Annotated in this window: 59 protein-coding genes (2 of these 59 only partly in view); 41 read left to right on the top strand and 18 right to left on the bottom strand. The window is 60.9% G+C overall.

The window, feature by feature from the left end; all coding sequences use genetic code 11:
- Positions 1-70 carry the 5' end (the start) of a leucyl aminopeptidase gene (locus ACZ9BX_RS09015; RefSeq protein WP_476217255.1) on the bottom strand. Its footprint begins 1424 nt before the window's first position, so 70 of the gene's 1494 nt are visible here — the first part of the coding sequence; it begins with the start codon at positions 68-70; its stop codon lies beyond the left edge, outside the window.
- 271 nt (positions 71-341) lie between these two features.
- On the opposite strand from ACZ9BX_RS09015, the gene ACZ9BX_RS09020 reads away from it, so the two are divergent.
- The 7 genes from ACZ9BX_RS09020 (at position 342) to rsmA (ending at position 8704) form a co-directional block, all read left to right on the top strand.
- Positions 342-1004: a phosphatase PAP2 family protein gene (locus ACZ9BX_RS09020; RefSeq protein WP_476217257.1), complete on the top strand. Its 663-nt coding sequence runs from the start codon at positions 342-344 to the stop codon at positions 1002-1004.
- A 99-nt stretch (positions 1005-1103) separates the two neighbouring features.
- Entirely contained in the window at positions 1104-2282 is a 1179-nt protein-coding gene (locus ACZ9BX_RS09025; protein ID WP_476217259.1) for an LptF/LptG family permease, read from the top strand.
- Positions 2279-3367, top strand: coding sequence for an LPS export ABC transporter permease LptG (gene lptG, locus ACZ9BX_RS09030; protein ID WP_100772741.1), 1089 nt, complete (start codon positions 2279-2281; stop codon positions 3365-3367). The genes ACZ9BX_RS09025 and lptG overlap by 4 nt, the downstream gene beginning before the upstream one ends.
- Positions 3367-5724, top strand: coding sequence for an LPS-assembly protein LptD (locus ACZ9BX_RS09035; protein ID WP_476217262.1), 2358 nt, complete (start codon positions 3367-3369; stop codon positions 5722-5724). The genes lptG and ACZ9BX_RS09035 overlap by 1 nt, the downstream gene beginning before the upstream one ends.
- Before the next feature lie 174 nt (positions 5725-5898).
- Complete coding sequence (locus tag ACZ9BX_RS09040; protein ID WP_476217264.1) at positions 5899-6849, top strand: SurA N-terminal domain-containing protein; 951 nt, start codon at positions 5899-5901, stop codon at positions 6847-6849.
- A 5-nt stretch (positions 6850-6854) separates the two neighbouring features.
- Positions 6855-7877 carry a 4-hydroxythreonine-4-phosphate dehydrogenase PdxA gene (gene pdxA, locus ACZ9BX_RS09045; RefSeq protein ID WP_476217266.1) on the top strand — a complete coding sequence of 341 codons (1023 nt, stop codon included), beginning with the start codon at positions 6855-6857 and terminating at the stop codon, positions 7875-7877.
- A complete protein-coding gene (gene rsmA / locus ACZ9BX_RS09050) occupies positions 7877-8704 on the top strand; it encodes a 16S rRNA (adenine(1518)-N(6)/adenine(1519)-N(6))-dimethyltransferase RsmA (protein WP_086996530.1) in 828 nt (275 codons plus the stop codon). The genes pdxA and rsmA overlap by 1 nt, the downstream gene beginning before the upstream one ends.
- On the opposite strand, the gene gmk is transcribed toward rsmA, so the two are convergent.
- The 7 genes from gmk to fabD all read right to left on the bottom strand — a co-directional run bounded on the left by gmk (position 8701) and on the right by fabD (position 15194).
- Positions 8701-9363 (bottom strand): guanylate kinase, encoded by a 663-nt coding sequence (gmk, locus tag ACZ9BX_RS09055; protein WP_476217269.1) that lies wholly within the window; start codon positions 9361-9363, stop codon positions 8701-8703. The two genes, rsmA and gmk, sit on opposite strands and share 4 nt — an antisense overlap.
- A gap of 3 nt (positions 9364-9366) precedes the next feature.
- Positions 9367-10254 carry a YicC/YloC family endoribonuclease gene (locus ACZ9BX_RS09060; RefSeq protein ID WP_476217271.1) on the bottom strand — a complete coding sequence of 296 codons (888 nt, stop codon included), beginning with the start codon at positions 10252-10254 and terminating at the stop codon, positions 9367-9369.
- A 14-nt stretch (positions 10255-10268) separates the two neighbouring features.
- Positions 10269-11489, bottom strand: a complete 1221-nt coding sequence (gene mltG / locus ACZ9BX_RS09065; RefSeq protein ID WP_476217273.1) for an endolytic transglycosylase MltG — start codon at positions 11487-11489, stop codon at positions 10269-10271.
- Positions 11490-11606: 117 nt separating this feature from the next.
- The gene (gene fabF / locus ACZ9BX_RS09070) at positions 11607-12869 is read right to left on the bottom strand and encodes a beta-ketoacyl-ACP synthase II (protein ID WP_476217275.1); all 1263 of its coding nucleotides are present in this window, start codon (positions 12867-12869) and stop codon (positions 11607-11609) included.
- 88 nt (positions 12870-12957) lie between these two features.
- The gene (locus ACZ9BX_RS09075) at positions 12958-13194 is read right to left on the bottom strand and encodes an acyl carrier protein (protein ID WP_027507378.1); all 237 of its coding nucleotides are present in this window, start codon (positions 13192-13194) and stop codon (positions 12958-12960) included.
- A gap of 287 nt (positions 13195-13481) precedes the next feature.
- Positions 13482-14219, bottom strand: a complete 738-nt coding sequence (gene fabG, locus ACZ9BX_RS09080) for a 3-oxoacyl-[acyl-carrier-protein] reductase (protein ID WP_476217279.1) — start codon at positions 14217-14219, stop codon at positions 13482-13484.
- 30 nt (positions 14220-14249) lie between these two features.
- Positions 14250-15194, bottom strand: coding sequence for an ACP S-malonyltransferase (gene fabD / locus ACZ9BX_RS09085; RefSeq protein WP_476219936.1), 945 nt, complete (start codon positions 15192-15194; stop codon positions 14250-14252).
- A 200-nt stretch (positions 15195-15394) separates the two neighbouring features.
- Here fabD and ACZ9BX_RS09090 point away from each other — a divergent pair, with 200 nt between their 5' ends.
- From ACZ9BX_RS09090 to rplI, 5 genes are all read left to right on the top strand, one after another.
- Positions 15395-16438, top strand: a complete 1044-nt coding sequence (locus ACZ9BX_RS09090; protein ID WP_476217281.1) for an aldo/keto reductase — start codon at positions 15395-15397, stop codon at positions 16436-16438.
- A gap of 1063 nt (positions 16439-17501) precedes the next feature.
- Positions 17502-17972 carry a 30S ribosomal protein S6 gene (gene rpsF, locus ACZ9BX_RS09095; RefSeq protein ID WP_027507383.1) on the top strand — a complete coding sequence of 157 codons (471 nt, stop codon included), beginning with the start codon at positions 17502-17504 and terminating at the stop codon, positions 17970-17972.
- Positions 17973-17985: 13 nt separating this feature from the next.
- Positions 17986-18234: a 30S ribosomal protein S18 gene (gene rpsR, locus ACZ9BX_RS09100; RefSeq protein ID WP_027507384.1), complete on the top strand. Its 249-nt coding sequence runs from the start codon at positions 17986-17988 to the stop codon at positions 18232-18234.
- 141 nt (positions 18235-18375) lie between these two features.
- Positions 18376-19377 (top strand): DUF2232 domain-containing protein, encoded by a 1002-nt coding sequence (locus ACZ9BX_RS09105; protein ID WP_476219938.1) that lies wholly within the window; start codon positions 18376-18378, stop codon positions 19375-19377.
- A 21-nt stretch (positions 19378-19398) separates the two neighbouring features.
- The gene (rplI, locus tag ACZ9BX_RS09110; RefSeq protein WP_027507386.1) at positions 19399-19977 is read left to right on the top strand and encodes a 50S ribosomal protein L9; all 579 of its coding nucleotides are present in this window, start codon (positions 19399-19401) and stop codon (positions 19975-19977) included.
- Between the two features lie 79 nt (positions 19978-20056).
- Here rplI and ACZ9BX_RS09115 read toward each other — a convergent pair whose 3' ends face one another.
- On the bottom strand, positions 20057-20500 hold the full coding sequence (locus ACZ9BX_RS09115; protein ID WP_476217285.1) for a MarR family winged helix-turn-helix transcriptional regulator: 444 nt from the start codon (positions 20498-20500) through the stop codon (positions 20057-20059).
- Between the two features lie 316 nt (positions 20501-20816).
- Here ACZ9BX_RS09115 and ACZ9BX_RS09120 point away from each other — a divergent pair, with 316 nt between their 5' ends.
- The 3 genes from ACZ9BX_RS09120 (at position 20817) to alr (ending at position 23997) form a co-directional block, all read left to right on the top strand.
- Positions 20817-22313 carry a replicative DNA helicase gene (locus tag ACZ9BX_RS09120; RefSeq protein WP_476217287.1) on the top strand — a complete coding sequence of 499 codons (1497 nt, stop codon included), beginning with the start codon at positions 20817-20819 and terminating at the stop codon, positions 22311-22313.
- A 129-nt stretch (positions 22314-22442) separates the two neighbouring features.
- Positions 22443-22844 (top strand): HVO_A0114 family putative DNA-binding protein, encoded by a 402-nt coding sequence (locus ACZ9BX_RS09125; RefSeq protein WP_476217289.1) that lies wholly within the window; start codon positions 22443-22445, stop codon positions 22842-22844.
- Positions 22837-23997: an alanine racemase gene (gene alr, locus ACZ9BX_RS09130; protein WP_476217291.1), complete on the top strand. Its 1161-nt coding sequence runs from the start codon at positions 22837-22839 to the stop codon at positions 23995-23997. The genes ACZ9BX_RS09125 and alr overlap by 8 nt, the downstream gene beginning before the upstream one ends.
- A 2-nt stretch (positions 23998-23999) precedes the next feature.
- On the opposite strand, the gene ACZ9BX_RS09135 is transcribed toward alr, so the two are convergent.
- Positions 24000-24635, bottom strand: a complete 636-nt coding sequence (locus ACZ9BX_RS09135; protein WP_476217293.1) for a LysE family translocator — start codon at positions 24633-24635, stop codon at positions 24000-24002.
- 140 nt (positions 24636-24775) lie between these two features.
- On the opposite strand from ACZ9BX_RS09135, the gene radA reads away from it, so the two are divergent.
- The 4 genes from radA (at position 24776) to ACZ9BX_RS09155 (ending at position 29394) form a co-directional block, all read left to right on the top strand.
- The gene (gene radA, locus ACZ9BX_RS09140) at positions 24776-26179 is read left to right on the top strand and encodes a DNA repair protein RadA (RefSeq protein ID WP_476217295.1); all 1404 of its coding nucleotides are present in this window, start codon (positions 24776-24778) and stop codon (positions 26177-26179) included.
- A 96-nt stretch (positions 26180-26275) separates the two neighbouring features.
- The gene (locus tag ACZ9BX_RS09145) at positions 26276-26896 is read left to right on the top strand and encodes a CvpA family protein (RefSeq protein WP_476217297.1); all 621 of its coding nucleotides are present in this window, start codon (positions 26276-26278) and stop codon (positions 26894-26896) included.
- Between the two features lie 173 nt (positions 26897-27069).
- Positions 27070-28560: an amidophosphoribosyltransferase gene (gene purF / locus ACZ9BX_RS09150; RefSeq protein ID WP_476217299.1), complete on the top strand. Its 1491-nt coding sequence runs from the start codon at positions 27070-27072 to the stop codon at positions 28558-28560.
- 93 nt (positions 28561-28653) lie between these two features.
- Positions 28654-29394: an SDR family NAD(P)-dependent oxidoreductase gene (locus tag ACZ9BX_RS09155; RefSeq protein WP_476219939.1), complete on the top strand. Its 741-nt coding sequence runs from the start codon at positions 28654-28656 to the stop codon at positions 29392-29394.
- Positions 29395-29397: 3 nt separating this feature from the next.
- On the opposite strand, the gene ACZ9BX_RS09160 is transcribed toward ACZ9BX_RS09155, so the two are convergent.
- Entirely contained in the window at positions 29398-30147 is a 750-nt protein-coding gene (locus ACZ9BX_RS09160; RefSeq protein ID WP_476217301.1) for a glycoside hydrolase family 25 protein, read from the bottom strand.
- A 308-nt stretch (positions 30148-30455) separates the two neighbouring features.
- On the opposite strand from ACZ9BX_RS09160, the gene cysS reads away from it, so the two are divergent.
- From cysS to cimA, 6 genes are all read left to right on the top strand, one after another.
- Positions 30456-31847, top strand: coding sequence for a cysteine--tRNA ligase (gene cysS, locus ACZ9BX_RS09165; protein WP_476217303.1), 1392 nt, complete (start codon positions 30456-30458; stop codon positions 31845-31847).
- A 181-nt stretch (positions 31848-32028) separates the two neighbouring features.
- Positions 32029-32502 (top strand): GFA family protein, encoded by a 474-nt coding sequence (locus ACZ9BX_RS09170; protein WP_476217305.1) that lies wholly within the window; start codon positions 32029-32031, stop codon positions 32500-32502.
- Positions 32481-32987 (top strand): GFA family protein, encoded by a 507-nt coding sequence (locus ACZ9BX_RS09175; RefSeq protein ID WP_476217307.1) that lies wholly within the window; start codon positions 32481-32483, stop codon positions 32985-32987. Before ACZ9BX_RS09170 ends, ACZ9BX_RS09175 begins: the two co-directional genes overlap by 22 nt.
- On the top strand, positions 32984-33460 hold the full coding sequence (locus ACZ9BX_RS09180) for a GFA family protein (RefSeq protein ID WP_476217309.1): 477 nt from the start codon (positions 32984-32986) through the stop codon (positions 33458-33460). Before ACZ9BX_RS09175 ends, ACZ9BX_RS09180 begins: the two co-directional genes overlap by 4 nt.
- On the top strand, positions 33457-34416 hold the full coding sequence (gene pip / locus ACZ9BX_RS09185) for a prolyl aminopeptidase (protein ID WP_476217311.1): 960 nt from the start codon (positions 33457-33459) through the stop codon (positions 34414-34416). Before ACZ9BX_RS09180 ends, pip begins: the two co-directional genes overlap by 4 nt.
- Before the next feature lie 163 nt (positions 34417-34579).
- Complete coding sequence (cimA, locus tag ACZ9BX_RS09190) at positions 34580-36193, top strand: citramalate synthase (protein ID WP_476217312.1); 1614 nt, start codon at positions 34580-34582, stop codon at positions 36191-36193.
- A 3-nt stretch (positions 36194-36196) separates the two neighbouring features.
- Here cimA and ACZ9BX_RS09195 read toward each other — a convergent pair whose 3' ends face one another.
- A complete protein-coding gene (locus ACZ9BX_RS09195; protein ID WP_476217314.1) occupies positions 36197-37069 on the bottom strand; it encodes a protein-L-isoaspartate O-methyltransferase family protein in 873 nt (290 codons plus the stop codon).
- Between the two features lie 110 nt (positions 37070-37179).
- Here ACZ9BX_RS09195 and rarD point away from each other — a divergent pair, with 110 nt between their 5' ends.
- Positions 37180-38094, top strand: coding sequence for an EamA family transporter RarD (gene rarD, locus ACZ9BX_RS09200; protein ID WP_476217316.1), 915 nt, complete (start codon positions 37180-37182; stop codon positions 38092-38094).
- 10 nt (positions 38095-38104) lie between these two features.
- Here the strand turns inward: rarD and ACZ9BX_RS09205 are convergent, their stop codons facing one another.
- Positions 38105-38728, bottom strand: a complete 624-nt coding sequence (locus ACZ9BX_RS09205; RefSeq protein WP_476217318.1) for an LOG family protein — start codon at positions 38726-38728, stop codon at positions 38105-38107.
- Positions 38729-38883: 155 nt separating this feature from the next.
- On the opposite strand from ACZ9BX_RS09205, the gene ACZ9BX_RS09210 reads away from it, so the two are divergent.
- The 5 genes from ACZ9BX_RS09210 (at position 38884) to ACZ9BX_RS09230 (ending at position 44969) form a co-directional block, all read left to right on the top strand.
- Positions 38884-40875: a LysM peptidoglycan-binding domain-containing protein gene (locus ACZ9BX_RS09210; RefSeq protein ID WP_476217320.1), complete on the top strand. Its 1992-nt coding sequence runs from the start codon at positions 38884-38886 to the stop codon at positions 40873-40875.
- Positions 40876-41087: 212 nt separating this feature from the next.
- Positions 41088-42965, top strand: a complete 1878-nt coding sequence (locus ACZ9BX_RS09215; RefSeq protein WP_476217322.1) for an ABCB family ABC transporter ATP-binding protein/permease — start codon at positions 41088-41090, stop codon at positions 42963-42965.
- Between the two features lie 77 nt (positions 42966-43042).
- Positions 43043-43804 (top strand): phosphatidylserine decarboxylase, encoded by a 762-nt coding sequence (locus ACZ9BX_RS09220; RefSeq protein WP_476217324.1) that lies wholly within the window; start codon positions 43043-43045, stop codon positions 43802-43804.
- A 17-nt stretch (positions 43805-43821) separates the two neighbouring features.
- Positions 43822-44667 carry a CDP-diacylglycerol--serine O-phosphatidyltransferase gene (pssA, locus tag ACZ9BX_RS09225; RefSeq protein ID WP_476217326.1) on the top strand — a complete coding sequence of 282 codons (846 nt, stop codon included), beginning with the start codon at positions 43822-43824 and terminating at the stop codon, positions 44665-44667.
- 158 nt (positions 44668-44825) lie between these two features.
- Entirely contained in the window at positions 44826-44969 is a 144-nt protein-coding gene (locus ACZ9BX_RS09230; RefSeq protein ID WP_476217328.1) for a hypothetical protein, read from the top strand.
- Here ACZ9BX_RS09230 and ACZ9BX_RS09235 read toward each other — a convergent pair.
- Genes ACZ9BX_RS09235 through ACZ9BX_RS09245 form a run of 3 tightly spaced genes read right to left on the bottom strand, consistent with a single transcriptional unit; the run spans position 44966 to position 46737 of the window.
- Positions 44966-45589: a LysE/ArgO family amino acid transporter gene (locus ACZ9BX_RS09235; protein WP_476217330.1), complete on the bottom strand. Its 624-nt coding sequence runs from the start codon at positions 45587-45589 to the stop codon at positions 44966-44968. The two genes, ACZ9BX_RS09230 and ACZ9BX_RS09235, sit on opposite strands and share 4 nt — an antisense overlap.
- A gap of 34 nt (positions 45590-45623) precedes the next feature.
- Positions 45624-46385, bottom strand: coding sequence for an SOS response-associated peptidase (locus tag ACZ9BX_RS09240; protein WP_476217332.1), 762 nt, complete (start codon positions 46383-46385; stop codon positions 45624-45626).
- Positions 46386-46416: 31 nt separating this feature from the next.
- Positions 46417-46737, bottom strand: coding sequence for a YnfA family protein (locus ACZ9BX_RS09245; protein WP_132567779.1), 321 nt, complete (start codon positions 46735-46737; stop codon positions 46417-46419).
- Between the two features lie 81 nt (positions 46738-46818).
- Here ACZ9BX_RS09245 and ACZ9BX_RS09250 point away from each other — a divergent pair, with 81 nt between their 5' ends.
- The 9 genes from ACZ9BX_RS09250 to ACZ9BX_RS09290 all read left to right on the top strand — a co-directional run bounded on the left by ACZ9BX_RS09250 (position 46819) and on the right by ACZ9BX_RS09290 (position 52458).
- Positions 46819-47235 carry an NUDIX hydrolase gene (locus tag ACZ9BX_RS09250; protein WP_476217334.1) on the top strand — a complete coding sequence of 139 codons (417 nt, stop codon included), beginning with the start codon at positions 46819-46821 and terminating at the stop codon, positions 47233-47235.
- Positions 47236-47271: 36 nt separating this feature from the next.
- Entirely contained in the window at positions 47272-47727 is a 456-nt protein-coding gene (locus ACZ9BX_RS09255) for a TIGR02301 family protein (RefSeq protein WP_476217336.1), read from the top strand.
- Between the two features lie 100 nt (positions 47728-47827).
- Positions 47828-48085 (top strand): hypothetical protein, encoded by a 258-nt coding sequence (locus ACZ9BX_RS09260; protein ID WP_027507415.1) that lies wholly within the window; start codon positions 47828-47830, stop codon positions 48083-48085.
- An 11-nt stretch (positions 48086-48096) separates the two neighbouring features.
- Positions 48097-48846 (top strand): hypothetical protein, encoded by a 750-nt coding sequence (locus ACZ9BX_RS09265; RefSeq protein ID WP_476217338.1) that lies wholly within the window; start codon positions 48097-48099, stop codon positions 48844-48846.
- A 78-nt stretch (positions 48847-48924) separates the two neighbouring features.
- On the top strand, positions 48925-49764 hold the full coding sequence (gene ygfZ / locus ACZ9BX_RS09270; RefSeq protein ID WP_476217340.1) for a CAF17-like 4Fe-4S cluster assembly/insertion protein YgfZ: 840 nt from the start codon (positions 48925-48927) through the stop codon (positions 49762-49764).
- Between the two features lie 26 nt (positions 49765-49790).
- Positions 49791-50366, top strand: coding sequence for an HD domain-containing protein (locus ACZ9BX_RS09275; protein WP_476219942.1), 576 nt, complete (start codon positions 49791-49793; stop codon positions 50364-50366).
- Complete coding sequence (locus tag ACZ9BX_RS09280) at positions 50363-50893, top strand: tyrosine phosphatase family protein (protein WP_476217342.1); 531 nt, start codon at positions 50363-50365, stop codon at positions 50891-50893. The genes ACZ9BX_RS09275 and ACZ9BX_RS09280 overlap by 4 nt, the downstream gene beginning before the upstream one ends.
- 32 nt (positions 50894-50925) lie before the next feature.
- Positions 50926-51822, top strand: a complete 897-nt coding sequence (locus tag ACZ9BX_RS09285) for a mechanosensitive ion channel family protein (protein ID WP_476219944.1) — start codon at positions 50926-50928, stop codon at positions 51820-51822.
- A 60-nt stretch (positions 51823-51882) separates the two neighbouring features.
- Complete coding sequence (locus ACZ9BX_RS09290) at positions 51883-52458, top strand: hypothetical protein (RefSeq protein WP_476217343.1); 576 nt, start codon at positions 51883-51885, stop codon at positions 52456-52458.
- Positions 52459-52485: 27 nt separating this feature from the next.
- Here the strand turns inward: ACZ9BX_RS09290 and ACZ9BX_RS09295 are convergent, their stop codons facing one another.
- Positions 52486-53001 (bottom strand): superoxide dismutase family protein, encoded by a 516-nt coding sequence (locus ACZ9BX_RS09295; protein WP_476217345.1) that lies wholly within the window; start codon positions 52999-53001, stop codon positions 52486-52488.
- A gap of 125 nt (positions 53002-53126) precedes the next feature.
- Positions 53127-53459 carry a hypothetical protein gene (locus ACZ9BX_RS09300; RefSeq protein WP_476217347.1) on the bottom strand — a complete coding sequence of 111 codons (333 nt, stop codon included), beginning with the start codon at positions 53457-53459 and terminating at the stop codon, positions 53127-53129.
- Between the two features lie 430 nt (positions 53460-53889).
- Between ACZ9BX_RS09300 and ACZ9BX_RS09305 the strand changes: the two genes are divergently transcribed.
- Positions 53890-54634, top strand: partial view of a putative bifunctional diguanylate cyclase/phosphodiesterase gene (locus ACZ9BX_RS09305; RefSeq protein WP_476217348.1) — the 5' portion only. The gene runs 1049 nt beyond the window's last position; 745 of the gene's 1794 nt are visible here — the first part of the coding sequence; its start codon is at positions 53890-53892; its stop codon lies off the right edge, out of view.

Here is a 54634-nt window from a genome sequence, read left to right on the forward strand (position 1 = left end):
TCAGCAGAATGCTCAGTCCGCCGCTGATCTTGGCCGACTTTGAAAATGAGATATCGAATTTGGCTGCCATGTCTTCTCCATTCGGATTCTGTGGAATCCAACCGGCGGCGATAATTTCGGGTTTCAGCGCTGAAAACAAGCGTGATCTGGAAACCATGGACAAATCTGCAGGACCGAGTCAAAAAGCAACTGTGCTTGCTATGGCGCGCCGGAAACCATGAGAAGAATGCCCTGACGTGACCGCTAGTCTTGCAGACAAGTCATCCGCCCAAGCTCGCTTTCCATCCAGCGCGGGATATATTTTTATAGCGCTCTTCTGTCTGTGGTGGGTGCTGCTTCTGATGTTCCATTCTTTCCCGCAGGTCGATATCGTTGCGTCGTGGCATTTCTTTCTCGTCGAGACCTGCAAACCCTCGAACGCAGCGGCGCAGATTTGCGGACATTTCCCCTCACGTCAGCCCTTTCTGGAAACGCTCAGAACGATTTTCTTTCGGCTGCCGTATGTTGTGGGGGCCGTTCAACTCGCCCTGCTGATTGCGTGCTACCGGCATCACGGCGGAACGTTCAACGCGCTCCGGGCCCGAAACCTCAAGATCGCCCTGGCATCACTGCTGCTTGGACCCGGCCTGATCGCGAACCTCATCCTCAAGGCACATTGGGGCCGGCCGCGGCCGATTGAGACCCTCAACTTCGGTGGCAGCCTCGATTTCGTGCAGGCGGGTTCGCTTGCCGGAAAGTGCATGTCGAACTGTTCGTTTGTCTCCGGAGAGGCGGCAAGCGCCGGCTGGCTGCTCTGCCTCGTCATGCTGATACCGCAACCGGCGCGAACCGGACTGTTTTTGCCGATTTTGGCGATCTCTATCCTCACGCCGCTGATGCGGCTTTCCTTCGGCGCGCACTACTTGTCCGATCTCGTGCTCGGCTGGCTTTTGGCGATTGTGGTTTTTGCCGGTGTCTATGCGTTTACCGATTCGTCACACCGGCCAAAAAATTCTGAAATTTGAATGAAATTTTGACACCTGCTTGTCGCAAATGCGCAGCAAACAGCTTAGATGGGTTCCTGCTGCGATGCCTCCGCTTCGCAGGTGCTTTCAAGGGCAGGCATGAAACTACTAGAGATCTACATATTGCGGCGCGTCGGCCAGATGTTTCTCGTAGCGCTGCTGCCGGTGCTCGCGATCATATGGACGACCCAGGTCCTGCAGCGTATCAACCTGGTCACCGATAGCGGTCAGTCGATTGGCTCGTTCGCCAAGCTTGCGACGCTGATCCTGCCATCGATCATTCCTGTCGTCCTGCCCTTCGCCATTGTGATCGGCGTCACTCAGACGCTGACGACGATGAACAACGATTCGGAGCTGACCGTTATCGATGCGGCCGGCGCAAAACGGAACATCATCATCCGCCCGATCCTGCTGCTTGCGGCCGTGATAAGCATGTTCTCCTTCTTCGTCGACAACGTCGTCGAGCCGAAGGCTAAGACCGGCGCGCGCCAGATGATCGCGGCCGCCTATGCCGATCTGCTGTCCACCGTCATCGAAGAGAAGAACTTCCGCAGGATCGATGAAGGTCTCTACGTGCAGATTTCGGAACGGTTGGCAGGCCGCGTGCTGAGGGGCCTGTTCGTCGTCGACGAGCGCGATCCCGCCTTCGACATGATCTATTACGCACGCGAAGGCGCGGTCGACGATGCGGGAACATCACTCATCATGCGCGACGGCGAAGTTCAGCGCAAAGCCCGTGACGGCAACGTCTCCATCATCAAATTCGACTCCTATTCCTTCGATCTCTCCGATCTGACGCAGAACCGCGGGCAGGCGACGCTTCGGGCCAGCGACCGCGATCTGGCCTTCCTGTTCAATCCGGATCCTGCCGACAAGGATTACATCGCCAAGCCGGGGTCATACCGCGCTGAACTTCACCGTCGGCTCAGCGATTGGGTTCTGCCTTTCGTTTTTGCGCTGATCGCGCTGGCGGTCGCCGGTGACGCGCGGTCGCATCGCGAGGCGCGTCTCCATCCGATGGTCGCGGCTCTGACCCTTGCCTTTGCCCTGCGCTGGGCGTCGTTCTACGCGGCAAACCAGATCGACACGGATCCGTTCTACATCAGCGTGCTGTATGCGATACCCGTCGTGGCCGGCATCGCCGCTATCGTCTTCCTCAGCATGCACAAGCGTCTTTTGATTCCGGCCGCCGTGGGAGAACGCGCCGCTGGCATCTGGCATAGAATCGAGCGACTGCTGCCTTCCGCAATCGGAAAAACGCCCGGAGGCAGCGCATGATCTTCGGCACCCTGGGACGCTACTTCTTCCGCCGGTATCTTGCGATCACGATCTGGTTCTTCCTCGGAATCATCTCGATCGTCTACCTTATCGATTTCAGTGAGACGGCAGGCCGGATGTCGGGCTTGCCGGGCTATACAGTTGCCGGAGGCCTGCTGATGACGGCCGTCAGGCTGCCGCTCATCATTCAGCAGACCGTACCTTTCATAGCGCTCTTCGTCGGGATGACAGTGCTGATCGGATTGAACCGCAGGTATGAACTGGTGGTGGCGCGCGCAGCCGGCATCTCGGTGTGGCAGTTCATGTCGCCTTTCATCGCCGGCGCCTTCCTGCTCGGCATACTGACGATGACCGTCATCAATCCGCTCGCGGCTTGGGGTCAACGGCAGGCGGCACTCGTGGAAACCGATTGGCGCGGCCAGGAGAAAGCAACAAGCAACAAGCCGCAGGTTCCCTGGCTGCGCCAGATCAGCGGCCAGGACGATGTCATCATCGGCGCGCGCACGATTCAGGAGAACGGGACGCTCCTGATCGATGCCGTTTTGATCCACTTCGATTCGGCCGGCCGCGTCATTCTGCGACAGGACGCAGCTTCGGCAAAATTGGAAGATGGTTACTGGCTTCTTAAGAACATTACCGAACGCCGGCCAGGCGAAATCGCGGTTCGAAAGGATACTCTTCAACTTCGCACCAATCTGAAACAGGATTTCGTCCAGGAACGGTTGACAGCGCCTGAAACCATTGCCTTTTTTGATCTTTCCAATCGAATAGCAATTGCCAAATCCTTCGGCGTTCCGACGAAGGCACTGGAGACGCAATTCCACTCATTGCTGTCCCAGCCGCTGCTGCTTGTCGCGATGACTCTCATTGCTGCAACAGTGTCGCTAAAATTTAGCCGGTTCAACCAGTCGAGGTCGGTGATTCTGGGTGGAATCCTTTCGGGCTTCGTGCTTTATGTCGTCAACGTGCTTGTAAAGGCATTTGGAAGCAGCGGAGTCGTACCGCCTTTCGTGGCGGCCTGGATTCCGGTCGTCGTCGCATTGGCTCTCGGCGCAACGATTCTGCTTCATCAGGAGGACGGCTAGTGGCGGCAGGCGACCGCAAGACTTTTAGTAAACAGTTGGTTGCCCTGCTCGCAGGGACGACTCTGCTCAGCTATTCCGGAAACATTCCCGCCGTATTCGCGCAAGATTCGACGCTGCAGAGGCTGCAGCCGAGGGTCGATCCCGAAGCGAAGATGATGCTTTCGGCCAACGAGCTCGTCTACAACCGCGATCAGCAGATCGTCTCCGCAATCGGAGGCGTACAGATCAACTATGCGGGCTACAAAATGGTGGCCCAGCGTGTGGAATACAACCAGAAGACGGGCCGGATGATGGCGATCGGCAATATCGAGCTGATCAGCCCCGACGGCAATCGCATGTATTCCGACAAGCTCGACGTGACAGACGACTTCGCCGAAGGTTTCGTCAATGCGCTGCGCATCGAGACTACGGACAACACGCGCATCGCCGCTGAAAGCGGCGAGCGGGTCAACGACAATCTGATGATCCTCAACAAGGGCGTTTACACGGCATGCCTTCCCTGCGCCGAACGCCCGGAACGCCCGCCTTTCTGGCAGGTCAAAGCCGAGCGCGTCATCCAGAACGGCGAAAAACATACCATCCGGCTGGAGAAGGCACGCTTCGAACTGCTCGGTCATCCGATCGCCTTCCTCCCCTGGATCGAGGTTCCCGACCAGACGGTCAAGCGGAAGTCCGGCTTCCTGTTCCCCACCTTCAGCACATCACAGAACCTCGGCTTCGGCCTGACGGTTCCCTACTACTACGTTTTCTCGCCGAGCATGGACCTGACAGTCAGCGGCACCGGCTACACGAATCAGGGCTTCCTGCTCGATGCTGAGTTCCGGCAGCGTTTCGAAAACGGCACGCATACGCTCCGCGTTGCGGGCATCAACCAGATACATCCGCAGAGCTTCACCGAGGACACGAGCGACCGTGAAGCCGATAACCGCGGAATGATTGGATCCCAGGCAGAGTTCAAGATCAATCCCCGCTGGACATTCGGCTGGGATGTCATGGTGCAGAGCGACAATAACTTCTCGCGTACCTACGAACTCAAAGGCTTCAACGAAACGACCCACAACAACCAGGTTTATCTGACGGGTCTCGGCAAGCGGAATTACTTCGACATCAGATCGTTCTATTTCGACGTCCAGGATGCCGATCCCGATAGCGAGGCAGAAAAAGAGCAGGCGATAGTCTATCCGGTGATAGACTATCATGCCGTGGCACCGCAGCCGCTTGCCGGCGGCGAGCTGTCGCTCGATGTCAACTTTACGAATATTTCGCGCACCCACGACAGCTTCTTCCTCAACCCTGTGGGCGAAAACCGCTTCCCAGGCCTCGAGGGACAGACGTCCCGCCTGACGGGCGAGTTGGAATGGAAGCGTACTTTCGTGACGCCCCAGGGCGTGCTTATTACGCCTCTGCTCGCCGCACGAGGCGATGCACTCGCGCTCAACATGGACGATCCAAGCATGCTTGGAACTTACGACGGCAATTACGACGACAACGAAAGCGCAACGCGCGGAATGATCACCGCCGGCCTGGAGGCGCGCTATCCGATCCTGATGACCACGGCAAACAGCACGCACGTCTTCGAGCCGATCGCACAAATCTACGCCCGTCCCGACGAGCCGCTGGCAGGCGCCCTACCCAACGAGGACGCGCAAAGCTTCGTTTTCGACGCGACGTCGCTTTTCGAACGTGACAAGTTCTCGGGTTACGATCGCATCGAGGGCGGCACGCGCGCCAATATTGGCTTCCAGTACACCGGCACGTTCGACAACGGCTACAAGCTTCACGGCATTTTCGGCCAGTCCTATCAGCTTGCCGGTCAGAACTCGTTTGCCGAGGACGATCTCGTGAATGTGGGGGCGGATTCGGGTCTCGAGACCACCCGTTCCGACTATGTCGGACTGGCCGGTGTCGAGACGCCGCAGGGGCTTTCCTTCGCCGCCTCGTACCGCCTGGACGAGGAGGATCTTTCCTTCCGTCGCGGCGATCTGACGACCGGTTTCCAGACCGATACGTTCCAGAGCCAGCTTCTCTACACCCATATTTCCGCACAGCCGGACTACGGGTTTGCTGAAGACAGCGATGAAATCCAGGCCAAGGCAACGGTCAAGTTCAAGGACTACTGGTCCGTCTTCGGTGGCATCGCATGGGATCTCAACAACGATGTCGTCAGCAGGAAGACACTCGGCCTTTCCTATGAAGACGAATGCACGATCTTCACAATCGCCTATACTTCGAAACGCGATACGAGCGACCAGTCGGCAAGCGATTGGAGCATCGGTGCCAGACTCACGTTCCGCACGCTTGGCGATATCAACGTTGGATATTCTGACGATATCGAAAAGAATATCTACAATAATTGATCGCGACATTGGATGGCGAAAGAAAGTGGGGCCTTTCTTTCGCCGCAACACTATGCAGGACATTGCCGTCAATCAGGTTATGAGGCATAGGGATGTCGCTTGGCGGTATCCGGCCTCGGCAAAGCTGTGTACACGCGCACTTGCTGCCGCAGCGTCTATGGGAAGGATTGACACATGATTGGCGCGAGAAAGATTGTCACAACTCTGTTTGCCGGAGCTGCCTTGTGCGTGCTCGGGGCGCTTGTTCAGCCCCATGGCGATTCCGCTTTTGCCGCCAGCGAAGTCAAGGCCGTCGTCAACGGGGTGGCGCTGACCACAGGCGACGTCGCAAGGCGCCAGGCGTTCCTTCGTCTCCAGCACCAGAAGGCCGATGCGAAGACGGCAGAAGAATCGCTTGTTGAGGAGACCCTGAAGCGTCAGGAAATCTCGCGGGTGCGCATGTCCGTCTCTCAGGACGACGTCAATGCGTCCTTTGCGCGCTTTGCATCCGGAAACAAGCTCTCGACCGAGCAGCTTACCCAAATTCTCACTCAGGCCGGGGTCGGCGCCGATCATTTCAAGCAGTATATTGCAGTGCAAATGAGCTGGCCGCGTGTCGTCAATGCGCGCTATGGGTCGAGTGCCCGCATGTCGAGCAGCGATCTCGTCAGTCGCATGATGGAAAACAACAAGCAAAAACCGGTCACGACCGAATACATGATTCAGCAAATCATCTTCGTGGTGCCGCAAGCGAAGAAGGGCATTACGGGCAAGCGCAAGAGCGAGGCCGAAGCCTCACGTTCGAAATATCCGGGCTGCGAACAGGCAAAGGTCTTTGCAGCAACGATGCGCGACGTCTCGGTCCGCGAACTCGGCCGGATCCTGGCGCCCGAACTTCCGGCCGAGTGGAAGCCATTGGTCGAGCAGGCCAAGGGCAATACCACGGCGACCCGCGTGACGGACAAGGGCGTGGAGTATCTTGCGATCTGCAGCCAGCGCGAGGTGTCCGACGATACGGCCGCTGAGATCGTTTTCCGGCAGGAAGACCTCGACAAAGCCAAGGCCGGCAAGAGCGCGCCGGAAAACGAAAACGCCGCCAAATATATGGAAGAGCTGCGCAAGAAGGCGCAGATCATCTATCGCTGACCGCCGTGGCTACCCCATTTTCGCGCCCGCTTGCGCTGACGCAAGGCGATCCGGCCGGCATCGGCCCGGACATAACCCTGATGGCCTGGCTGAGGCGGCGTGAGCTTGGCCTGCCACCTTTCTTTCTGATCGGCGACCCAGACGTGCTGGCGGTACGAGCGCGGCAGCTCGATCTTTCCGTCGCGATAGCTGAGGCGAGCGCTGCAACGGCTTCGGATGTCTTTGCCGATGCCCTGCCCGTCCTGCCAATTCCTGCCGGCGTCGAAGTGGCCGCCGGCGAGCCGCATGTCGCGACGGCGCCTGCTACGATCGCCGCGATCGAAACCGCCGTATCGCTGGTCGTCAAAGGCGAGGCGGCAGGCGTCGTCACCAATCCCATCGCCAAAGCCGTCCTTTACGAGGCTGGCTTCAAATTTCCGGGACATACTGAATTTCTTGCCGATCTCGCTACCCGCGCGACCGGCAAACCGGTTAGGCCCGTTATGATGCTGGCAGGCCCCAAGCTGCGGGCGATCCCGGTTACTATTCATATCCCGATCAAGGACGTTCCCCAGGCTCTGAGCGGCGAACTGATTGTGGAAACGTGCCGCATCGCACACGCCGACCTCCGACAGCGCTTCGGCATCGAGAGACCGCGCCTTGCCGTCGCCGGTCTCAATCCGCATGCTGGCGAAAGCGGAGCGATGGGACGCGAGGACGAAGACATCATTCATCCCGCCATACAGCTTCTGCGCTCAGAGGGCATCGACGCGATCGGCCCCCTGCCCGCCGATACCATGTTCCACGACGAGGCTCGCGCCCGGTATGATGTCGCGGTCTGCATGTATCACGATCAGGCCCTGATCCCGGTCAAGGCGCTTGGCTTCGACGATTCCGTCAATGTGACGCTCGGCCTGCCCTTCGTGCGGACATCGCCGGATCACGGAACGGCATTCGGTATTGCCGGTAAGGGCCTTGCGCGCGAACAGAGCCTGATTGCCGCCCTCAAGCTTGCAGCCCATCTCAGTCGTTCGGCGGAACATCGCTGATGGCCGCACTCGATGGTCTGCCGCCGCTCCGGGACGTGATTCAGCGTCACGGCCTCGATGCGCGCAAGGCGCTCGGGCAAAACTTCCTTCTCGACCTCAACCTGACGCAGAAAGTGGCACGCACGGCAGGATCGCTGGAAGGCTGTACCGTCTTCGAGGTAGGCCCTGGACCCGGCGGGCTGACGCGTGCCATCCTGGCATTAGGGGCGAAAAAGGTGATTGCCGTCGAGCGTGATCCGCGATGCCTGCCCGCGCTAGCGGAAATATCGGACCACTACCCTGACCGGCTCGAGGTTATGGGCGGTGATGCGCTGAAGACCGATTTCGAGGCGCTGGCGCCCGAGGGACCTGTCAAGATCATCGCCAATCTTCCCTACAATGTCGGCACGCAACTGCTGGTGAACTGGCTGCTGCCAAAAGAATGGCCGCCGTTCTGGGAATCCCTGACGCTAATGTTCCAGAAGGAAGTCGGTGAGCGTATCGTCGCCGCACAGGACGACGACCACTATGGTCGGCTCGGCGTGCTTTGCGGCTGGCGGACCGATGCGTACATGGCCTTCGACGTCTCGCCGCAGGCCTTCACGCCGCCGCCGAAGGTGACGTCGACGGTGGTGCATCTGACGCCGAAGGAAAACCCCATCCCCTGCGCCGTCGCCAATCTTGAAAGAGTAACGCATGCTGCCTTCGGTCAGCGGCGCAAGATGCTACGCCAGAGCCTCAAGCCGCTGGGCGGCGAGAGCCTGCTCAATAAGGTAGGCATCGATCCGCAGCGCCGGGCGGAAACGCTTTCCGTCGAGGAATTCTGCCTGCTTGCGAATTCGCTTTAGAGAGCGGGTGTTTCTTCCAGCAATTTGGTGACGAAATCGTAGATGCCGTGCCGCCGGTCGCGGCGCAGGCGTTCGGCCTTCACGATCGACTGGACGGCGTCGAAGGCGGTGTCGAGGTCGTCGTTGACGATGACATAGTCATATTCCCGCCAATGGGAGATCTCGGCGCGCGAATTGGCGAGGCGCTGGGCGATGACCTCTTCCGAATCTTCGGCACGCCGGTGAAGGCGCGACTGCAATTCAGTCATCGTCGGCGGCAGGACGAAGATCGACACGACGTCTGCCGACATCTTCTCCTGCAACTGCTGGGCGCCCTGCCAGTCGATATCGAAAAGCATGTCGCGGCCTTCGGCCATCGCAGCTTCCACCGGCTCGCGCGGCGTGCCGTAGAAATTGCCGTGCACTTCGGCCCATTCCAGCAGGGCATCGGAATCGCGCAGCCGCTCGAATTCGCGAATGCTCTTGAAATGGTAATGAATGCCCTCGACCTCGCTCGGGCGCCGCTGGCGGGTCGTCACGCTGACGGAGAGGCCGATCTGCTTGTCCTGTGCCAGCAGCGTCCTTGCGATCGTCGACTTACCCGCGCCCGAAGGCGACGAGATGACGAGCATCAGACCGCGGCGGGCGATCGGAACGGGCGAAGCTTTCGCCGGTTTCATGTCCTACTCCAGATTCTGGACCTGTTCGCGGAACTGGTCGATGACGACTTTCAGTTCGATGCCGGCAGCCGTGACCGCCGAGGCATTCGACTTGGAACAGATAGTATTCGATTCGCGGTTAAATTCCTGTGCAAGGAAATCGAGCTTGCGGCCGACCGGACCACCGCGGCCCAACAGATCGCGCGCAGCCGCGACATGCGCCTTCAGCCGGTCGATCTCTTCGCGAAGATCGGCCTTGGTCGCGAGCAACGCCGCTTCCGCATGCAGCCTGTCGCGGTCAAGCGCGCCTATCCCGTCCATCAGCAAGGCAACCTGCGCCTTGATGCGCGCGGAAATCTCCTGCGGCGTGCGCGACGGGTCGTGCTCGATCGCATGCGTCAGGTCTTCGATCGTCGAGACGTGATTGAGCAGCACGCGGGACAGCGCGGCGCCCTCCTGCTCCCGCATATGCTTCAGGTCGGCGAGCGCGGCGAACAGGCCGTTGGTGATGTCCGAATCGCGCGCGGCGATCTCTGCCTCGCTGTCCTCGGTCTCGCGAAACTCGACGAGCCCGCGGATGGAAAGCAGTGTATCGAGGGTCAGCGGCGCCGGATCGATGACGCCTGCAAGCTGGTCGCGCATGGCGAGCACGTTGGCCAGCGCTTCCTGGTTGAGAACAGTTTCGAAGCGGTTCTCGCCTGCCGAGACCGACAGGTTGACCTGCATGTTGCCGCGGCTGAACTGTTCGCCCGTGACGCGGCGGACGTCGGTTTCCATGCGCTCGAGGCCAGGCGGCAGGCGAAGCCGCAGGTCAAGCCCCTTGCCGTTGACCGACCGCAGTTCCCATGCCCAGCGCCAGCGGCCGCTCGTTCCCTCGCGCCGCGCAAAACCAGTCATGGACTGCAAAGCCATCCGAGCCTCCGAAATCAATTCGTCTTCTTTTTCTTCTGCTGAGCCGCCGGCTCGGCCTGAGCTTCCGGCTGGCCGTCGACCACGATATTCGGATCGGCGCCCTTGTCAGCTGCAAGCTTGCGCCAGCGCTTGACATTGGCATTGTGCTCTTCAAGCGTCGCCGCAAAAACGTGGCCGCCGGTGCCATCGGCAACGAAATAGAGATCCGCGGTCTTCCACGGATTAGCAACCGCTTCCAGGGCATCGCGGCCGGGATTTGCGATCGGCGTCGGCGGCAGGCCCTTGATCAGGTAAGTGTTGTAAGGCGTTTCCTTCTTCAGGTCCGACAGGAAGATCGGCCGGTCGGCAGGCTTTCCGTCGCCACCGAAGAGGCCGTAGATGATCGTCGGATCGGATTGAAGCCGCATGCCTTTGGCGAGCCGGTTGAGGAAAACGGACGCGACGTGCGCGCGCTCATCCGGAATACCTGTCTCCTTCTCGACGATCGAAGCGAGTATCACGAACTCTTCCTTGGATTTCAGCGAGACCGAAGGATCGCGCTTCTCCCAGATCTGATCGACGAGCTTCGTCTGTGCCGCGGCCATCTGGTCGATGATCTCGGGGCGTTTCGTGCCGCGGGAGAACTTGTAGGTGTCGGGACGCAGGCTGCCTTCGGGTGGCAGCGCCGTCGGCAGCTCGCCTTCGAGGACGGTATCCCCGTTCATGCGGTTGAACATCTGGCGCACCGTCAGGCCCTCCGGGAAGGAGATCGAATAGAGGATCGATTTGCCGGACTTCAGCAGTTCCATGATGTCGTTCATGGAAGCCTTCGCCTTGATCTCGTATTCACCGGCCTTCAGGCTCTCGCCCTCTTTCAGGTAGGTCGCCGTGAGGTAGCGGAAGATGCGGGCATCGGAGACGATGTTGTTGCGCTCGAGATTGGTGGCGATTTCCGAAAGACCGGCGCCGCTGCGCACGATGAAATTGGTGTTCGTTTCCAGCGGACCGGGCTCCTGGTAGCTGGAGATCGCGTAATAGAACGCGAAGATGCCGGCGGCGCAGGCAAGCACGACCATCGTCATCAGGAAATTCAGGAAGATGACGACCTGGCTGCGCGCCTTCTTCGAGCGCTTCGGCGGCTCCGGAACGCGTTCCGGTCGCAGCGCTTCATTGGGCGACTTCGGAATGATCGGCCCATTCTGCGCAGGCTGGCTGTTGTGGCCCGCCGCGTCGTTGCTCTGATTCGTATCGCTCACCGGCAATCCTCTAAACTTGGCCCTGTCCGCTGTTTTAAGAAGCAATACGGCAAAAAGCAGGTAGGGCCATCCTCCCGAAGGTACTGGCCCGTCCTCCTGTCGCTTCAAAAACCGCCGTCAGGCGGTGTAGCGGCGCAGCACCAGCGATGCATTCGTACCCCCGAATCCGAAGGAATTCGAGAGTGCGACATTGATTTCTCGCTGACGAGCCCTGTGTGGAACGAGATCGATGGCGGTTTCGCGCTCGGGATTATCGAGATTGAGCGTCGGCGGGGCGACGTTGTCGCGGATCGCAAGCGTCGCAAAGATCGCCTCGATGGCGCCTGCAGCCCCCAGCAGATGACCGGTCGCCGACTTTGTCGAAGACATCGAAATCTTTGACGCCGCGTTGCCGACCAGACGCTCGACAGCGCCAAGCTCGATCGTATCGGCCATGGTCGACGTGCCGTGCGCGTTGATGTAATCGACATCCGCAGGCGTCAATCCGGCGCGCTTCAGTGCCATGGCCATGCAGCGCTGCGCGCCATCGCCGTCTTCCGCCGGTGCGGTGATATGATAGGCGTCGCCCGAGAGGCCGTAGCCGACGACTTCCGCATAAATCTTTGCGCCGCGCGCCTTGGCATGTTCCAGCTCTTCGAGAATGACGATGCCAGCTCCCTCGCCCATGACGAAGCCGTCGCGGTCACGGTCGTAGGGACGCGACGCCTTCTCAGGATCGTCATTGTGCTGCGTAGAAAGCGCCTTGCAAGCCGCGAAGCCCGCGAGCGAGATGCGGCTGACCGGCGATTCCGTTCCACCCGCGACCATGACATCTGCGTCGCCGAGCGCGATCATACGGGCGGCATCGCCGATGGCGTGGGCGCCGGTCGAACAGGCGGTGACGACCGAGTGGTTCGGCCCTCTCAGCTTGTGGCGGATAGAGACCTGACCGGATACGAGGTTGATCAGACGGCCGGGGATGAAGAAGGGCGAGATGCGGCGCGGACCCTTGTCACGCAGCGTATAGCCCGCTTCTACGATGCCCTCGATGCCACCGATGCCTGAGCCGATCAGCACGCCGGTCGCGATCTGATCCTCATCATTGTCAGGATGCCAGTTGGCGTCGTTCAGTGCCATGTCGGCGGCGGCCATGCCGAAGATGATGAAGGGATCGACCTTGCGCTGCTCCTTCGGCTCCATCCAGTCGTCCTGGTTGAATGTGCCGTCGGTGCCGTCGCCAACCGGAATGCGGCAGGCGATCTTGGCAGGAAGGTCGTCCACCTCGAATTCGGTGACAAGACGAGCGCCGCTGCGTCCGGCGAGCAGCCGCGACCACGTCACGTCAGTTCCGCATCCCAAGGGTGATACCATGCCGGTACCAGTGATGACGACCCGTCTCATCGACAGCTTCCCCGCCTGTTCTTTCGCTAACGCAATGCACAAACAAAAAGGGCGGACTCATGGCCCGCCCTTTGAAAATCACACAGGATTAAGCCTGGGCCTTTTCAATGAATTTTACTGCGTCGCCGACCGTAAGGATCGAGTCTGCTGCATCGTCCGGAATTTCCACGCCGAATTCTTCTTCGAAGGCCATGACCAATTCGACCGTGTCGAGCGAGTCAGCGCCCAGATCGTCGATAAAGCTGGCGCCCTCGACAACCTTCTCGGCGTCGACGCCAAGATGATCAATAACAATTTTCTTTACGCGTTCTGCGATATCGCTCATGTCGGTTTCCTCGACCTTATATCCTGATGAGAATGCCTTCCGGCATCCCGACCCTGCTTCAGCCTTCGGCGCCCTCTCGGCACTTTCAGCAAACTCGTTAGCCCGGCTCTCGAAGATGTCCCATGCTGGCAAAAAGCCCGCCGGTCCGCCTTGTTTCCCGGAACGACTGTGACAGTCATGGCCCGCTTAACACGGTTTATGTCTGCCGCAAAGCCTGAAAATCAACCCCGTTCGATTGCTCAACACGCTATTCCGCCGAAAAACGCGAACAGGGCCGGTTTTCCGTTTCAGATCATGGCCATGCCGCCGTTTACGTGCAGTGTCTGACCCGTCATGTAGCCAGCTTCCGAGGAGGCAAGATAGGCGACTGCCGACGCGACTTCGGCGCCTGTTCCCATGCGCTTCATCGGGATCGCGCCCATGATCGCTTCCTTCTGCTTGTCGTTCAGCTTACCGGTCATGGCGGATTCGATGAAGCCCGGCGCGACGCAGTTGACGGTCACGTTGCGGGTCGCGATCTCCTGGGCAAGAGACTTGGTAAAGCCGATCATGCCCGCCTTGGAGGCGCAGTAGTTTGCCTGTCCCGGGTTGCCGGTAACGCCGACCACGGACGTAATGTTGATGATGCGGCCGTAGCGGCGGCGCATCATCGGATGTGTCAGTTCACGCGTCAGGCGGAACATTGCCGTCAGATTGACCTCGATGACGCTGTCCCAGTCCTCGTCGCTCATGCGAACGAAGAGGCCGTCCTTGGTGATGCCTGCGTTGTTCACCAGGATATCGACGCCTTCGAGCTCGGCTTCGGCCTTGACGCCGAGCTCCTTGACCTCGTCACGATCGGAGAGGTTCGCCGGGAATATCTTGACGCGATCGCCAAGTTCGCCCGCCAGCGCTTGGAGCTTTTCGACGCGCGTGCCGTGAAGGCCGACGACGGCGCCCTGTTTGTGGAGAATGCGGGCGATTTCCTCGCCGATGCCGCCGGATGCACCGGTGACAAGCGCCTTGCGGCCGGTAAGATCGAGCATGGATGCGTTCCTTATATTTGGTGAAACCAATCAGGCCATGAGGGCGGCAACGGCCGCGTCGATATCGGCGGGCGTATTGACGGTGATGCCGTTCACCGTCTTGTCGATACGGCGCGCAAGGCCTGTCAGAACCTTGCCGGAGCCGAGCTCATAAAGCGTCGTGACATTGTTTGCGGCAAACCATTCCACCGTTTCGCGCCAGCGGACCTGGCCGGTGACCTGCTCAACGAGCAGCCTGGCGATCTCGCCGGCATCCGTCACCGGCGCGGCGCGGACGTTGGCAATCAGCGGCACGACCGGGTTGGACTTCGAAACGCCTGCGAGCGCTTCGCGCATCGCATCTGCGGCCGGCGCCATCAGCGAAGAGTGGAAGGGAGCCGAAACCGGCAGCAGGATCGCGCGCTTGGCGCCCTTTTCGGTCGCAAGTGCCGCGCCTTTTTCGACGGCTGCCTTTTCACCGGAAATGACGATTTGGCCGCCGCCATTGTCGTTGGCGATCTGGCAGGCACCTTCGACCGACGCGGCTCCGCACACTGCAACCACGTCGGCATGTTCCAGACCGATGATTGCCGCCATGGCGCCGACGCCGACAGGGACTGCCGCCTGCATGGCGTTGCCGCGAATACGCAGCAGACGCGCGGTGTCGGCAAGCGAGAAGGTGCCGGCGGCACAGAGCGCGGAATATTCGCCGAGCGAATGGCCGGCGACGTAGGACACCTTCGACTTGAGATCGAGACCCTTCGCCCGAAGGACACGAATAACCGCGAGCGATACCGCCATCAATGCCGGCTGAGCATTGGCCGTGAGCGTCAGCGTATCTTCCGGGCCTTCGAACATGACCGTCGAGAGCTTTTCGCCGAGCGCATCATCAACCTCTTCGAAGACGGCACGGGCTTCGGCATAGTTTTCCGCGAGTTCCTTGCCCATGCCAACGGCCTGGCTGCCCTGGCCGGGAAATGTGAAAGCGACGGTCATCATATGTCCCTTATTATGTCATTTGGACTATTTCGCCTCCAATTGACGTTCTTGCCGGGAGAGTCAATAGCCGCGCCAGGGTCTCCAGAGCCTTTGCCGGCGCGAAAAGCCCCAATTTTTTCCTTGCGCTTGCGCAATTCGCGCCTAGATTTGCGCCGCCCTCCCCGGACATGTCCGCTCATCCATTTTCAAGGTATCCAATGAAGTTGAATCGATTAGGCCGTACCGACATTTCCGTTTCGCAAATCTGCCTCGGCACCATGACCTGGGGCACACAGAACACCGAAGCCGAAGCGCACGCGCAGATGGATTACGCGGTCGAGAAGGGTGTCAACTTCTTCGATACCGCCGAACTCTATCCGACGACCCCGGTCTCGCCGGAAACGCAAGGACGCACCGAGGACTATATCGGCAGCTGGTTTTCAAGGACGGGAAAGCGCAAGGACATCGTGCTGGCAACCAAGGTCTCCGGCGAGGGCCGCGACTACCTCCGCAACGGCGAAGGTGCCGACGCCAAGAACATCCGCCTCGCGCTGGAAGCCAGCCTGAAGCGGCTGAAGACAGACTACGTCGATCTCTACCAAATACACTGGCCGAACCGCGGCCATTTCCATTTCCGCCAGAACTGGACCTACGATCCCTTCGGGCAGGATCGTGAAAAGGCGCTTGCCAACATGACGGAAATCCTGGAGACGATGGGCGAACTGCAGAAGGCCGGCAATATCCGCGCCTTCGGGCTCTCCAACGAAACGGCCTGGGGCACGCAGAAATACCTGACGCTCTCCGACAAGAAGAACCTACCGCGCGTCGCAAGCGTCCAGAACGAGTACAGCCTGCTTTACCGCCACTTCGATCTGGACATGGCGGAGCTGTCGCATCACGAGGATGTCGGCCTGCTCGCCTATTCGCCGCTTGCGGCTGGCCTTCTCAGCGGCAAGTACCTGAACGGCGCCAGACCCGCCGGCTCACGCGCCTCGATCAATGGAAATCTCGGCGGCCGCCTTCAACCGCTCCAGGAAGCACCAACCAAGGCCTATGTCGAGATCGCCGCGAAATATGGTCTCGATCCCTCCATCATGGCGCTTGCCTTCTGCCTCACCCGCCGCTTCATGACCTCCGTCATCATCGGCGCGACGACAATGGAGCAGCTGAAGATCGACCTGAGCGCCGTCCAGGTGAACCTTTCGAGCGATGTCCTCTCCGAGATCGAGAAGGTTCGCCGACAGTATCCGATGCCGATGTGAGGGCGTGAGCCTGCCAGCAGCGTACATCGCCGAAGTTCCACCCGACGGGTCAGGTCACTGAGCCGTCAACGCGGATGCTGCGGCGGCTTTTGTGACCGGCAGTGGATTCCACTTTCCCGTTAGCGCATGCGGATTCGGTGCGTACAGCCGCATTGTCAAGGAGGGTGGTTAGCCGTCATTGAGACATTGACACGAGGTGCGAAAAAGCAACGCCAATACAGCTGATCAGTTACGACGTAAGTACTCTCGCAGATATGGTATTGGCCGTCCGGGGATTCCTGTACACGGTCCCGTGGGATGGTGAAATTATGCGGCAAATAGGTGTAACCACCATCTATCCTGGACCGCACTGAAGACCGAGGTATGGCGCGGCAATCAGAACCGCCGCAACACTTGAATTTCGTCTGTGGGTCAATCGTGTCTTCGTACCAATCATGGGCGTTAGCGGCTGTTGCGGCGGCGATACAGATTGCCGTGAAGATGAACCTTCGCATGGCATTCCTCAAGCATTTGGCAGGCGCGGCTCGTTCGAGCGTCCAAGTATATTAGCGCTCCGTTAAAAATACCATTGGCCTTCGACTGACTAACGCAGCTCCAGCAAGCGACGCTCGCAACTGAAAGACCGCATTGGGTCACGGCTTCAATGCACCGCATTGGGTCACGGCTTCAATGCTCCGAAGAACTGGCAGAGAAGGGTCGAACTTCTCCTTTCGTCGCTGACCGAAGATCGGACACACGTCGAAAACCAACACACCTTGCGATACGCGACTGCCCTCAACTGTGCGCGAAGGGAAGTTGCCTCTTTGTCGCGGGGGCTCTTGCCTTCTGCCGAAAAACCCGTATAAGCGCCCCTGTTCGCAAACCCGGTCTTCTGGCTGGTGGCTGAACGGAGGGCCGGTTTCCGTGGAAATCGTTCGGAACGGAAGCGTTCCAGCCTCCCGTGTCTCCGCTCTCGACCGTCTCGGAAACGCTTTTCTTGCCTGGGTTCAGCCCGTCAGGAGCAGTCGTTGAGGCTTAGCCGCCGAAGTTCGGGTTGAACCAACGCAAGAAAGGCAAAGCTGTCATGGCTCTTTATGAACATGTATTCCTTGCCCGGCAGGATATTTCCGCTCAGCAGGTCGATGCCCTCGTAGAACAGTACAAGGGCGTGATCGAAGCTAACGGCGGTAAAGTCGGGCGCATCGAAAACTGGGGCCTCAAGTCCCTCACCTACCGCATCAAGAAGAACCGCAAGGCTCACTATGCCCTGATGGACATCGATGCTCCGCCGGCTGCCGTCCAGGAAATGGAACGCCAGATGCGCATCAGTGAAGACGTCCTGCGCTACATGACCATCGCTGTCGAAAAGCACGAAGAAGGCCCGTCGGCCATGATGCAGAAGCGCGACCGTGACGACCGCGGCCCGCGTGACGGCGCCCGTGGCCCGCGCGAAGGTGGCTTCGGTGATCGCGACCGTGGTCCTCGCCCGCCGCGTGAAGGTGGCTTCGGCGACCGTGAAGACCGTCCGCGCCGTCCGCGCGAAGACCGCGTATAAGGAGATTTGAGATATGTCTGAAGCTTCCTCCGCTCCGGTCCGCCGCCCGTTCCATCGCCGCCGCAAGACCTGCCCGTTCTCCGGCGCAAACGCTCCGCGAATCGACTACAAGGACGTCCGTCTCCTGCAGCGCTACATTTCCGAGCGCGGCAAGATCGTTCCGTCCCGCATCACGGCTGTTTCGCAGAAGAAGCAGCGCGAGCTCGCCCAGGCGATCAAGCGCGCCCGCTTCCTCGGCCTGCTGCCTTACGTCCTCGCCTAATCGGCTGACGCAGTTGAATTGAGGGAAGGCAGCGATGCCTTTCCTCCTCCCTTCCGCGATGGGCGCGGATCGGAACCCTGAAAACCCATGTTGAGGCGGGTTTCTCTGAATTTGATTCAGGAAACATCCTCTAACTGCTTGATGAAGCAGGACAGCGATGTGACCAAACTGAACTTCAAGACGCTGCTGACCGGCGCGCTCGCCGGATTGACCGCCGCACTCCTCGTGCTCGGCGCGAGCGCGCAGTTGTCGTTCAGCGCCCTGCTTTACGCCGCTTCCGCGCTACCCATCCTTCTCGTCGGCCTCGGCTGGGGCAATGCTGCAGCAATCTCGGCCGTCGTGACGGCCGCCTCCGTCGGCGCTACCGCCATCTCGCCGACCTTCGCGCTGATGATGACGCTGGTGACGCTGATCCCGGCCGGCTGGATCAGCCACCTGGCAAATCTTGCCCGCCCTGCCGCCGAACTCGGCGGTCCCGACCACCTGACGGCCTGGTATCCGCTTTCCGACATCCTGCTGCATCTCTGCGGGCTGGTGACGCTCGCCGTCATCGTGACCGGCTACATGATCGGCTACGGCCCGGAGCTCATCGGCCAGATGGTCGATACGCTGTTCGGCTCCTTTGCGCAGCAGCAGCCTGATTTCACCTTCAATGACACGGCCACCGCGCAGACGAAATCGTTGCTGCTCCTGATGCTGCCAGCCATCCAGGGCGCGATGTGGGTGCTGATGCTGTTTGCGGCCTACTACATCGCGACACGCATCGTGAACGCATCCGGCCGCGCGCTTCGCCCGCGCGAAGACATTCCGTCGGCCCTGCGCATGAACCGCAATGCGATCTTCGTCTTCCTCGCCGGTCTTGCCGCCACCTTCTTCGGCGGCGTTCCAGCGATCATCGGAGCAACCGTCGTCGGCACCTTCGGCGCCGGCTTCCTGCTTTCCGGCTTCGCCGCGCTGCATTTCCGCACGCGCGGCAAGGATTGGCGCCTGCCGGCGCTCGTCCTCTGCTACCTGGTGTCGCTTATCCTGATGCTGCCAGCCTTTTTCATTCTCGTCGTCGGTCTGTCCGATACGCGCAAGGCGATCGCCCTGACCCCGAACAAGAATGCCGATGCCCCTCAATCCACAGACAAGAAAACCTAGAGACACGAAAGGAAAACGAAGATGGAAGTCATTCTTCTCGAACGCATCTCCAAGCTCGGCCAGATGGGCGAAACCGTGAAGGTTCGCGACGGCTTTGCACGCAACTACCTCCTGCCGCTCGGCAAGGCTCTGCGCGCAAACGCCGCCAACAAGGCCCGTTTCGAATCCGAGCGCGCCACGCTCGAGGCCCGCAACCTCGAACGCAAGTCGGAAGCCCAGAAGGTTGCCGACGTCCTCGGCGGCAAATCCTTCATCGTCGTTCGCTCCGCGGGCGAAACCGGCCAGCTCTACGGCTCGGTTGCTGCCCGCGACGTCGTCGAAATCCTCGCCGCCGAAGGCTTCAACATCGGCCGCAACCAGGTTCACCTGAACACGCCGATCAAGGCAATCGGCGTCCACAAGATCGAGCTGCAGCTTCACGCCGAAGTCGAAATCCACGTCAATCTCAACGTGGCCCGCTCCGCCGACGAAGCCGAGCGCCAGGCAAAGGGCGAAACGCTCACCTCCGTCGACGCCATCTACGGCGTTGATGAAGACGCCCTTCGCGCGGAAGACTTCTTCGATCCGGATGCCGACGGTAACGCCGAAGACGAAGCATAAGCTTCGGAAACATCTTACAGAAACAGAAGTCCGGCTCCAGCCGGGCTTCTGTCGTTTTGCAGATTGGTCTGGCCCGGTCTCATTGTCCCCGGACTACCGCAAGGTTAGCCTGCATTGCGCGGATGACGTTCAAGGTCGTCCTGAGATCGTTTTCGAGAATGCCCGCGACGACCCGGGCGCGCACGTCTGCGGCTAGATCCTCAACCTCTCCGGCGACGACCCTGCCCGCATCCGTCATGTAGATCTCCTTGGCGCGGCGGTCGGAACCGGCGACGCGGCGTTCCAGGAAACCTTGTGCTTCCATGGCATCCAGAATCCGGACGAGCGTCGGCGTTTCGAGCTCCAGCCGTTCGGCGAGTTCCCGCTGATTGATGCCGTCCTTCTTGTTCAGGGTAAAAAAGACTCGCGCGCGCGGCAACGTCATGTTCCTCTGGCGCACGAGCGAATCGAATGTCGCTCTCAATTTTCGGCTGAACGCCGCGATGTTCTCGACAAGCTCGCGCCTGAGCTGCATATCCGGCATCATTTCCCCTTATTATTTAGTTAGTGTGCTAATTATATTTCCTCTGTCTAATTCAGTCCCAGCGCTTTTACAAGTGCCACGCTCGACGCATTCGGGCTAAGTTATATGGGTTGGATGAGTCGCGGGTTCCACGCCGTGTCCTCAAGGTGACACCGGCGATATTTTCTCCCTGGCGGCTTCACGCGCTGTGGAGAAGTCGAACAATGTGCAAAGCGTTACGGATTTCACGGCAAGCCCAAGGCTGTTGCTGAGCTGCACTTGCATTTGCCTTGGCGAGCCTGCAAATCCGGGGACGGAAAAGACAGAACGGATCAAGATGAACGACGCAGCGCGAAAGATTGCCGCCGTTGCTCCAGCGGAGCAGCATTACCGCGAAGCACCCAACAACATCGAAGCCGAGCAGGCGCTTCTGGGTGCCATCCTGATGAACAACGACGCCTATTACCGGGTGTCTGACTTCTTGAAGCCGATCCACCTTTATGAGCCGCTCCACCGCAAGATCTACGAAGTTGCGGGCGATATCATCCGCATGGGCAAGATCGCCAATCCGGTGACGATCAAAACCTTCCTGAAGGCCGACGAGAAGGTCGGCGACATGACTGTCTCCGAGTATCTCGCGCGCCTTGCCCGCGAAGCCGTGACGATCATCAACGCCGAGGATTACGGCCGGGCGATCTACGATCTGGCGCTACGCCGGGCGCTGATCACCATCGGCGAGGACATGGTCAATATCGCCTATGACGCGCCGCTCGACATGCCGCCCCAGACGCAGATCGAAGATACCGAGCGCCGCCTCTTCGAGCTTGCCGAAAACGGTCGCTACGACGGCGGCTTCCAGGCCTTCAACGACGCCGTGGCGCTGGCGATCGATATGGCTGCGGTCGCCAAGGAGCGCGACGGCGGTCTCTCGGGCATTTCGACGGGCATTCATTCGCTCGATTCGAAGATGGGCGGACTGCAGCGATCGGACTTGATCATCCTTGCCGGCCGCCCGGGCATGGGCAAAACCTCGCTTGCGACCAACATCGCCTACAACATTGCCGCCGCCTATGAGGGCGAAGTCCAATCCGACGGCAGCATGAAGGCGAAGAACGGTGGCGTCGTCGGCTTCTACTCGCTTGAAATGTCGTCCGAACAGCTCGCCACCCGTATCATCTCCGAGCAGACGGAAGTCTCCTCCTCGAAGATCCGCCGCGGCGACATCAACGACGCAGATTTCGAAAAGCTCGTCGCCTGCTCGATGATGATGCAGAAGGTGCCGCTCTATATCGACCAGACCGGCGGCATCTCGATTGCCCAGCTTGCCGCCCGCGCCCGCCGCTTGAAGCGCCAGCGCGGTCTCGACGTGCTGGTCGTCGACTACGTGCAACTGATGACCGGCTCGGGCAAGGCGAACGAGAACCGCGTCCAGGAAATCACCCAGATCACCACCGGCCTAAAGGCTCTCGGCAAGGAGCTTAACGTTCCGATCATCGCGCTGTCTCAGCTCTCGCGTCAGGTCGAAAGCCGCGACGACAAGCGCCCGCAGCTTTCCGACCTTCGCGAGTCTGGCTCGATCGAGCAGGACGCCGACGTCGTGCTCTTCGTGTTCCGCGAGGAATATTACGTCAAGAACATGGAACCACGCGATCCGGCCGATCCGAAGTATGCGGAATGGGAAGCGCTGTTCGACAAGGTGAAAGGCACGGCGGACGTCATTATCGCCAAGCAGCGTCACGGACCGACCGGCACCGTGAAGCTCGCCTTCCAGGCGGAATTCACGCGCTTTGCCGATCTCGCCGACCCGTCCTTCGTTCAGTACGAGGAACACTGAGTTCCAGTGCGATTTGACAAGCCGCCCTCATGGTGGCAGCCCTCATGGTGGCATCATCGCCAACATGAGGGGAAGACGGGTGAAGCACAGGGCCATGTCTTCAGCTTTTCCTCCCCCGAGCAGCTCTTTATGATCCTGACGCCCAAGCGCTGGACCATGATCGAGACACTGCAGGGGCTCGGCCCCTCGACGTATCGTAGTCTGGCCGCCGCCCTTTCCCGCGACGTCAAGCGGGTGCATGAGGACACGGCGGCGCTCATGGAATGGGGGCTGGTCGAGGTCAATGACGAGGGACGCAACATGTGCGCTACGACGTCATCCACGCGGATTTCGACCTTCGCAGCGTTTCCTGATGCTGGCTTTCTTCTGAAGGATTGTGCAGCGCAAAGTTTTGCGACGACCGACGAAACTTCATTCACTCCGAAGAACCAAGCCTGCAGTGCGGCGCCGGACTTCCTATTGACCAAGTTGACCACTAAACTGGCTGGAGACTCATCTTCCGGCCATTTTTTGATGTGGATTCATGACTGAATTTTCCGACGATTTCGAAGAAGACAGGTTTGCTTCCGCCGGCGTGCGGCTGACGGTCGATCTGACTGCACTGACGGAAAACTGGCAGGACCTGGCACGGCGCTCCGGCAAGGCGCGCGCATCCGCAGTTGTGAAGGCGGACGCCTATGGCATGGGCATCGAGGATGCAGGTGAAGCGCTCTACATGGCGGGTGCCCGGGATTTCTTCGTCGCAACAGTTGATGAAGGCGTGACATTGCGCCTCTACGCGCCTGAAGCCCGCATCTTTGTGCTCGCGGGCATCTGGCCAGGCACGGAACGGCGCTTCTTCGAGAACGATCTTGTGCCGGTCATCTCCTCCGAGGAGCAGCTTGCCTTCTGGATGGCGGTGCTTTCGGAATATGGCGACTATCCTTGCGCGCTTCATGTCGACACCGGGTTCAACCGGCTCGGCCTTCACATAGACGAAGCACTTGCATTGGCTGATGACGTCTCTCGCCCGGCCAGCTTCGCCCCGGTTCTGGTCCTAAGCCATCTCGCCTGCGGCGACGATCCGTCATCGCAGATGAACAAGCAGCAGCTTGAATCATTCCGCAAGGTTAGCGCCGCTTATGAAGGTATCGAATCAAGTCTCGCGGCATCCGGCGGCATCTTTCTTGGCGAGGATTATCATTTTGACCTGACGCGCCCCGGCATTGCCATCTACGGCGGCGAAGCGGTTAGCGGCATGGCGAACCCCATGCGGCCGGTTGCGACGGCGGAGGCCCGCGTGATCCAGGTCCGTACCGTGCGCGCCGGCGAATCGGTCAGTTATGGACGGGCTCTGAAGCTTGACCGCGATAGCCGCCTCGCCATCGTTTCCGCCGGTTATGCGGACGGCTACATGCGCTGCCAGTCGAGCGGCGGTGTGCCGCTTCGCCAGGTTGTGCCGAAGGGCGGCCAAGGCTTCTTCGAGGGCTACACGGTTCCGGTTGCCGGGCGCATCACCATGGACCTCACTATCTTCGACGTAACCGATCTGCCGGAAAACCTCATCCGTTCCGGCGATTACATCGAGCTCTTCGGCAAGAACATCCCCGTCGACGATGCGGCGCGGGCGGCCGGCACGATCGGCTACGAGATGCTCGCGGGCGCGGGGCTGCGCTACGAGCGCAAATACATCAGCGAAGAATGAACTCAACGGCTCGTCAACGCCAGCCGCACGCCGAGGGCGACGAACAGTGCGCCAAGACCGCGATCGAGCCACTGGCCGATCTTGCTGTTGTGCTTGACGAGATCGGCAAGCCGCCCTCCGGCCAGGATCAGCGGCGGCTCGATGAAGGCAGCAACCACAATGATCAAGGCGCCGTGCACGGATAGCTGCAGCCAGGCCGGTCCCGCTCCCTCGACAACGAACTGCGGCAGGAAGGCGAGAAAGAAGATCGCGACCTTCGGGTTAAGCAGCGAAACGAGCACGCCCTGCCGGTAGATCCGTCCCCAGCCCAGCCTTTCGCCTGCCGCCTTGAGGAAGGCGCCCTCGCCGCTCGACCGCAGGGCCTGGATGCCGAGCCAGACGAGATAGATCGCACCGATCCATTTCACTGCCGAGAAGGCAACGGCGGAGGCGGCAAGTACCGCCGAAAGTCCGAAGGCGGCAAGAAGCACGTGCAGGCAGGCGCCGGTCCAGATTCCGAAGACGGCCGAAAAGCCGGCGCGCGTACCGCTCTTGATCGTATGGCCGAGGATAAAAGCCATATCCGGACCCGGCGACAGGTTCAAAAGCACGGCGGCGGTGAAGAAGGCGATCCAGTGGGCGAACGAATAATCGAGCATTGGCAATCCATCAGATGATCCTCCCATGCTGCCACTTGAGCACCTGATGGGAAAATCATTAGTTTTGATCGGTCCCGCAAGCCATTATCTACGGCAATCTGATTCGGGCGCACCGGCGCTCATGGACGAAGGCATCATTGATGGCGAAGGCCAGGACACAATTCATCTGCCAGAGCTGCGGCACGATCCATAACCGCTGGGCCGGCAAATGCGAAAGCTGCGGCGAATGGAACACCATCGTCGAGGAAGACCCAATGGGCGGGATCGGCGGCGGACCGGCAAGAACGCCGAAGAAGGGCCGCCCGGTGACGCTGACGGCGCTTTCCGGCGAGATCGAGGAAGCGCCGCGCATCCATACCGGCATTTCGGAGCTCGACCGGGCTCTCGGCGGCGGCTTCGTGCGCGGCTCGGCGGTGCTCGTCGGCGGCGATCCCGGCATCGGAAAGTCGACGCTGCTGATGCAGGCGGCGGCGGCCCTTTCGCGGCGCGGCCACAAGATTATCTATGTCTCGGGCGAAGAGGCCGTGGCGCAGGTGCGGCTGCGCGCCCAGCGCCTGCGCGCTGCCGATACCGACGTGATGCTTGCCGCTGAAACCAATGTCGAGGATATCCTCGCGACACTCGCAGAAGGCAAGCGGCCAGACCTCGTCATCATCGATTCGATCCAAACGCTCTGGAGCGAACTGGCGGAATCCGCGCCCGGAACGGTCACGCAGGTTCGCACCGGCGTGCAGTCGATGATCCGCTTTGCCAAACAGACGGGAGCCGCCATGGTTCTCGTCGGCCACGTCACCAAGGACGGCCAGATCGCCGGTCCACGGGTAGTGGAACATATGGTCGACGCGGTGCTCTATTTCGAGGGCGACCGCGGCCATCACTACCGCATCGTGCGCACGGTGAAGAACCGCTTCGGTCCGACGGACGAGATCGGAGTCTTCGAGATGTCCGACGGCGGCCTGCGCGAAGTCGGCAACCCGTCCGAACTTTTCCTCGGCGAGCGCAATGAAAAGTCGCCAGGAGCGGCGGTCTTCGCCGGCATGGAAGGCACGCGCCCGATCCTCGTCGAGGTGCAGGCGCTGGTGGCGCCGACATCGCTCGGCACGCCGCGCCGCGCGGTGGTCGGATGGGATTCGGCCAGGCTTTCTATGATCCTTGCGGTGCTCGAGGCGCATTGCGGCATCCGGCTCGGCCAGCACGACGTCTATCTGAATGTCGCCGGCGGCTATCGCATCGGCGAACCGGCGGCCGATCTTGCCGTCGCATCCGCCCTGGTTTCCTCGCTTGCCGGTATTGCCCTTCCCGCCGATTGCGTCTATTTCGGCGAAGTCAGCCTGTCGGGAGCCGTCCGTCCGGTTGCGCATACCTCTCAGCGCCTCAAAGAAGCCGAGAAGCTGGGATTTTCTGCAGCGCTGCTTCCGTCAGCCTCCGCCGATTTGCCGAAGGGTCCGGGCGGACGCTGGAGCGAAATCGAGAGCCTGCCGGATCTGGTCGTGCGCATCGCCGGATCCAAAGGTGCGCTACGACGTGTGGAAGACGAGGTTTGATCCTTTCATTGCCATAAACGGTGGTGATATAGGATGCACACGAATGAAGCCCGACCGAACCGCATGACCAAGCGGCGGTCCTGGAGTTGAATTTATATGCCCATCACGATTTTCGACGGTGTTGTCATCGGCGTCGTCCTCTTCTCCGCCGTTCTGGCGATGGTCCGCGGTTTTTCGCGCGAGGTATTGTCGATCGCAAGCTGGGGCGGCTCGGCTGCCGCTGCCTACTACCTCTATCCGTATCTCGTGCCTTACGCGAAGCGGTACACCGACGACGACCGCATCGCCATCGTTGGCTCAGCCGCCGTCGTGTTCCTGATTGCGCTGATCGTCATCTCCTTCATCACCATGAAGATTGCCGATTTCATCATCGACAGCCGGATCGGCGCGCTGGACCGCACTTTGGGCTTCCTCTTCGGCGCGGCACGCGGCATACTGCTTCTCGTCGTGGCGGTGGCCTTCTGGAACTGGCTCGTCGATGCCGATCACCGGCCGGCTTGGGTAAACAACGCCAAGTCAAAGCCGTTCCTTGACTCGATGGTCGTAAAGCTGCAATCGGTCCTGCCTGAGGAATTCGCACAGATGGTGAGAGCCAGCGTGCTCGAGAAGGTTCAGCCGCAGGGCCAGGGCGCTGAAGGCAGCAATGCACCGGCCGGCGAACAGGCCCCGGCGGATGATGCAGCCCCGTCTGGCGGCGCGCAGCCGCAGTCTAATTGACGCAGTGTTCAACAGCTTGACCTGCCGCGTGGCAATTGCCATTTGAGCGGGACGCGAAATAAGGGTCCGGCCGGGCATTTGCTCTGCCGGGCCTCCGCCGTTTAAAATGCCTGAATCCGGCATCATACCATGGAAAAGCCGATCCATTCTTGTGAGAGCAAAGGCCCGCATCAATGAACCAGTCCCATTCCTTGACGCTCAACGATGAACTCGATGGAGATACGCTCCACGAGGAGTGCGGCGTCTTCGGCGTTCTCGGCCATCCCGACGGCGCCACGCTGACGGCGCTCGGGCTTCACGCTCTCCAGCATCGCGGACAGGAAGCGGCCGGTATCGTCACCTTCGACGGCCGCCAGTTCCACACCGAAAAGCGCATGGGGCTCGTCGGCGACCACTATACCGATCCGGCAACGCTCGCGAAGCTGCCGGGCTTCATCTCCATCGGCCACACGCGCTACTCGACGACGGGTGAAGTTGCGCTCCGCAATGTCCAACCTCTCTTTGCCGAACTGGAGGTCGGCGGCATCGCCGTCGCCCATAACGGCAACTTCACCAACGGCCTGACGCTTCGCCGTCAACTGATTGCCGATGGCGCCATCTGTCAGTCGACCTCGGATACCGAAGTCGTTCTCCACCTGATCGCCCGCTCCAAGCAGGCCTCCTCCTCCGACCGTTTCATCGATGCTATCCGCCAGATGGAAGGCGGCTATTCGATGCTGGCCATGACCCGCACGAAGCTGATCGCCGCGCGCGATCCGATCGGCATCCGCCCGCTCGTCATGGGCGAGCTCGACGGCAAGCCGATCTTCTGTTCGGAAACCTGCGCGCTCGACATCATCGGTGCGAAGTACATCCGCGACGTCGAAAACGGCGAAGTCGTCATCTGCGAAATCCAGCCGGACGGCTCGATCACCATCGATGCCCGCAAGCCCGAGGCGCCGAAACCGGAACGGCTCTGCCTTTTCGAATTTGTCTACTTCGCTCGCCCTGACTCCGTTGTCGGCGGCCGTAGCATCTATGTCGCCCGCAAGAATATGGGCATCAATCTTGCAAAGGAAGCGCCGGTCGATGCCGATGTCGTCGTTCCGGTTCCGGACGGCGGGACGCCGGCAGCGCTCGGATACGCCCAGCAAAGCGGCATTCCCTTCGAATATGGCATCATCCGCAACCACTATGTCGGCCGCACCTTCATCGAGCCGACGCAGCAGATCCGCGCCTTTGGCGTCAAGCTCAAGCATTCGGCCAACCGGGCAATGATCACAGGCAAACGCGTCGTCCTCGTCGACGATTCGATCGTGCGCGGCACCACATCGCTGAAGATCGTCCAGATGATCCGTGACGCAGGCGCCAAGGAAGTCCACATCCGCGTCGCAAGCCCGATGATCTATTTCCCGGACTTCTACGGCATCGATACGCCGGACGCCGACAAGCTGCTTGCCAACCAGTACAACAGCCTGAAAGCGATGTGCGATTACATCGGCGCAGATTCGCTCCAATTCCTGTCGATCGACGGGCTTTATCGCGCAGTCGGCGGGGAAGATCGCAACAACGAGAATCCGCAGTTCACCGACCACTATTTCACTGGCGACTACCCGACGCGCCTGCTCGACAAGGAAAGCACGAGCAACGTGCGCAAGCTCGCCGTGATGGCCAGCAACGGCTAAGGGACTTCATAAATCTGAATGAGCGCCAGCGCCTCCTCTTCCCCTCGTGAGGGTGAGATGCGTTTCCGCGCAACCGACACGGACGACACGATCATGACCATCGACCTCAAGAACCGCATCGCACTCGTCACCGGCGCATCGCGCGGCATCGGCTATTTCACGGCACTGGAATTGGCAAAGGCTGGAGCGCATGTGATCGCCTGCGCCCGCACGGTCGGCGGTCTCGAGGAACTCGATGATGCAATCAAGGCGGCAGGCGGCAGCGCCACGCTGGTGCCCTTCGACCTTGCCGACATGAACGCCATCGATGCGCTCGGTGCCTCGATTTTCGAGCGCTGGGGCAAGCTCGACGTCCTCGTTGCCAACGCCGGCGTGCTCGGCGTCATCTCGCCGATCGGCCATATCGAGGCGAAAACCTTCGAGAAGGTGATGAACATCAACGTCACCGCCACTTGGCGGCTGATCCGCTCTGTCGATCCGCTGCTGACGCGCTCGGACGCCGGTCGCGCCGTGATCATCTCGTCGGCTGCCGCTCACAAGTGCCGCCCGTTCTGGGGTCCCTACTCCGCGTCGAAAGCCGCCGTCGAAGCGCTCGCCCGCACCTGGGCCGGCGAAAGCCGGTCGACGGCCCTTCGCGTCACCAGCGTCGATCCGGGCGCCACGCGCACCGCCATGCGCGCCCAGGCGGTGCCCGGCGAAGATCCTTCGACGCTGCCGCACCCTTCCGAAGTCGCCAAGGCGATCCTGCCGCTCGTCGGCCCGGATGTGACCGAGACAGGCAAGCTCTTCATCGTCCGCGAGAACAGGCTCGTGGACTACCGTCTGCCGGAATAAGGGCTACTGGGCCGCGGTTTCGGCGAACAGCGCGGCAAAGCCCGTTTGCGCGGGGCATAGCGCATTGAGGTCCACCGGCCCCTCAATGCCGTCGACTCTGCCGTTGTCGGCAAACTGCCATATCGACCAGCGGCCGCATCTCTCCTGCTCTGGTTCTTTGAATACGCTGCGCAACCAGAGATAGTGATCCGGGAAACGGGATTCGTTGCCTTTAAGATATTGATCAAAGAACTCTTGGGTGACGTAAAAGATTGGCTTTTCGGGAAAGGTGCCCTTAAGCTCCGTGACGAACGCATTTACTTCAGCCGTCATTTCCTCGAGCGTCGGGACCTTGTCGCAGTTGCCGACAAATTCGAGATCGATCGCGATCGGCAGCGTGCCCTGCTGTTTGGGAACTGTCGCCAATACGTTTTGCGCCTGCTCGCGGCCAGGGCGGCAGAAGGTGAAGAAGTGGTACGCCCCGCGCACGATGCCGGCCTCGTTCGCCGCCTGCCAGTTTTCCGCGAAACGTGTATCCTTGTGGTCGCCGCCCTCAGTCGCCTTCATAATCGCAAAACGCACATTCGGCCGCGCGGCGAGCGTCTTCCAATCGATAACGCCCTGATGATGACTGATGTCGATTCCCTGGATGGGATAGTCTTCGAGTGAAGGAGGAACAAAAGGCGCCATGGCTCGATCGTATGCCAGATACGATGCCGATGCGACAGCCAGAATGGCAATGCCAATGACGGCGCGGTGCAGGATCTTCCTCACGTGGCTTCCTTCCCGGTATTTCTGTTTTTTCTAGCAGAATTTTATGCGCAACGACGAATGGCGACGTCCCGGCCCTGCAATCGATTGACTGGATCGAATACAGCCGCTTACGCGGCACTTGACCAAACACCGTTCCCGCGCCATAAAACGCGCCATGAAAACGGTTATCTGCATTATCTGCCGGAAGATCATCCGCTAGCGCGCTCGCTGGCCTGGCCGTTTTCGTCTCCCAAATACCCAAAGATGAGAAACGCCCCGGCCCGCGGGTGCCGGTATTTTTCGGATCATTGCATTTTGGGAGAATAGACATGGCCGGTCAGCCGGAACAGAAGAAGCCGAAAATCAAGCTGTACAATACGCTGACGCGCGAGGAGACGGTCTTCAAGCCGATCGATCCGCAGAATGTCCGCATGTATGTCTGCGGCCCGACTGTTTATGACTATGCCCATATCGGCAATGCGCGTCCCGCCATCATCTTCGACGTGCTCTTCCGGCTGCTCAGGCACGTCTATGGCGCCGAGCACGTCACCTATGCGCGCAACATCACCGACGTCGACGACAAGATCAACACGCGGGCGCTGCGCGACCACCCTGGCCTGCCGCTGAACGAGGCGATCCGCCTGGTCACCGAAAAGACCGAGACGCAGTATCTCGAAGATGCCAAGGCGCTCGGCTGCCTCGATCCGACTATCCAGCCGCGGGCAACGGAAAATATTCCGCAGATGGTCGAGATCATCGGGAAGCTGATCGCCAAGGGCCACGCCTATCAGGCGGAGGGCGAAGTGTTGTTCGACACGAAATCCATGGCGGATTACGGCGCGCTGTCGAAGCGCAATCTCGACGAGCAGCAGGCCGGCGCCCGCGTCGCCGTCGATGCGCACAAGAAGAACCCCGGCGACTTTGTTCTCTGGAAGCTTTCAAGCCACAACGAACCCGGCTGGGAAAGCCCCTGGGGCCGCGGCCGTCCGGGCTGGCACATCGAATGCTCGGCGATGAGCGAACGCTATCTCGGCGAGGTCTTCGACATTCACGGCGGCGGGCTGGACCTGATCTTCCCGCACCATGAAAACGAAATCGCCCAGTCGCGTTGCGCCCACGGCACGGAGGTGATGGCGAATGTCTGGATGCACAACGGCTTCCTGCAGGTCGAAGGCCGCAAGATGTCGAAGTCGGAGGGCAATTTCGTTACCATCTACGAGCTGCTGCACACCGAGACATTCGGCGGCCGCAAATGGCCGGGCGAAGTGCTGCGCCTTGCGATGCTGATGACGCACTACCGCGAGCCGATCGATTTTTCGATCAAGCGGCTGGAAGAGGCGGAACGCCTGCTGGCGAAGTGGCCAGTGGCGGATGCCGGCGACGCAGTTCCGGATGAGAGCGTGTTGAACGCGCTTGCCGATGACCTGAACACGGTCGCCGCCGTCCAGGCGCTCCACGCCCTGGCGCAATCCGGCAATGCCGCTGCTTTCGCGGCGAGTGCTGCCCTTCTCGGTGTGGAGATGAAGGAAACGGAGGTCGACGAAGCGGTCGCCGCCGAAATCGACAGGCGCGTGCGCGCCCGCCTTGAACTCTTGAAGGCAAAGAACTTCGCCGAGGCCGACAAGATCCGCGAGACGCTGCTTGCCGAGGGGATCCAGCTCAAGGACGGAAAGGATGCGGCAACCGGCAAGCGGGTGACGACGTGGGAGGTGAAGCGGTGAGTTTGCGGACATCCAAGACCCCTCCCTATGCCACGACGCTGCGGGATAGCCTCACCCCGAATCTTGCCATATCTACCGACGTTGACGGAGAGGATAACGTCGGCGCCAGGAGTCGGCCCTCCCCCTTGTGTGGAGGGTTGGGAGGGATCTTTTCGCCCACGCCAAACTGGAGGAGGTCGCAATGACCGTCTACACCGGCGGCTGCCAATGCGGGGCGATTCGCTTTCGGCTCGCAGGCGGGCTTACGCATACGTCGATTTGCCATTGCCGCATGTGCCAGAAGGCGTTCGGCGGCTATTATGCGCCGCTGGTTTCCGTACGTGGGGCCGATTTTGAGTGGACGCGCGGCGAGCGGAAGACATTCCGGTCGTCCAATTTCGCCGAGCGCGGCTTCTGCGGCGATTGCGGCACGCCGCTGACCTATGAGGCACCGGACGGGATGGCGATCGCCGCGGGCGCATTCGACGATCCGTCGGCGCTGCCCCCGACAACCCAGTACGGCATCGAAGGCAAGCTGCCGTTCATGGACAAACTGCACGAGCTTCCCGGCACCCGGACTGAGGACGACACCGAGGCGGCCGAATTCATCAACGAGATCGTCTCCTATCAGCATCCGGATCACGACACGGCGGAATGGCCGGAGGAGCGCAAGTGACGGCGGGAGCAAGCCATAGCGGCGGATGCCAGTGCGGCGCGGTACGTTATCGTGCTTCCGGCGAGCCCGGCTATCCGCATGTCTGCCATTGCCGCATGTGCCAGAAGGCGGCCGGCAACTATTTTCTGCCGCTTGGCAGCTTCATGCGCGTCGATTTCGCCATCACGCGCGGCGAACCGAAGTGGTTCCGCTCTTCCGATCTCGTGCGCCGCGGCTTCTGCGGGGATTGCGGCACACCGCTCTTCTACGACATTCCCGAAGCCGATTCCGTCAATATTACGCTGGGATCGCTGGACGATCCCGATGCGGTCAAACCGGTGATGCAATCAAATACCGGCCGCAAGATGAGCTGGTTCCACGCGCTGGACACGCTGCCGGTGGAGCCCGACGACGAAAGTTCGGAGCGCGAAGGCGCGATCTCGGCGAGCAACCATCAGCATCCCGATCACGATACGAGGCACTGGCCGTCCGGAGGACAGACATGAGCGAAATCATTCGAACAGGCGGTTGCCAGTGTGGCGCCGTGCGTTTCCGCATCACAGGCAAGCTGGGGCGGCCGTCGATCTGCCATTGCCGCATGTGCCAGAAGCAATTTGGCGGCTTCTTTTCCGCGCTCGTCACCGCGCCAGACGAGGGCGTGGAGTGGACACGCGGCGAGCCGAGCTACTTCCAATCCTCGGTCAATATCGACCGCGGCTTCTGCAGCAGTTGCGGCACGCCGATGACCTACCGGCATCCGGGTGGGCTGGAGCTCGCCATTGGCACCTTCGACGACCGCAGCGATCTCGCGCCGCAGATACAGGTGAACTACGACTCGCGCCTGCCCTGGGTCGAAACGATCTTCGAGGCACCGGTTCACCGGGATCCTGATTACTATTCCCGGCAGGAGCAGATCATCTCCTTCCAGCATCCCGACCATGATACCAAGGCCTGGCCCGCGAAAGGCGTGAAGATATGACCGAAGTGCTGCGTACACTCTATCCTGAAATCGAACCCTATGCATCGGGCCATCTCGATGTCGGCGACGGCCATGTGATCTACTGGGAGCGCAGCGGAACGCCGGGCGCCAAGCCGGCCATCTTCCTGCACGGCGGTCCGGGCGGCGGCATTTCGCCTGTGCACCGCCGCCTCTTCGATCCGGCGCTCTACGACGTGACGCTGTTCGACCAGCGCGGCTGCGGCAAGTCCACGCCGCATGCCGACTTGAATGCCAACACGACGTGGCATCTGGTCGCCGATATCGAGCGGCTGCGCGACATGGCGGGGGCCGAGAAATGGCAGGTCTTCGGCGGCTCCTGGGGCTCGACGCTGGCGCTCGCCTATGCCGAGAAGCATCCCGAACGGGTCTCCGAACTCGTCGTGCGCGGCATCTATACGCTGACGAAGGCGGAGCTCGACTGGTATTATCAGTTCGGCGTGTCCGAGATGTTCCCGGACAAGTGGGAGCGCTTCATCGCTCCGATCCCGCCGGAAGAGCGCCACGAGATGATGCATGCCTATCACCGCCGCCTGACGAGCGATAACAAGGCGATCGCGCTCGAAGCCGCACATGCCTGGAGCATCTGGGAAGGCGAGACGATCACGCTGCTGCCCGAGCCGTCGACCAGCGGCAAGTTCGAGGAGGCGGAATTCGCCTACGCCTTCGCCCGCATCGAGAACCACTTCTTCGTCAATGCCGGCTGGCTGGAGGAAGGGCAGCTCATCCGCGACGCTTACAAACTCATTGATATCCCGGGCGTCATCGTGCACGGCCGCTACGACATGCCCTGCCCCGCACGCTTCGCCTGGGCGCTGCACAAGGCCTGGCCGAAGGCGGAGTTCCACCTGATCGAAGGCGCCGGCCACGCGTTTTCGGAACCCGGCATCCTGGATCAGCTGATCCGGGCGACGGACAAGTTTGCGGGGAAGGCCTGACGCATTGCCACGAGGCCCCTAGCCCTCTACCCGAGGGGAGAGGGGACGACACAAACGAGACCGGCGCAGCCCCCTTCTCCCCTCGGGGAGAAGGTGCCCGAAGGGCGGATGAGGGGCCACGCACACCACAAAGACTAAAGGGCCCGCTTGCCGGGAGGACGCTATGAAAGAACGCATCTACCTCTTCGACACGACGCTCCGCGACGGGCAGCAGACGCCCGGGATCGACTTTTCGGTCGAGGACAAGATTGCGATTGCGACCATGCTAGACGAGTTCGGCCTCGATTATGTCGAGGGCGGATATCCAGGTGCGAACCCGACGGATACCGCCTTCTTCGCAGAGAAGCGCACCAGCCAGGCAGCTTTCGTCGCCTTCGGCATGACAAAGCGGCCCGGCGTTTCCGCCTCCAACGATCCGGGGCTTGCCGCTCTCTTGCAGGCGAAGAGCGATGCAATCTGTTTCGTTGCCAAGAGCTGGGACTACCACGTCAAGGTCGCGCTCGGATGCACCAATGAGGAAAACCTCGAATGCATCGCTGAGAGCGTGAAGGCAGCCATTACCACCGGCAAGGAAGCGATGGTCGATTGCGAACATTTCTTCGACGGCTACAAGGCCAATCCCGCCTATGCGCTCGCCAGCGCGAAAACAGCCTATGAAGCGGGTGCGCGTTGGGTCGTGCTCTGCGACACCAATGGCGGCGCGCAGCCACCCGAGATCCGCGCCATCGTCGAGGCGGTGATCGCTGCGGGCGTCCCCGGGCACTGTCTCGGCATCCATGCGCATAACGATACCGGCCAGGCGGTCGCCAATTCGCTTGCCGCCATCGAGGCCGGCGTGCGCCAGATCCAGGGAACGCTCAACGGCATCGGAGAGCGTTGCGGCAATGCCAACCTGGTGACGCTGATCCCGACGCTGGCCCTGAAGGACAGCTACAGCACGCGCTTCGAAACCGCCATCGATACGGAACGGCTGGTCAACCTTACGCTGCTTTCGCATGCTTTCGACGAACTTCTGAACCGCTCGCCGGACCACCAGATGCCGTATGTCGGCGCTTCGGCCTTCGCCACGAAGGCGGGCATCCATGCCTCCGCGCTGCTCAAGGATCCGCGCACCTACGAACATGTGCCGCCGGAAAGCGTCGGCAATTTCCGCAAGGTCATGGTCTCCGACCAAGGCGGCAAGGCGAATTTCATCAATGCGCTGAAGCGCCGCGGCATCGAGGTCGCCAAGGACGATCCGAAGCTCGACCGGCTGATCTCCATCGTCAAGGAACGCGAGGCCACCGGTTATGCCTATGAGGGCGCAGATGCGAGCTTCGAGCTGCTGGCGCGCCGCACGCTCGGCACGATCCCGGAATTCTTCTCGGTCGAAGGCTTCCGCGTGATGGTCGAGCGCCGCTTCGACTCGCACGGGCGGGTGAAGATCGTTTCCGAAGCCGTGGTGAAGATGGCCATCGACGGCCACACGATCATGTCGGTGGCAGAAGGCGACGGCCCGGTCAACGCGCTCGACCTGGCGCTGCGGAAGGATTTCGGCAAATACCAGCACGAAATCGACGATCTGGTCCTCGCCGACTTCAAGGTGCGTATCCTCAACGGCGGCACGGAAGCTGTCACCCGCGTTCTCATCGAATCCACCGATAGCGACGGCGTGCGCTGGTGGACGGTCGGCGTCTCGGAAAACATCATCGACGCCTCGTTCCAGGCGCTCATGGATTCCGTGATCTACAAGCTGATGAAGAACCGGCAGCTGGCGGGCAAGATCGCGGCGGAGTGAGGATCACGGCTCCTCGAAGGAAAGCCCCCAGTCCTGCTCGCCATAGCACTCCTTCCCATGGGGCGCGGTCCGCCAGCGGAAACTGCGAACCTGAAGCAGCCGGCGGCTGTGGAAGGCTTCCGCCAGTCCCTCGTGGCGGCCGGCCGGTGGCGGTTCCTGACCCTCGGCCCAAACGAAGGAGACCGGCTGAATGAAGCGGGCGCCAAAACCCCTGGCGCGCCGGTCTATAAGCAGGAAGCCTGCCGAACGGGTGAAGCCGGTCGACCTGCCATTCTTGACTGCCGGGATTCCGAGCGGAAACAACAGCCGCCCACTGACGCCCAGGTTTTCGATCCAGGCGGCCGGCGGGTGATCGAGCGCGAAATTGACGTAGATGACGTCGGCGTCCTCCTTCGGCCATTCGGCCGCATCGCCCTGCACCACTTCAACATTGGGATAACCGGAAAGGTTTTCCCGCGCCTTATCGGCCAGCGCCTTGTCGTATTCGATCGCGACGATCTTGCCAGAGGAGCCGACGAGTCCGGCAATGATCGCGGTGTAATAACCGGTCCCGACACCCAGATGGGCAACCGTCTCGCCCTCCCGGATTCCAAGCGTATTCAGAGCAGACGCGTGAAGGGAGGGCATGCCGTTGTTGACCCCGCGCCGGGTGTCGAGGCCTATCAACAAGTCCTGATAAAGCACGAGCGGATCGGTGGAAGCCATTTCCCGATAATTACGGAAGTCGTTATAGACCCAGGGCGGCGGGCCGACGAATTTCTCACGCGGTACTTCGGCAAAGGCCGCAAGCAGCCTGTCGTTCTTCGTAACACCTGCCTTCGCCAGTATCTGGCGGGCATAAATCTGCCGGTATGGCGGCTCATCCTCGAAAGCCATGCACTCCTCCGCTTCAAATCCGCTGACAATCCATTCACCGAAATGAATTGGTCTATTCACGGCACTTACGCTAATCGAGATCAGAAGAAGAACAAAGATGGAAACACCCGATGTCTGCCGAAGCGAGCCCTGCTGCCGTCAAGAACGAAGATAGCGCGCGGGGTTTCGCGTTTGCGCTGGCGGCCTATCTTCTGTGGGGGTTCCTGCCGATCTACATGAAGGCGCTGGCGCATATTTCCCCGGCGGAGGTGATCGCGCATCGCGTTCTCTGGTCCGTTCCGATTGCCGGGCTCGTGCTGCTCGCGCTCGGCCGCACGCAGGACATCCGTGACGCGCTGCGCTCGCCGCGCATGCTTGCCATGGCGGCGCTGACGGCGGCGCTCATCACCGTCAACTGGGGCACCTATGTCTGGGCGATCGGCGCCGGGCATTCGCTCGATGCCGCCATGGGTTATTTCATCAATCCGCTGATCAGCATCTTCATGGGCGCGGTGCTGCTCAAGGAGAAACTGCGCCCAGTCCAGATCGTCGCCATCGGGCTGGCGGCAGTTGCCGTTGTCGTTCTCGCCGTCGACGGCGGCGGGCTTCCGTGGGTGGCCCTGACGCTCGCCTTCAGCTGGGCTTTCTATGCCTTCTTCCGCAAGACACTGCCGCTTGGCCCCAACCAGGGCTTCCTGCTCGAAGTGCTGATCCTCAGCGTTCCAGCCATCCTCTACATCGTCTATCTGGAGTTCTTCAGCGGACAGGGCCACTTCGTTCAAACAAGCTTTAGTGATACGGCCCTGCTTTTCGGCTGCGGAATCGTTACCGCGGCGCCGCTGATGATCTACGCCAACGGCGCAAAGCTTCTGAAGCTCTCGACGATCGGCATCATGCAGTACATCGCGCCGACGATGATCTTCCTGATCGCGATCTTCGTCTTCCACGAACCGCTTGATACAGCGCGCATGATCGCCTTCCCGCTCATCTGGGCAGGCCTCGTGCTTTACACTTGGTCGATGCTGAACGCGACGCGCGGGCGCTGAGCGCCTCGCTTCACATCTTCGAAATCACAGCATCCTCGCCCTCACGGTCGGCAGCAAGTTCGGCTGCCTGCGCCATGATGGCGGGAATGATGCTGGAGATGTCGTCGATCACGAGCGGCTGCACGCGGTGCGCCGTGTGCACGAAGCCCTCGTCAGTCATGTGCTTCATCAGTTCCATCATCGGGTCCCAGAAGCCCTTGATGTTTGCGAAGACCATCGGCTTCTCGTGACGGGCAAGCTGCGCCCAGGTCATGATCTCGACGATTTCCTCCAGCGTGCCGATCCCGCCCGGCAGCGCCACGAAGGCGTCGGAGCGCTCGAACATCAGGTGTTTGCGCGCATGCATGTCCGGCGTTACAATGAGCTCGTTGAGCTGGCCGAGGGAATGGCGCGTCGCCTCCATGTCGATCAGGAATTCGGGGATGATGCCGGTCACCTGCCCCCCATTGGAAAGCACGCCGCTCGCAACAGCACCCATGATGCCTTTGGTGCCGCCGCCATAGACGAGCCGCAGACCGTATTCGGCGATTTCTTTGCCGAGCGCGCGCCCGGCGGCCATGTATGCTGTATCCCGCCCGGGCCTCGACCCGCAGTAGACACAGATGGACTGAATTGAATGAGATTGATCGCTCATATGGGAAAACAACTATTCCATGCCTGCGCAGTCAAGAAAAATGACAGAAAAGCTGCGCTTCGAGCCTGCGTCATTGCTTTGAATGCTTGTGAAAAGCAACGGGAATCGCTAGCAATTTTTAGTACTACGGCACATTTGCCGGCTGGGGAGAGTAAATGATGAGAAATCGTGCCGGCTTGCTGGCTTTCGCAGTGCTTGCAGTTGCAATCCTTCTGATGGTCTTCGTGGTCATGCCCCGGATCGGCGAAGACGCGGCAAAAGTTGGCGATGCCATCAATCAAGCAGGCTCCGAGGTCAAGAACACCGTTGAAGAAGCCGGCAAGACCGCGCGGAACACGGCTGCCGACGCGGCGGCTACGACTGAGAAGGTCGGCCGTCTTTCCGCCGACGCAGGTCAGTCTCTCACGCAACTTAAGGCGCTCTTTGCGGACGGCAAGGGTCCGACGGCCGAAGCATTCGATGCCGCCAAGACAAAGGCGGCAGGCTCGCTGAGGGCGCTCGCTGACTTCGCGATCCCCGAAGGGACCGATGCGGCGACTGCGGCCACCGCCTCAAAAGCCAAGGACGGCGCGGCAAAGGCGCTGGCAATCGTCCAGGCCCTGCCAGAAAACATCGCCGACGCGCTTGCCGCCATCTCCAAGGCCGAAGCCGAACTGTCCCGCGCAAGCCAGCCCGCGGCACCGGCAAATGATGCGAATGCCGGATCGAAGCTGCCCGCTTTCGACGTCCTGCGCGTAGAGCCGGACGGATCCACCGTCATCGCCGGTTCGGCCACGCCGAACAGCAAGCTCGAAGTGATGGATGGCGACAAGGTTGTCACCACGACGAATGTCGGCCCGACCGGCGATTTTGCAGCCGTCCTCGACAACCCGCTGCCGCCCGGCGACCATCAGCTCGTGCTCAAGGCGACCGGCCAGGACGGCAAGAGCCAGACCTCGGAAGAAGTCGCAACCGTGTCCGTTCCGAAGGATGGCAGCGGAGCCGAACTTCTTGCCATGGTTTCCAAGCCGGGCGCGGCGAGCCGCATCATCACGGCGCCGACGGCCGGCACGCCGGCTGCTCAGCCCCCAGCAGGCGGCGACCAGGCTTCCGCTCAGCCCGGCCTGCCGGCCGGCTCGCCTGAGATCGCCAATACCGCACCGGCAGTTCCATCCGCGCCACAGGCAGGCGCACCTTCGGCGCCCGCCGAGGTGATGGTCAATGCGGTTGAAATCGAAGGCAAGAAGATCTTCGTCGCCGGCACCGCCAAGCCGAACGCCAACGTGATCGCCTATGCGGACGACGCCCTGATCGGCAAGGCAACAGCAGGTGGCGACGGCCATTTCGTCATCGACGGCGTCATGGAGCTTCCGGTCGGCGACCACAAGATTCGCGTCGATGTCGTCGACGGCAGCGGCAAGGTGGTCATTCGCGCTTCCGTCAACTTCACCCGCCCGGCAGGCGACCAGGTCACCGTTGCGGCACAGCCCGGAAACGCGCCCGCAAACGACGCCGGTGCCGCGATGGTTCCGCTCGATGAAGGCGAACTCGGCAAGCTGAGGGCCGATGCGGGCAAGGCGTTTGGACTGCTGAAGGGCCTTTTTGCCGACGGCAAGCTTCCCGGCGCCGAGCAGCTTGCAGCAGCGCGTTCGGCAACCGAATTCGCGCTCCGCTCGATCGCCGACTTCCGTCCGGCAGCAGAAGCAACGCCTGCCCTCAAACAGACGGCGGGCACGGCCTCCCAGTCGGCCTCCAGCGCGCTCGCCATGCTCCAGGCGCTGCCGAAGGATGCAAAGTCCGTAGGCGATGCTCTCGGCAAGCTTGGGACGACGATCGACGGTCTTACGGCCATGCCAGCACCAAAGGCAGCCGGCGCACCGGCTTCAAACGAAGCAGCCGCCGACCCAAGCCAGCCAAAGACGATCGAGCAGGCGCCGCTGACGGCGGACAACACCGCCGTCATCATCCGCCGCGGCGATACGCTGTGGCAGATTTCGCGCCGCGTCTATGGCCTCGGCGTGCGTTACACGACGATCTACATGGCGAATGAACCCCAGATCAACAATCCGGACCGCATTCTGCCCGGCCAGATCTTCGGCCTGCCGAAGGAAGCGCTGCCGAACGCCGAAGAGCTTCATCGCAAGCGCCTTTCCGGTGGGCATCTCTAAGCCGAACCAAATGATGGAAAGGCCGGGCCGGTATCGCGCCCGGCCTTTGTCCTCCCCGGCTTTTCACATGTTGCATTCGCACGCCGCGCACCCTATGTGGCGGAGACGGCGATCCTGTCTGCGGAGGCTCAATCGGGCATCTCCGCCTTTTGCACTTTTGCCGTATCGAAACGCCGCATTCGCGGCCGGGCCCGACCGGGCTGGAGATGGGCATGGCAAACGGCAAGACGGTTTCGGAATCCAACCTGCTGCGGACGCTCTTCAATCTTTGGCCCTACATGTGGCCTTCCGGCCGGACGGACCTGAAGATGCGCGTTGTCTGGGCGACGGTCTACTTGCTCGTCTCCAAGTTCGTGCTCCTGCTCGTTCCCTATTTCTTCAAATGGTCGACCGACGCCCTGAATGGCCGCGTGGATCTCGCCGGTACGCTGCCGCCGCTCCTCGTCGGCGCGACGGTGCTGGTGATCGCCTATAACCTCACCCGTCTGATTCAGCTTGGCCTCAATCAGCTGCGCGACGCGCTCTTTGCCAGCGTCGGGCAATATGCGGTGCGCCAACTCGCCTACCGGACGTTCGTGCATATCCACGAACTCTCGCTGCGCTTTCATCTGGAGCGCAAGACCGGCGGGCTGTCGCGCATCATCGAGCGCGGCACCAAGGGCATCGAGACGATCGTTCGCTTCACGATCCTGAACTCGGTTCCGACCGTCATCGAATTTCTGCTGACGGCCGCGATCTTCTGGTGGGGCTACGGCTTCTCCTATCTCGCGGTGACGGCCTTCACAGTCTGGGCCTATATCTGGTTCACGATCCGCGCGTCCGACTGGCGCATCGCCATCCGCCGGGCGATGAACGACAGCGATACCGACGCCAACACCAAGGCGATCGATTCCCTCCTCAACTTCGAGACCGTCAAATATTTCGGCAACGAGGAGATGGAGGCTAGACGCTTCGACAGGTCGATGGAAAGCTACGAGAAGGCGGCGACCGATGTCTGGACTTCACTCGGCTGGCTGAACTTCGGCCAAGGCGTCATCTTCGGCATCGGCACGACGGTCATGCTCTTGCTTTCGGCCTTTGCCGTCCAGCGCGGCGAACAGACCATCGGCGACTTCGTTTTCGTTAATTCCATGCTGTTGCAGCTTTCCGTGCCGCTCAACTTCATCGGCTTCGTCTACCGCGAAATCCGCCAGGGCCTTACTGATATCGAACAGATGTTCGACCTGCTCGACGTGACGCCCGAAGTAACCGATGCGCCCAACGCTGCACCGCTCAAGATCGGCCAGGGCGCGATCAGCTTCAAGGACGTGCATTTCTCCTACGATCCGGCGCGGCCGATCCTCAAGGGGATATCCTTCGAGGTTCCGGCCGGCAAGACGGTCGCGGTTGTCGGCCCGTCGGGCGCCGGCAAATCGACGCTTTCGCGCCTGCTCTACCGTTTCTACGACATCCAGAGCGGGGCGATCACCGTCGACGGCCAGGATATCCGCCGTGTCACGCAGAAAAGCCTTCGCTCGGCGATCGGCATGGTGCCGCAGGATACCGTGCTCTTCAACGATACCGTCGCCTACAATATCCGCTACGGCCGCCCGTCCGCCAGCGATGCGGAGGTGAAGGCGGCTGCGGAAATTGCCCAGATCGCGCATTTCATCGAACTGCTGCCGGAAGGCTTCGAAACCAAGGTCGGCGAACGCGGATTGAAGCTTTCGGGCGGCGAGAAGCAGCGCGTCGCCATCGCCCGAACGATCCTGAAGGCGCCGCCGATCCTGATCCTCGACGAGGCGACTTCGGCGCTCGACACGACGACGGAACGGGAGATCCAGACGGCCCTCGACGTCGTTTCGAAAAACCGCACGACGCTCGTCATCGCTCACCGCCTGTCGACCGTCATCGGCGCCGACGAGATCATCGTGCTCAAGAGCGGCGAGATCGCCGAGCGCGGCACGCATGTGGCGCTGCTCGAGAAGGACGGCCTCTACGCCTCGATGTGGAACCGCCAGCGCGAAGCGACGCAGGCGGAGGAACATCTGAAACAGGTACGCGAAAGCGACGACCTGGGCATCGTTGCCCGTCTCGCGCCGGCAAGCTGAGCGTTCGAACCAAACGACCGCTTTGCCGTTTTGCTGTTTAGAACCATGCCATAAGGTTGAGCGGAAGCGGCACGGCATTGCTCCCGCAGGACTTTTTCTATAACCAGCGGGAACGAAAAAGCGCGAGGAGACCAGCGTCGATGAGCTTGCTCAATACCGTTCGAAACACCATCGTTCCGGTGCACAAGGAAGGCTATGTATTCGTCGCCGCGTTCTTCGTAGCCTCGCTGATCCTCGGCTGGATATTCGAGCCACTCTTCTGGATCGGTCTCGTCCTGACGCTTTGGTGCGCTTACTTCTTCCGCGATCCCGAGCGCATGACGCCGCAGGATGACGATCTGGTGATCTCGCCGGCCGACGGCAAGGTTTCCTCGATCCAGATGGTCACGCCACCCGCCGAACTCGATCTCGGCAGCGAGCCGATGCTGCGGATCTCCGTGTTCATGAACGTCTTCAACTGCCATGTGAACCGCTCGCCGGTGCGCGGCCGCGTCGTCAGCATCAACTACCGGTCGGGCAGCTTCGTGAATGCCGAGCTCGACAAGGCGAGCGAGGACAACGAGCGCAATGGCCTGGTGATCGAGACCGTCCACGGCCGGATCGGCGTCGTGCAGATCGCTGGCCTCGTCGCCCGCCGTATTCTGTGCTGGGCTAATAACAACGAGCCGCTGGATGCCGGCGAGCGTTTCGGCCTTATCCGCTTCGGCTCCAGACTCGACGTATTCCTTCCTGCCGGCGCGGCGGCGCGTGTATCGCTCGGCCAGACGGCAATTGCAGGCGAAACGGTGCTTGCTGAATTCGGCTCCCCCAAAGGGCCGGTCATCAGCCGCCGCGGCTAGAACGAATGGAGCGCGCTATGGAGACGCCTTTTCCACCCTTCGAACCGAACGGCCCGAACGATTCGGCGCGCGGTCCGCGGCTCCGCGAAATTCCGCTGCGGCTCGTCGTTCCCAATCTCATCACGATCCTGGCGATCTGCGCGGGCCTGACCGGCATCCGCCTCGCTTTCGAAGGCCGCTACGAGCTGGCGGTGATCATGGTGCTGCTGGCCGCCTTTCTCGACGGCATCGACGGGCGCATCGCCCGCCTGATGAAAGCAACCTCCAAGTTCGGCGCACAGATGGATTCTCTCGCCGACATCGTCAATTTCGGGGTCGCGCCGGCGCTTGTCGTCTATGTCTTTGCGCTCGACAGCGCGCGCTCCATCGGCTGGATCGCCGCGCTGATCTATGCGATCGCCGCCGGCCTCCGCCTTGCCCGTTTCAACGTCATGGCGGAACGGGAAAGCCGCGCGCCCTGGCAATCCGAATATTTCGTCGGCGTGCCCGCGCCTGCCGGGGCCATGCTGGTGCTCCTGCCCGTCTATCTCGGATTCCTCGGCCTCACCGAGGACCGCACCTTCGCCTATATCTCTTCGGCCTATACGGTCCTGATCGCCTTCCTGCTCATCAGCCGCCTGCCCGTCTGGTCTGGCAAGTCGGAAGGCAGCCGCCTGCGGCGCGACCTGGTGCTGCCGCTGATGCTCGGCGTCGTGCTTTATGTCGCCCTGCTGATGAGCTTCACCTGGGAAGTGATGGTGTTCACCGTCATCGTCTACCTTCTGTCGCTGCCCTTTGGGGCACGTAAGTGGCGGCTGAAGTACGGCACGCTCACGATCGAAGAGCCGGGCGACGGCGACGACGATATCGGCCGCCACATCTGATTTCATGCTCCTCCGATACGTAGCACCGAGCGCGGGGCTTCGCCTCGCGCGATGTGATTGGCGTACACAATTCCTGACAAGCCATGCCTCTATTTTGTCGTCTTTGGCGACAAAAGAGCAAAATAATAAAAAGTCTAGGGAAACGTAAGGAGAGTATCGTGAGTTCGAATAAGACGGATCAGGCGGAACAAGCGGCAAAACCGGATCTGAGTACACATTACCGCCCGGTCGGCCTCAAGGCCGTACTGGCCGCCGCCCTGATGCTGAAGAGCAAGCAGCCCATCGTCAAGAAAGTCGCCTAAGCCGGACGGAAGAAGCGAACGAGCAGGCTGATTGCCAGCAGGCTCATGACGATACCGATGATGACATCGAGGACCCGCCACGCGGCGGGTTTTGCGAAGACCGGCTGCAGCAGACGCGCGCCATATCCCAGCCCGAAAAACCAGAGGAATGACCCGACGGCAGCCCCTGCCCCGTAGGCGATTCGATCCGAACCCTGGTAGGCGGCCGAAAGGCTGCCGAGCAGGACGACCGTATCCAGATAGACATGCGGATTGAGGAAAGTGAAGGCCAGGCAGGTGGCAACGGCGGCCTTCAGGCTCAATCCGTCTGGTGCTCCCGCCTTCATGACGCCGGGATGCAGCGAGCGGCGGAAGGCCATGACGGCATAGACGCCGAGAAAGATTGCGCCGCCGAGCGTCACGACGGAAATCAGCGCCGGCGAATGCGAGATCAGGGTTCCGAGGCCGGCGACCCCGGCTGCGATCAGCAGCGCATCTGACAGAGCGCAGATCAGGCAGATGACGAAGACATGCGAGCGCAGCAGTCCCTGGCGGAGCACGAAAGCATTCTGTGCACCGATCGCAATGATGAGGGATGCGCCGAGGAAGAAGCCCGAGACGGCAGCCGAGATCGAGAACATTTGTTATCCGGAAAATGCTGAATGACGTGAGGTTTCAGAAGAAGCTGAGCTGGTCGCCGCCAGGTTTCTTGCCGGGAGGTTTCGCCGGCTTCTCGACAACGACGGGCGTTTGCAGATCGGCCCCCATATTGATGACCTTATTGACCTTGTCAGAGACGGGGATCGCTTCGAAGAAGTCCTCTTCTGCGGGCTGCATCAAGTCAGCGACCTCCCGCGGCTCCTGCGTTTTGCAGTCGAGCCAGCGAGCGAAATCCTCCGGCTTGATGACGACCGGCATGCGGTCGTGGATCGATGCAATGGACGCGTTGGCGGCTGTGGTCAGGATCGCGCCCGTATCGACTTCCGAGCCGTCCGCGGACGACCAGGTTTCCATCAGGCCGGCGAGGGCGACCACGCCGCCGCGGCGGGGCCTGATCCAATAGGCCTGCGGTTTCTCGCCGCTTTCCTTCGAGGGACGGTGCCATTCGTAAAAGCCGGAGGCCGGGACGAGCACGCGGCGATGGCGCATCGCGGCACGGAAGGATGCCTTGCCGATCGCGGTTTCGGCCCGCGCATTGATGAGCAGCGGAAATTCCTTGGGATCCTTCACCCAGGATGGCGTGAAGCCCCAACGCACCAGCACGGCGCGACGATCCGGAAGATTGCTGCCCCTCACCTGCGTTTCGCCGGAAACGACGACGAGGATCGGCTGTGTCGGCGCAATATTGTAGCGCGCGGGAAAGTCCTCGAGCTCCAGAAGCCCAAGTATCTCCTTCAACTCCTCGGGGGTCAGCGTCAAGGCATAGCGTCCGCACATGACGTTGTCTTTGCACCCTGTTTTGCAGCGGTCAAGGCCGCGGCCCGAAGAGGATGATTGCCGCCCCTGCAAGGCAGACGGCCGCGCCGCCGATATCCCAGCGGTCCGGAACGCGATTTTCCGCAAGCCACAGCCAGAAAAGTGACGCGACGATATAAATGCCGCCATAGGCTGCAAAGGTGCGGCCGGCCGCCTCGCTCGGCACCAGCGTCAGAAGCCAGGCGAAAAGCGCAAGCGAAACCATGCCTGGCGCGAGCCACCAGACCGGCTTGCCTATCCGGAGCCATGCCCAGAAGGCGAAGCAACCGGCGATCTCGAAAAGGGCCGCAAACGCGTAGATGATGTAGGTCAGACACCCTTCCCTTCGAATCAGCGATTGAATATTCAAAACGAGAATACGGAAATCCCCGGCTGAGTGTAGAGACGGCAGATCATGACTTCAAATCCAAGAGCAGCGTCTTCGGCGATCCTTGAGCGCGACGGCCGCTTCCTTCTCGTACTCCGCCGCAACCCGCCGTCTGCTGATATGTATGCCTTTCCCGGCGGCCGGGCGGAAGATGGCGAGACACCGGACCAGACCGCGCTGCGCGAATTCGAGGAGGAGACCGGCATCCGCGCCTATAATCCGCAGCTCTTTGCGGCCTACGACTTGAAGGCCCATGCCGTCGACGGCAGCGTCAGCAGCCATTTTCTCCTTTCGGTTTTCACCGTAGAGGCTGACGGGAAAGCGATCGCCGAAGCTTCGGACGACGCAGCCGCTCTCGGGTGGTACACCGTCGAAGAAATCCGCCGCTTGCCGGTGCCCCAGTCGGTACTTGAATGCGCCGAACGGCTCTCCACGCGACAATAACGGCGTGGATAGTCATCAGCCCGCCTTGTTCCGGTCATGGCGAGGGTATCAACTATCAGCATGATTCCCGTTCGACGCGTTTTCTTGTCTCTCGTTGTGTGCGCCGGTTCGGCTATGGCGGCTGTGGCATGGGCGCAGGACAAGGCACCGCCGGTGGAGCCCGAAACCATACCTGCAGCGCCCGCCATCGTGCCTTATGACGACAAGCTTTTGCGGCTGGCGGAAGTGATCGGGTCGGTTCATTACCTGCGCACGCTCTGCAAGGCGCCGGGCGGCAGTGAATGGCGAAGCGACATGCAAAGGCTGCTGGATTCGGAGACGAACGACGAACCGCAGCGGAAGGAAAAGCTGACGGCGGCGTTCAACCACGGCTACCGCGCTTTTGCTTCGGTCTACACCGATTGCACTCCATCGGCCATCGTGGCAGAAGAGCGCTACCGTAACGAAGGTGCAACACTCGCCACAGAAATTACCTCGCGCTTTGGAAATTAGCGTTTAATTAACCTGTTTTCACTCGCGCGCGTGTCGTTTTGGGAAAAGGCTGATAGACTTGTTAACCAGGCAGTAAGGCATGCAATTTGAGGAAGAAATGATGGAACCAAGCCTCAATGACATCGACGATATGATCGTCCACGAAAAGATGCAGGCGGCTCTGGAGTACCACAACGAAGCCTGGGCCGACGGTATGGCTGATGGTATCGAGCCAGAGATCATTGCCGATACGGCAATCGTTCAAGCGCTGCGCGAAACGATCCGCCGCCATGGCGAAAAGGGCGCAGAGGCACTGCTTGATTCGTTGCGTGAACGTATGTTGGGTGGCGAATTTTCTCCGAACCGCACCCTGCAATAATAGAGAGTCCCATGCGTACCGGTAAGGACACCGTATCGCGGCCTTCGATCGCGCCGCTCCTGCTCGCTGTTTGTTTCAGCGCCGGCATTCTGGCGGCCCCTTCGGCAAATGCTCTTTCTGAACTGCAGAAGATTCCGGGCCAAGCCGATCCGCAGGCGGCCGATCAGGAAAACCCCGAGCAGTCCCAGACACCGCCTTCCACGTCCCCCGGCGTGCCGATGCCGGATCCCCTCGTCAACAAGGACAGCAGCCAAAGCGCGGACACGACACCCGGCGCCAGCGACGATTCGAAGCCGGTCGAAGTGATCTACGACATCAGCAAGGTGCCGGAACCCGTACGCCGCATGCGCGAGCAGATCGTGGAAGCCGCCGCGTCCGGCGATCTGGAACGCCTGCGACCGCTCTTCGGCACTGGTGCCGAGCAGACCCAGGTGACAGTGGGCGAGCCGACGGACGACCCGATCGGCACGCTGAAAGACCTTTCGGGCGATCCAGACGGCGACGAGATCCTTGCTATCATGCTCGACGTGATCTCGACCGGCCTCGTGCATGTCGGCGCAGGCACGCCGGACGAGATGTATGTCTGGCCTTATTTCGCCGAGAAGGACCTCAAGACGCTGACGCCGCCGGAGCGGGTGGAACTGCTGCGCATCGTCACCGCGGGCGATCTTTCTGACATGCAGGAATTCGGAGGCTACAACTTCTATCGTCTCGGCATCACGCCTGCCGGCAAATGGAAGTTCTTTACGGCCGGCGACTGACTTCAACCTTTCAATCCCGCTTGCAGCAGGCGCACGGAAGACCTACTTCTGAGCGATAACGAACGCACAGGTTTCGCCATGCCAGCCGTCTTTCTGAACGATCGCGCGCTTATCCGCGTCTGCGGCACCGACGCCGAATCCTTCCTGCACAATCTCATTACGACCGACATCATCTCGCTTTCCGCGAGCGAAGCGCGGCCGGGTGCACTGCTGACGCCGCAGGGAAAGATCCTGTTCGACTTCATGATCTGGCGCGACGGCACCGATTTCGTCATCGAGACGGACGCCGGGCAGCGGGAAGCGCTCGTGAAGCGGCTTACCATGTACAAGCTGCGTGCCGCTGTGACACTTGAGGTAGTCGAAGAGCCTGGCGTTACCGTCTCTTGGGACGAAGATACCGCTGAAGGCGTGGCCGACAGCCGCTTTGCGAAGGCCGGGGTGGTGCTTCTGCGCCGCGGCGGCAAGCACGGCGCGGCGGATGCCGCACTTTACGATGCGTTGCGCGCTGCGCACGGCGTTGCGATTTCCGGTGCGGATTTCGCCCTGCAGGACGCGTTTCCGCATGACGTGCTGCTGGATCTGAACGGCGGGCTTTCCTTCAGGAAGGGATGCTATGTCGGTCAGGAAGTGGTTTCCCGCATGCAGCATCGCGGCACCGCGCGGCGGCGTGTCGTATCGGTCAGCGCGGATGCTGATCTTCCGGCAACAGGGACCGAAATCACCGCGACCGGAAAGCCGGTCGGCACTTTGGGCACGGTCGCCGGCAGTAATGGACTTGCGATCGTCCGCATCGATCGCGTTGGCGAAGCGATCGCAAGTGGCACTCCGCTCTTGGCGGGAGAGACAACAGTTTCGCTGACGCTGCCGCCCTGGTCCGGCCTCACCTTCCCTGCCAGCACCGACGAGGCGAGCGCGTGAGCAAGGAGCCGCGTGCATGGCAACGCATGCTTTCCGGCCGGCGCCTCGATCTGCTCGATCCCTCGCCGCTTGATGTCGAACTCAGTGATATCGCCCATGGTCTGGCACGTGTCGCGCGCTGGAACGGCCAGACCTCCGGGAACCACGCCTTTTCCGTCGCCCAGCACTGCCTCGTCGTCGAGGACATCTTCCGGCGGTTCAACGATGCGACGCCGGACGACTGCATGATGGCGCTGCTGCACGATGCCCCGGAATATGTGATCGGCGATATGATCTCGCCTTTCAAGGCGGTGGTCGGCGGCGGCTACAAGGTCGTGGAGAAGCGGCTCGAGTCGGCGGTTCACCTGCGCTTTGGCCTGCCGCCGCATCCTTCGCGGGAACTCAAGGACAAGATCAAGAAGGCCGATACGATCGCCGCCTATTTCGAGGCGACCTGCCTTGCCGGTTTCACGCCGGTCGAAGCGCAGAAATTCTTCGGCCAGCCGCGTGGCGTCAGCAAGGACATGCTGTTGATCGAGCCGCTTCCGGCGCTGGAGGCGCAGCGGCTGTTCTGTGAACGCTTCGAAGCGATCGAAACGATGCGTAGGCGCGCGAAACCATGACAAGGATCGTCGTTTCACCGCTTTCGCGGATCGCCGAAATGGCGGTGCGCTACGGGGCGCGGGAAATGATCAGCCTGATGGCGAAGGAACAGGCCTTTCACCGTCCGGGCGTGATTGCTGCCGACCGTCATCTGCTGCTGCACATGAACGACATCGCCTTCAAGGGAACGGGAAACTTGGTTGCGCCCGAGGAGGCGCATGTGCGCCAGCTGATCGACTTCGCCGCTGCCTGGGATCAACGCTCGCCTTTGCTCATCCATTGCTGGATGGGGGTTTCGCGCTCCCCCGCCGCCGCCCTGATCGCAGCGCTTTCGCTTGCGCCGGACCAGGACGAGATTACGCTGGCAAAGCGCCTGCGCAGCGCCTCGCCCTATGCGACGCCCAATGCGCGCATCGTCGAAATCGGCGATGTGCTGCTTCAGAGAAAGGGCCGTCTGGTGGAGGCCGTCCGGGCCATCGGACGTGGTGCGGATACCGACGGCAATGCGCCTTTCGTGCTACCGGTCGCCGCGGAATTCGCCGGTTGACGCTTCTGCCGCCTGCCCCATCTAGCCTTGGCATGGAGCAGGCAACCGACGTCATCGCGGCTACCCGAACGGCACTCAACGAAGCAAGCGCGCTCGCCGTGCAATACTCATTCTCGATCCTCGGGGCGATCATCCTTCTGATCGGCGGCTGGCTCATGGCGCGTTTCGTGAGCCGTTGGGCCTATGAAGGCATGTCGCGGGTGCGCGGCATCGACGAAACGTTGGTGCGTTTCTTCACAAATGTGTTGCGCTATGCATTGCTGATCCTCGTTTTCGTCACGGTTCTTGCCCAGTTCGGCGTTCAGACTGCGTCGATCATCGCCGCTCTTGGTGCTGCGGGCCTGGCGATCGGACTGGCGCTGCAGGGCACGCTGCAGAATATCGCGGCGGGCATCATGCTGCTCATCCTGCGCCCCTTCCGGGTTGGCGAGTATATCGAGACGAGCAGCGTCTCAGGCACGGTGCGCGAGATCGGTCTCTTTGCCACGGAGTTCAAGACGGGTGATGGGCTCTATCGCCTCGCGCCGAATTCGATCCTCTGGAACACGCCGATCACCAATTACAGCCGGGAACCGACGCGCCAGAACGAGTTGAAGATAAGCCTTGCCTACGAAGACGATGCCGATGTGGCCATGGAGCGATTGCTCGGCTTTACCAAAGCCGATCCGCGCGTGCTGAAAACGCCAGCACCGGCCGTCTTCATCGACAGCATGAGCGGCGCCACGATCGGTCTCACCCTGCGCTATTGGGCCAAGACCGGAGACTGGTGGGGCGTGAGCCGCGACATGATCAAGCGCGCCAAGCTTGCCATCGATCAGGCCGGGCATCTCATTCCTCCATCCGGCGCTGAAGCGCCACCCGGACCGGCGGCCGCCGATGCCGAAATGACAGCAGACGAGCCAAAAATGCGAGAACGGAAAAGCCGGTAGGCCACTGGCGCACGGAACGTTTTGACTCGCCATCGGTTAACTTCCCAAGGAGACTGACCGATGCCGCTGCCGAACTACCGCGATACGTTTCTGCAGTGCCTGGAAACCCTGAAGGGTCTTACCGGGCGGTCGGAGGACTATGCCCGTTTCCGCTGGCAGGCGATCTATCTGACGCGCGGCCGCTTTTCCTATTTCTTCCGCGGGGCGTCCGACGGCCAAACCGCCGGCTTTTCCGGCCAGCAGATCGATCTGACGAACGGCGAAATCACCATGATTCCCGTCCGCTCCGCCGGTCTCTACGGGGCAACTTTCGGCCTTAACGAGGCGATTACGGCGTATGGCGGTCCGGCGAAGTCTGTCATCGACGTTGCGCATGCCTTCAATGAGGCAAGCGAGATGAGCTACCAGCCGGAGTTCTTTTATGTGCGGATGGACCTGCTTCACAGTGCCAACGACAGCCGGATGGGCCGTGCGGATAATCCGCGTCTTCGGGAAAATACCAATCTGATCTTCGTCGGCCTCGAGGACCAGATAACGGCGGATTTGCTGGAGGAGAGCGATATCGCCCGCTGGGTTGCGCAGGAAAAGCCTATGGCTTCGACGGACTGGTACGCCGAGCGTTTCTATTACAGTTGAAAAAGGCGGTCTCAGCCGCCCTCACGTTCATTCGACAACACCGCAAGCGAGCCTTGCGCCCGCATCGCCCGCCGGCTGGCTGCGATAATCGTCCGAATTCGCATGGATCATCAGCGCGCGGCCGCGAATGCCGTCCTTCTTATCATCGAGCGACACCATGCCGTCAAAGACCTGCGCGCGCAGGACGCCATCCTGGCCGACATACTGGTTCGGCATATCACCGGCGTGCGGACCCTTGGCGGTCAGCATGCCGTGCTCAGCTTGCGTCGGATTGAAGTGCTTGCCAGCCGATTCATGATGGGTGGCCGCGTCGCATTTGCCGACTTCGTGGACGTGAAAACCCACCCACCTGTTTGACGGAAGTCCAGAGACTTCGAGTTCGATCAGCACGCCGCCATTGGCCGCAGCCGTCAGCGTCGCACGGCCGTTCTCCTTGCCGTCTTCGCCGACAAAATTTGCAACCGCCGTCTGCTTATCCTGCGCAAATGCCATCGATGCTAATGCGGCAACTGCGAATACCGCAATCGTGACTATCCTTGCCATCGGGATTCCTTCCATTTTTGGGAGCTTATTGTTCCCAACGCCTCATGGAGGAAGGTGTTCCTGCCGCAGATCAGGCAAACAAAAAGCCGGCCACCAGGGTCGGCTTCAATTGCCGCAGGTCAGGCTCAGGACGCAATATCGAGGTCGTACTGGCCGTATGTATTGCGGTAGAGTTCGAAGGCATGATCATCGGCCTGACCTGCCGCATACTGAGAATTCGAAGCAACGGTCCCGGCGTCGCGGTCGCCTAGACCGATCATGAGTGCAAGAACATTGTCGCCAGCCTTGGAGCGCGACTGGCGTTCCGCGTCGTCTTCGCCGAACTGCTTGAGAATGCCGGGCTTTTCATCAGCTGCACGCTCCCCGCGGCTCAACACGCCGTCGCCATTCGCGTCCAGCCGCGAAAGGGTTGCCAAATAGGCATAGGATGTTTCTGAACCAGATGAAACTTGAGTCATACAAACCTCCGTACACCGCCTTTTGCCGGTGATGTCTGTACGCAATACGATAGGAAATAATCAAAACTGACTCGGTGGATAAACTGATTTGCGAGTCGGGTCAATAAGCTGTTAACTTCTCAGTAACCAAGATTGACAAAGCCTTTACACGAGATTTGCCGCCTTGCATCCAGAGGGTGCGCATGGCATGGCATATACGATTTCCTATATGTTTTGCAGGCAACCGATTGTTAATTCGGCTAACAGATAATGATTGCAACGGGTTGCCGCAGCAGGACCGGTCATTTCCGGCATTGTTTAAATCGATTATTTCAAAGATTTTTAGAAAGGCCTTTGCATGCGCGGTGCAAAGCGCAGCGCTTCCTGCTCAGACTTGAGGTGATGGGGCCTGCGATGAGTTGCAGCGGTCTGCATGCAGGATATTACCCTCATGGATGCTGAAACGCTCTTTTGGCAGCAATGCGCCCAAGCCGTAAATGATGACGGTTCTGTCGATGCGCGGCGCCTGATGGCGCTTGTCATCGAAACCTGTCGAAGCCATGGCCGCGGGCGGGCCCTTTTCGCCCTCGTGCTCGACAACCTGCCGCTTGGTCTCAGCGTCTTCGATTCGGCACAACGCCTGACCCTTTGCAACGGTCGATTCCGTCAGATCTTCGGTTTCTCCGACGATCAGGCAGTCCCCGGCGTTCCTGTTCAGGCTCTCAGCACCAGTATCCACGGAAAGGAGAGGAAGGTGGCCCGATCCGCGTTCCGCTCCAAAGATGAGCGTACCGCGCCGCCCGGCCAAGGTAAAATCCGCCGGCGCGAATGGCTGATGGACGACGGCCGCGTTATCTTGAGTGTTGTGACCGTCTTGCCGGACGGCAGCAATATCGCGATCCATTCCGATATCACCGAAGAACGAAAGGCAGCCGAGCGGATCGCACATCTTGCCCATCACGATCCGCTGACCGGGCTGCCGAACCGCATCCGTTTTCGCGAGCAGGTCGATGCCGCCCTTTCCGCGCGTGCGCCAGACGAGCAGATCGCGCTCGTACACCTGAACCTCGACCGATTTAAATCCATCAACAATACGATGGGCGTTTCGACCGGCGACACCATCCTCCGCCAGGTTGCCGAACGCATCCGCGCATCGGCTGGCAGCGAGAACATCCTGGCCCGTCTCGGCTCCGACG

Source organism: Rhizobium sp. USDA 3886 (genome assembly GCF_056279785.1).

Excerpts from the sequence above, each read along its gene's own strand:
- ACZ9BX_RS09020 (WP_476217257.1), top strand. The coding sequence starts at position 342 with ATGTTCCATTCTTTCCCGCAGGTCGATATCGTTGCGTCGTGGCATTTC.
- ACZ9BX_RS09025 (WP_476217259.1), top strand. The coding sequence starts at position 1,104 with ATGAAACTACTAGAGATCTACATATTGCGGCGCGTCGGCCAGATGTTT.
- lptG (WP_100772741.1), top strand. The coding sequence starts at position 2,279 with ATGATCTTCGGCACCCTGGGACGCTACTTCTTCCGCCGGTATCTTGCG.
- ACZ9BX_RS09040 (WP_476217264.1), top strand. The coding sequence starts at position 5,899 with ATGATTGGCGCGAGAAAGATTGTCACAACTCTGTTTGCCGGAGCTGCC.
- rsmA (WP_086996530.1), top strand. The coding sequence starts at position 7,877 with ATGGCCGCACTCGATGGTCTGCCGCCGCTCCGGGACGTGATTCAGCGT.
- gmk (WP_476217269.1), bottom strand. The coding sequence starts at position 9,363 with ATGAAACCGGCGAAAGCTTCGCCCGTTCCGATCGCCCGCCGCGGTCTG.
- ACZ9BX_RS09060 (WP_476217271.1), bottom strand. The coding sequence starts at position 10,254 with ATGGCTTTGCAGTCCATGACTGGTTTTGCGCGGCGCGAGGGAACGAGC.
- fabF (WP_476217275.1), bottom strand. The coding sequence starts at position 12,869 with ATGAGACGGGTCGTCATCACTGGTACCGGCATGGTATCACCCTTGGGA.
- ACZ9BX_RS09075 (WP_027507378.1), bottom strand. The coding sequence starts at position 13,194 with ATGAGCGATATCGCAGAACGCGTAAAGAAAATTGTTATTGATCATCTT.
- fabG (WP_476217279.1), bottom strand. The coding sequence starts at position 14,219 with ATGCTCGATCTTACCGGCCGCAAGGCGCTTGTCACCGGTGCATCCGGC.
- fabD (WP_476219936.1), bottom strand. The coding sequence starts at position 15,194 with ATGACCGTCGCTTTCACATTTCCCGGCCAGGGCAGCCAGGCCGTTGGC.
- ACZ9BX_RS09090 (WP_476217281.1), top strand. The coding sequence starts at position 15,395 with ATGAAGTTGAATCGATTAGGCCGTACCGACATTTCCGTTTCGCAAATC.
- rpsF (WP_027507383.1), top strand. The coding sequence starts at position 17,502 with ATGGCTCTTTATGAACATGTATTCCTTGCCCGGCAGGATATTTCCGCT.
- rpsR (WP_027507384.1), top strand. The coding sequence starts at position 17,986 with ATGTCTGAAGCTTCCTCCGCTCCGGTCCGCCGCCCGTTCCATCGCCGC.
- ACZ9BX_RS09105 (WP_476219938.1), top strand. The coding sequence starts at position 18,376 with ATGAAGCAGGACAGCGATGTGACCAAACTGAACTTCAAGACGCTGCTG.
- rplI (WP_027507386.1), top strand. The coding sequence starts at position 19,399 with ATGGAAGTCATTCTTCTCGAACGCATCTCCAAGCTCGGCCAGATGGGC.
- ACZ9BX_RS09115 (WP_476217285.1), bottom strand. The coding sequence starts at position 20,500 with ATGCCGGATATGCAGCTCAGGCGCGAGCTTGTCGAGAACATCGCGGCG.
- ACZ9BX_RS09120 (WP_476217287.1), top strand. The coding sequence starts at position 20,817 with ATGAACGACGCAGCGCGAAAGATTGCCGCCGTTGCTCCAGCGGAGCAG.
- ACZ9BX_RS09125 (WP_476217289.1), top strand. The coding sequence starts at position 22,443 with ATGATCCTGACGCCCAAGCGCTGGACCATGATCGAGACACTGCAGGGG.
- alr (WP_476217291.1), top strand. The coding sequence starts at position 22,837 with ATGACTGAATTTTCCGACGATTTCGAAGAAGACAGGTTTGCTTCCGCC.
- ACZ9BX_RS09135 (WP_476217293.1), bottom strand. The coding sequence starts at position 24,635 with ATGCTCGATTATTCGTTCGCCCACTGGATCGCCTTCTTCACCGCCGCC.
- radA (WP_476217295.1), top strand. The coding sequence starts at position 24,776 with ATGGCGAAGGCCAGGACACAATTCATCTGCCAGAGCTGCGGCACGATC.
- ACZ9BX_RS09145 (WP_476217297.1), top strand. The coding sequence starts at position 26,276 with ATGCCCATCACGATTTTCGACGGTGTTGTCATCGGCGTCGTCCTCTTC.
- purF (WP_476217299.1), top strand. The coding sequence starts at position 27,070 with ATGAACCAGTCCCATTCCTTGACGCTCAACGATGAACTCGATGGAGAT.
- ACZ9BX_RS09155 (WP_476219939.1), top strand. The coding sequence starts at position 28,654 with ATGACCATCGACCTCAAGAACCGCATCGCACTCGTCACCGGCGCATCG.
- cysS (WP_476217303.1), top strand. The coding sequence starts at position 30,456 with ATGGCCGGTCAGCCGGAACAGAAGAAGCCGAAAATCAAGCTGTACAAT.
- ACZ9BX_RS09170 (WP_476217305.1), top strand. The coding sequence starts at position 32,029 with ATGACCGTCTACACCGGCGGCTGCCAATGCGGGGCGATTCGCTTTCGG.
- ACZ9BX_RS09175 (WP_476217307.1), top strand. The coding sequence starts at position 32,481 with ATGGCCGGAGGAGCGCAAGTGACGGCGGGAGCAAGCCATAGCGGCGGA.
- ACZ9BX_RS09180 (WP_476217309.1), top strand. The coding sequence starts at position 32,984 with ATGAGCGAAATCATTCGAACAGGCGGTTGCCAGTGTGGCGCCGTGCGT.
- pip (WP_476217311.1), top strand. The coding sequence starts at position 33,457 with ATGACCGAAGTGCTGCGTACACTCTATCCTGAAATCGAACCCTATGCA.
- cimA (WP_476217312.1), top strand. The coding sequence starts at position 34,580 with ATGAAAGAACGCATCTACCTCTTCGACACGACGCTCCGCGACGGGCAG.
- ACZ9BX_RS09195 (WP_476217314.1), bottom strand. The coding sequence starts at position 37,069 with ATGGCTTTCGAGGATGAGCCGCCATACCGGCAGATTTATGCCCGCCAG.
- rarD (WP_476217316.1), top strand. The coding sequence starts at position 37,180 with ATGTCTGCCGAAGCGAGCCCTGCTGCCGTCAAGAACGAAGATAGCGCG.
- ACZ9BX_RS09205 (WP_476217318.1), bottom strand. The coding sequence starts at position 38,728 with ATGAGCGATCAATCTCATTCAATTCAGTCCATCTGTGTCTACTGCGGG.
- ACZ9BX_RS09210 (WP_476217320.1), top strand. The coding sequence starts at position 38,884 with ATGATGAGAAATCGTGCCGGCTTGCTGGCTTTCGCAGTGCTTGCAGTT.
- ACZ9BX_RS09215 (WP_476217322.1), top strand. The coding sequence starts at position 41,088 with ATGGCAAACGGCAAGACGGTTTCGGAATCCAACCTGCTGCGGACGCTC.
- pssA (WP_476217326.1), top strand. The coding sequence starts at position 43,822 with ATGGAGACGCCTTTTCCACCCTTCGAACCGAACGGCCCGAACGATTCG.
- ACZ9BX_RS09235 (WP_476217330.1), bottom strand. The coding sequence starts at position 45,589 with ATGTTCTCGATCTCGGCTGCCGTCTCGGGCTTCTTCCTCGGCGCATCC.
- ACZ9BX_RS09240 (WP_476217332.1), bottom strand. The coding sequence starts at position 46,385 with ATGTGCGGACGCTATGCCTTGACGCTGACCCCCGAGGAGTTGAAGGAG.
- ACZ9BX_RS09250 (WP_476217334.1), top strand. The coding sequence starts at position 46,819 with ATGACTTCAAATCCAAGAGCAGCGTCTTCGGCGATCCTTGAGCGCGAC.
- ACZ9BX_RS09255 (WP_476217336.1), top strand. The coding sequence starts at position 47,272 with ATGGCGAGGGTATCAACTATCAGCATGATTCCCGTTCGACGCGTTTTC.
- ACZ9BX_RS09260 (WP_027507415.1), top strand. The coding sequence starts at position 47,828 with ATGGAACCAAGCCTCAATGACATCGACGATATGATCGTCCACGAAAAG.
- ACZ9BX_RS09265 (WP_476217338.1), top strand. The coding sequence starts at position 48,097 with ATGCGTACCGGTAAGGACACCGTATCGCGGCCTTCGATCGCGCCGCTC.
- ygfZ (WP_476217340.1), top strand. The coding sequence starts at position 48,925 with ATGCCAGCCGTCTTTCTGAACGATCGCGCGCTTATCCGCGTCTGCGGC.
- ACZ9BX_RS09275 (WP_476219942.1), top strand. The coding sequence starts at position 49,791 with ATGCTTTCCGGCCGGCGCCTCGATCTGCTCGATCCCTCGCCGCTTGAT.
- ACZ9BX_RS09280 (WP_476217342.1), top strand. The coding sequence starts at position 50,363 with ATGACAAGGATCGTCGTTTCACCGCTTTCGCGGATCGCCGAAATGGCG.
- ACZ9BX_RS09285 (WP_476219944.1), top strand. The coding sequence starts at position 50,926 with ATGGAGCAGGCAACCGACGTCATCGCGGCTACCCGAACGGCACTCAAC.
- ACZ9BX_RS09290 (WP_476217343.1), top strand. The coding sequence starts at position 51,883 with ATGCCGCTGCCGAACTACCGCGATACGTTTCTGCAGTGCCTGGAAACC.
- ACZ9BX_RS09295 (WP_476217345.1), bottom strand. The coding sequence starts at position 53,001 with ATGGCAAGGATAGTCACGATTGCGGTATTCGCAGTTGCCGCATTAGCA.
- ACZ9BX_RS09300 (WP_476217347.1), bottom strand. The coding sequence starts at position 53,459 with ATGACTCAAGTTTCATCTGGTTCAGAAACATCCTATGCCTATTTGGCA.